At 66.2% G+C, this 54,953-nt stretch carries 61 protein-coding genes and 2 pseudogenes (2 of these 63 cut by a window edge); 25 read left to right on the top strand and 38 right to left on the bottom strand.

From position 1 onward, the window contains the following. Positions 1-1,793, bottom strand: the 5' portion of a protein-coding gene (locus tag EYZ64_RS07515) for an arylsulfatase (protein ID WP_135452894.1). The gene continues 559 nt to the left of window position 1, outside the view; only the first 1,793 of its 2,352 coding nucleotides appear in the window; its start codon is at positions 1,791-1,793; the stop codon falls past the left edge of the window. Between the two features lie 55 nt (positions 1,794-1,848). Beyond that, positions 1,849-3,075 (bottom strand): MFS transporter, encoded by a 1,227-nt coding sequence (locus tag EYZ64_RS07510; protein WP_135452893.1) that lies wholly within the window; start codon positions 3,073-3,075, stop codon positions 1,849-1,851. A gap of 93 nt (positions 3,076-3,168) precedes the next feature. Here EYZ64_RS07510 and EYZ64_RS07505 point away from each other — a divergent pair, with 93 nt between their 5' ends. Further along, complete coding sequence (locus EYZ64_RS07505) at positions 3,169-3,714, top strand: TetR/AcrR family transcriptional regulator (protein WP_135452892.1); 546 nt, start codon at positions 3,169-3,171, stop codon at positions 3,712-3,714. Here the strand turns inward: EYZ64_RS07505 and EYZ64_RS07500 are convergent. Beyond that, positions 3,697-4,368: a DUF2306 domain-containing protein gene (locus tag EYZ64_RS07500; RefSeq protein ID WP_135452891.1), complete on the bottom strand. Its 672-nt coding sequence runs from the start codon at positions 4,366-4,368 to the stop codon at positions 3,697-3,699. The genes EYZ64_RS07505 and EYZ64_RS07500 overlap by 18 nt on opposite strands. A 54-nt stretch (positions 4,369-4,422) precedes the next feature. Between EYZ64_RS07500 and EYZ64_RS07495 the strand changes: the two genes are divergently transcribed. After that, positions 4,423-5,124, top strand: coding sequence for a TetR/AcrR family transcriptional regulator (locus EYZ64_RS07495; protein ID WP_135452890.1), 702 nt, complete (start codon positions 4,423-4,425; stop codon positions 5,122-5,124). Positions 5,125-5,134: 10 nt separating this feature from the next. Here EYZ64_RS07495 and EYZ64_RS07490 read toward each other — a convergent pair whose 3' ends face one another. Further along, positions 5,135-5,779, bottom strand: a complete 645-nt coding sequence (locus EYZ64_RS07490) for a TetR/AcrR family transcriptional regulator (RefSeq protein ID WP_286174675.1) — start codon at positions 5,777-5,779, stop codon at positions 5,135-5,137. Positions 5,780-6,003: 224 nt separating this feature from the next. Between EYZ64_RS07490 and EYZ64_RS07485 the strand changes: the two genes are divergently transcribed. From EYZ64_RS07485 to EYZ64_RS07465, 5 genes are read left to right on the top strand one after another with little or no spacing between them, the layout of a single operon-like run. Then, positions 6,004-7,665 (top strand): amidohydrolase, encoded by a 1,662-nt coding sequence (locus EYZ64_RS07485; protein ID WP_135452888.1) that lies wholly within the window; start codon positions 6,004-6,006, stop codon positions 7,663-7,665. Positions 7,666-7,695: 30 nt separating this feature from the next. Further along, entirely contained in the window at positions 7,696-8,835 is a 1,140-nt protein-coding gene (locus tag EYZ64_RS07480) for an ABC transporter ATP-binding protein (protein ID WP_135452887.1), read from the top strand. A gap of 5 nt (positions 8,836-8,840) precedes the next feature. Next, positions 8,841-9,986, top strand: coding sequence for a polyamine ABC transporter substrate-binding protein (locus EYZ64_RS07475; protein ID WP_210115483.1), 1,146 nt, complete (start codon positions 8,841-8,843; stop codon positions 9,984-9,986). After that, positions 9,983-10,891 (top strand): ABC transporter permease, encoded by a 909-nt coding sequence (locus tag EYZ64_RS07470; RefSeq protein WP_135452886.1) that lies wholly within the window; start codon positions 9,983-9,985, stop codon positions 10,889-10,891. The genes EYZ64_RS07475 and EYZ64_RS07470 overlap by 4 nt, the downstream gene beginning before the upstream one ends. Beyond that, positions 10,888-11,790 carry an ABC transporter permease gene (locus EYZ64_RS07465; protein ID WP_135452885.1) on the top strand — a complete coding sequence of 301 codons (903 nt, stop codon included), beginning with the start codon at positions 10,888-10,890 and terminating at the stop codon, positions 11,788-11,790. The genes EYZ64_RS07470 and EYZ64_RS07465 overlap by 4 nt, the downstream gene beginning before the upstream one ends. Before the next feature lie 247 nt (positions 11,791-12,037). Here EYZ64_RS07465 and EYZ64_RS07460 read toward each other — a convergent pair whose 3' ends face one another. The 15 genes from EYZ64_RS07460 to rpsJ form a co-directional block, all read right to left on the bottom strand. Further along, positions 12,038-12,388 carry a cupin domain-containing protein gene (locus EYZ64_RS07460; protein ID WP_135452884.1) on the bottom strand — a complete coding sequence of 117 codons (351 nt, stop codon included), beginning with the start codon at positions 12,386-12,388 and terminating at the stop codon, positions 12,038-12,040. Beyond that, a complete protein-coding gene (locus EYZ64_RS07455; RefSeq protein WP_135452883.1) occupies positions 12,385-13,809 on the bottom strand; it encodes an NAD(P)/FAD-dependent oxidoreductase in 1,425 nt (474 codons plus the stop codon). The genes EYZ64_RS07460 and EYZ64_RS07455 overlap by 4 nt, the downstream gene beginning before the upstream one ends. A 55-nt stretch (positions 13,810-13,864) precedes the next feature. Further along, positions 13,865-14,389 (bottom strand): NUDIX hydrolase, encoded by a 525-nt coding sequence (locus EYZ64_RS07450; RefSeq protein WP_135452882.1) that lies wholly within the window; start codon positions 14,387-14,389, stop codon positions 13,865-13,867. Positions 14,390-14,398: 9 nt separating this feature from the next. Beyond that, positions 14,399-14,500, bottom strand: a complete 102-nt coding sequence (locus tag EYZ64_RS32620; protein ID WP_135452881.1) for a LuxR C-terminal-related transcriptional regulator — start codon at positions 14,498-14,500, stop codon at positions 14,399-14,401. A gap of 93 nt (positions 14,501-14,593) precedes the next feature. Further along, on the bottom strand, positions 14,594-14,890 hold the full coding sequence (gene rpsQ / locus EYZ64_RS07440; protein WP_044516145.1) for a 30S ribosomal protein S17: 297 nt from the start codon (positions 14,888-14,890) through the stop codon (positions 14,594-14,596). Continuing rightward, positions 14,890-15,123 (bottom strand): 50S ribosomal protein L29, encoded by a 234-nt coding sequence (rpmC, locus tag EYZ64_RS07435; RefSeq protein ID WP_090424620.1) that lies wholly within the window; start codon positions 15,121-15,123, stop codon positions 14,890-14,892. Before rpmC ends, rpsQ begins: the two co-directional genes overlap by 1 nt. Continuing rightward, complete coding sequence (rplP, locus tag EYZ64_RS07430) at positions 15,123-15,539, bottom strand: 50S ribosomal protein L16 (RefSeq protein ID WP_036441254.1); 417 nt, start codon at positions 15,537-15,539, stop codon at positions 15,123-15,125. Before rplP ends, rpmC begins: the two co-directional genes overlap by 1 nt. A gap of 2 nt (positions 15,540-15,541) precedes the next feature. Beyond that, on the bottom strand, positions 15,542-16,375 hold the full coding sequence (gene rpsC, locus EYZ64_RS07425; protein ID WP_135452880.1) for a 30S ribosomal protein S3: 834 nt from the start codon (positions 16,373-16,375) through the stop codon (positions 15,542-15,544). Beyond that, complete coding sequence (rplV, locus tag EYZ64_RS07420) at positions 16,375-16,839, bottom strand: 50S ribosomal protein L22 (RefSeq protein ID WP_135452879.1); 465 nt, start codon at positions 16,837-16,839, stop codon at positions 16,375-16,377. The genes rpsC and rplV overlap by 1 nt, the downstream gene beginning before the upstream one ends. Further along, a complete protein-coding gene (gene rpsS / locus EYZ64_RS07415; RefSeq protein WP_003883480.1) occupies positions 16,836-17,117 on the bottom strand; it encodes a 30S ribosomal protein S19 in 282 nt (93 codons plus the stop codon). The genes rplV and rpsS overlap by 4 nt, the downstream gene beginning before the upstream one ends. A 21-nt stretch (positions 17,118-17,138) precedes the next feature. After that, the gene (gene rplB / locus EYZ64_RS07410; protein WP_044516133.1) at positions 17,139-17,975 is read right to left on the bottom strand and encodes a 50S ribosomal protein L2; all 837 of its coding nucleotides are present in this window, start codon (positions 17,973-17,975) and stop codon (positions 17,139-17,141) included. A 28-nt stretch (positions 17,976-18,003) separates the two neighbouring features. Beyond that, positions 18,004-18,306, bottom strand: a complete 303-nt coding sequence (gene rplW, locus EYZ64_RS07405; protein WP_064885135.1) for a 50S ribosomal protein L23 — start codon at positions 18,304-18,306, stop codon at positions 18,004-18,006. Beyond that, positions 18,306-18,953, bottom strand: coding sequence for a 50S ribosomal protein L4 (gene rplD / locus EYZ64_RS07400; RefSeq protein ID WP_135452878.1), 648 nt, complete (start codon positions 18,951-18,953; stop codon positions 18,306-18,308). The genes rplW and rplD overlap by 1 nt, the downstream gene beginning before the upstream one ends. Then, positions 18,953-19,603: a 50S ribosomal protein L3 gene (gene rplC, locus EYZ64_RS07395; protein ID WP_044516127.1), complete on the bottom strand. Its 651-nt coding sequence runs from the start codon at positions 19,601-19,603 to the stop codon at positions 18,953-18,955. The genes rplD and rplC overlap by 1 nt, the downstream gene beginning before the upstream one ends. A 14-nt stretch (positions 19,604-19,617) precedes the next feature. Beyond that, a complete protein-coding gene (gene rpsJ, locus EYZ64_RS07390; RefSeq protein WP_003925843.1) occupies positions 19,618-19,923 on the bottom strand; it encodes a 30S ribosomal protein S10 in 306 nt (101 codons plus the stop codon). Positions 19,924-20,443: 520 nt separating this feature from the next. On the opposite strand from rpsJ, the gene EYZ64_RS07385 reads away from it, so the two are divergent. After that, positions 20,444-20,917, top strand: coding sequence for a hotdog fold domain-containing protein (locus EYZ64_RS07385; RefSeq protein ID WP_167857742.1), 474 nt, complete (start codon positions 20,444-20,446; stop codon positions 20,915-20,917). Here EYZ64_RS07385 and EYZ64_RS07380 read toward each other — a convergent pair. Together EYZ64_RS07380 and EYZ64_RS07375 are read right to left on the bottom strand one after the other, a co-directional pair. Continuing rightward, entirely contained in the window at positions 20,914-21,267 is a 354-nt protein-coding gene (locus tag EYZ64_RS07380) for a nuclear transport factor 2 family protein (protein ID WP_135452877.1), read from the bottom strand. The two genes, EYZ64_RS07385 and EYZ64_RS07380, sit on opposite strands and share 4 nt — an antisense overlap. 5 nt (positions 21,268-21,272) lie before the next feature. Further along, on the bottom strand, positions 21,273-22,874 hold the full coding sequence (locus EYZ64_RS07375; protein WP_135452876.1) for a carboxylesterase/lipase family protein: 1,602 nt from the start codon (positions 22,872-22,874) through the stop codon (positions 21,273-21,275). A 108-nt stretch (positions 22,875-22,982) separates the two neighbouring features. Between EYZ64_RS07375 and EYZ64_RS07370 the strand changes: the two genes are divergently transcribed. Next, positions 22,983-24,233, top strand: coding sequence for a cytochrome P450 (locus EYZ64_RS07370; RefSeq protein ID WP_135452875.1), 1,251 nt, complete (start codon positions 22,983-22,985; stop codon positions 24,231-24,233). Here the strand turns inward: EYZ64_RS07370 and EYZ64_RS07365 are convergent. The 8 genes from EYZ64_RS07365 to mftA form a co-directional block, all read right to left on the bottom strand. Then, a complete protein-coding gene (locus EYZ64_RS07365; RefSeq protein WP_135452874.1) occupies positions 24,218-24,850 on the bottom strand; it encodes a TetR/AcrR family transcriptional regulator in 633 nt (210 codons plus the stop codon). The two genes, EYZ64_RS07370 and EYZ64_RS07365, sit on opposite strands and share 16 nt — an antisense overlap. Before the next feature lie 60 nt (positions 24,851-24,910). Next, entirely contained in the window at positions 24,911-26,326 is a 1,416-nt protein-coding gene (gene mftG / locus EYZ64_RS07360) for a mycofactocin dehydrogenase MftG (protein ID WP_135452873.1), read from the bottom strand. 33 nt (positions 26,327-26,359) lie between these two features. Continuing rightward, positions 26,360-27,772, bottom strand: a complete 1,413-nt coding sequence (gene mftF / locus EYZ64_RS07355; protein ID WP_135452872.1) for a mycofactocin biosynthesis glycosyltransferase MftF — start codon at positions 27,770-27,772, stop codon at positions 26,360-26,362. Further along, positions 27,769-28,512, bottom strand: a complete 744-nt coding sequence (gene mftE / locus EYZ64_RS07350) for a mycofactocin biosynthesis peptidyl-dipeptidase MftE (protein ID WP_135452871.1) — start codon at positions 28,510-28,512, stop codon at positions 27,769-27,771. The genes mftF and mftE overlap by 4 nt, the downstream gene beginning before the upstream one ends. Positions 28,513-28,645: 133 nt before the next feature. Next, positions 28,646-29,836 carry a pre-mycofactocin synthase MftD gene (mftD, locus tag EYZ64_RS07345; protein ID WP_135452870.1) on the bottom strand — a complete coding sequence of 397 codons (1,191 nt, stop codon included), beginning with the start codon at positions 29,834-29,836 and terminating at the stop codon, positions 28,646-28,648. 3 nt (positions 29,837-29,839) lie between these two features. Beyond that, positions 29,840-31,030, bottom strand: coding sequence for a mycofactocin radical SAM maturase (mftC, locus tag EYZ64_RS07340; RefSeq protein ID WP_135452869.1), 1,191 nt, complete (start codon positions 31,028-31,030; stop codon positions 29,840-29,842). Then, positions 31,027-31,320: a mycofactocin biosynthesis chaperone MftB gene (gene mftB, locus EYZ64_RS07335; RefSeq protein WP_019344465.1), complete on the bottom strand. Its 294-nt coding sequence runs from the start codon at positions 31,318-31,320 to the stop codon at positions 31,027-31,029. The genes mftC and mftB overlap by 4 nt, the downstream gene beginning before the upstream one ends. Positions 31,321-31,343: 23 nt before the next feature. Then, entirely contained in the window at positions 31,344-31,439 is a 96-nt protein-coding gene (mftA, locus tag EYZ64_RS07330) for a mycofactocin precursor MftA (protein ID WP_019344466.1), read from the bottom strand. Positions 31,440-31,532: 93 nt separating this feature from the next. Between mftA and mftR the strand changes: the two genes are divergently transcribed. Then, positions 31,533-32,138: a mycofactocin system transcriptional regulator MftR gene (gene mftR, locus EYZ64_RS07325; RefSeq protein WP_135452868.1), complete on the top strand. Its 606-nt coding sequence runs from the start codon at positions 31,533-31,535 to the stop codon at positions 32,136-32,138. Here mftR and EYZ64_RS07320 read toward each other — a convergent pair. After that, a complete protein-coding gene (locus EYZ64_RS07320) occupies positions 32,124-32,867 on the bottom strand; it encodes a phytanoyl-CoA dioxygenase family protein (RefSeq protein WP_135452867.1) in 744 nt (247 codons plus the stop codon). The two genes, mftR and EYZ64_RS07320, sit on opposite strands and share 15 nt — an antisense overlap. Before the next feature lie 95 nt (positions 32,868-32,962). On the opposite strand from EYZ64_RS07320, the pseudogene EYZ64_RS07315 reads away from it, so the two are divergent. Both EYZ64_RS07315 and EYZ64_RS07310 read left to right on the top strand, forming a co-directional pair. Next, a pseudogene (locus EYZ64_RS07315) lies at positions 32,963-33,433 on the top strand (RNA polymerase sigma factor); the annotation flags it as partial. After that, positions 33,426-34,508: pseudogene (locus EYZ64_RS07310) on the top strand (VOC family protein); the annotation flags it as partial. The pseudogenes EYZ64_RS07315 and EYZ64_RS07310, both read left to right, overlap by 8 nt. 62 nt (positions 34,509-34,570) lie before the next feature. Here EYZ64_RS07310 and EYZ64_RS07305 read toward each other — a convergent pair. Both EYZ64_RS07305 and EYZ64_RS07300 read right to left on the bottom strand, forming a co-directional pair. After that, entirely contained in the window at positions 34,571-35,758 is a 1,188-nt protein-coding gene (locus tag EYZ64_RS07305; protein ID WP_135452865.1) for an FAD-dependent oxidoreductase, read from the bottom strand. A gap of 98 nt (positions 35,759-35,856) precedes the next feature. Beyond that, positions 35,857-36,303 carry an Rv2324 family transcriptional regulator gene (locus EYZ64_RS07300; protein ID WP_135459869.1) on the bottom strand — a complete coding sequence of 149 codons (447 nt, stop codon included), beginning with the start codon at positions 36,301-36,303 and terminating at the stop codon, positions 35,857-35,859. Positions 36,304-36,416: 113 nt separating this feature from the next. Between EYZ64_RS07300 and ddaH the strand changes: the two genes are divergently transcribed. The 3 genes from ddaH to EYZ64_RS07285 are packed head-to-tail and all read left to right on the top strand — an operon-like array spanning position 36,417 to position 38,740. Next, complete coding sequence (ddaH, locus tag EYZ64_RS07295; protein WP_135452864.1) at positions 36,417-37,280, top strand: dimethylargininase; 864 nt, start codon at positions 36,417-36,419, stop codon at positions 37,278-37,280. Beyond that, positions 37,277-38,527 carry an ornithine--oxo-acid transaminase gene (rocD, locus tag EYZ64_RS07290; RefSeq protein WP_135452863.1) on the top strand — a complete coding sequence of 417 codons (1,251 nt, stop codon included), beginning with the start codon at positions 37,277-37,279 and terminating at the stop codon, positions 38,525-38,527. Before ddaH ends, rocD begins: the two co-directional genes overlap by 4 nt. A gap of 57 nt (positions 38,528-38,584) precedes the next feature. Next, a complete protein-coding gene (locus EYZ64_RS07285; protein ID WP_167857741.1) occupies positions 38,585-38,740 on the top strand; it encodes a DUF1942 domain-containing protein in 156 nt (51 codons plus the stop codon). 31 nt (positions 38,741-38,771) lie between these two features. Here the strand turns inward: EYZ64_RS07285 and EYZ64_RS07280 are convergent, their stop codons facing one another. Continuing rightward, positions 38,772-39,539 carry an SDR family NAD(P)-dependent oxidoreductase gene (locus tag EYZ64_RS07280; RefSeq protein WP_135452861.1) on the bottom strand — a complete coding sequence of 256 codons (768 nt, stop codon included), beginning with the start codon at positions 39,537-39,539 and terminating at the stop codon, positions 38,772-38,774. Between the two features lie 147 nt (positions 39,540-39,686). Between EYZ64_RS07280 and EYZ64_RS07275 the strand changes: the two genes are divergently transcribed. From EYZ64_RS07275 to EYZ64_RS07250, 6 genes are all read left to right on the top strand, one after another. Next, a complete protein-coding gene (locus tag EYZ64_RS07275) occupies positions 39,687-41,117 on the top strand; it encodes an aldehyde dehydrogenase family protein (protein WP_135452860.1) in 1,431 nt (476 codons plus the stop codon). A gap of 72 nt (positions 41,118-41,189) precedes the next feature. Further along, entirely contained in the window at positions 41,190-41,399 is a 210-nt protein-coding gene (locus EYZ64_RS07270) for an amidohydrolase family protein (RefSeq protein ID WP_286174674.1), read from the top strand. Between the two features lie 153 nt (positions 41,400-41,552). Next, positions 41,553-42,185, top strand: coding sequence for a TetR/AcrR family transcriptional regulator (locus EYZ64_RS07265; protein ID WP_167857740.1), 633 nt, complete (start codon positions 41,553-41,555; stop codon positions 42,183-42,185). A gap of 165 nt (positions 42,186-42,350) precedes the next feature. After that, complete coding sequence (locus tag EYZ64_RS07260; RefSeq protein ID WP_135452857.1) at positions 42,351-43,346, top strand: phosphotransferase enzyme family protein; 996 nt, start codon at positions 42,351-42,353, stop codon at positions 43,344-43,346. 60 nt (positions 43,347-43,406) lie between these two features. After that, positions 43,407-44,711 carry an aspartate aminotransferase family protein gene (locus EYZ64_RS07255; protein WP_135452856.1) on the top strand — a complete coding sequence of 435 codons (1,305 nt, stop codon included), beginning with the start codon at positions 43,407-43,409 and terminating at the stop codon, positions 44,709-44,711. A gap of 448 nt (positions 44,712-45,159) precedes the next feature. Continuing rightward, complete coding sequence (locus EYZ64_RS07250; protein ID WP_135452855.1) at positions 45,160-46,668, top strand: APC family permease; 1,509 nt, start codon at positions 45,160-45,162, stop codon at positions 46,666-46,668. A 120-nt stretch (positions 46,669-46,788) separates the two neighbouring features. Here the strand turns inward: EYZ64_RS07250 and EYZ64_RS07245 are convergent, their stop codons facing one another. Next, entirely contained in the window at positions 46,789-47,424 is a 636-nt protein-coding gene (locus EYZ64_RS07245; protein ID WP_210115482.1) for a TetR/AcrR family transcriptional regulator, read from the bottom strand. Between the two features lie 34 nt (positions 47,425-47,458). Then, positions 47,459-48,397, bottom strand: coding sequence for an AraC-like ligand-binding domain-containing protein (locus EYZ64_RS07240; protein ID WP_167857739.1), 939 nt, complete (start codon positions 48,395-48,397; stop codon positions 47,459-47,461). Positions 48,398-48,557: 160 nt separating this feature from the next. Here EYZ64_RS07240 and paaK point away from each other — a divergent pair, with 160 nt between their 5' ends. Then, a complete protein-coding gene (paaK, locus tag EYZ64_RS07235; protein WP_353653670.1) occupies positions 48,558-49,856 on the top strand; it encodes a phenylacetate--CoA ligase PaaK in 1,299 nt (432 codons plus the stop codon). Between the two features lie 3 nt (positions 49,857-49,859). Here paaK and EYZ64_RS07230 read toward each other — a convergent pair whose 3' ends face one another. From EYZ64_RS07230 to paaZ, 3 genes are all read right to left on the bottom strand, one after another. Then, positions 49,860-50,477 carry a TetR/AcrR family transcriptional regulator gene (locus EYZ64_RS07230; protein ID WP_135452852.1) on the bottom strand — a complete coding sequence of 206 codons (618 nt, stop codon included), beginning with the start codon at positions 50,475-50,477 and terminating at the stop codon, positions 49,860-49,862. 67 nt (positions 50,478-50,544) lie between these two features. Next, a complete protein-coding gene (locus EYZ64_RS07225) occupies positions 50,545-50,844 on the bottom strand; it encodes an EthD family reductase (RefSeq protein ID WP_135452851.1) in 300 nt (99 codons plus the stop codon). Then, a complete protein-coding gene (gene paaZ, locus EYZ64_RS07220; RefSeq protein WP_135452850.1) occupies positions 50,844-52,892 on the bottom strand; it encodes a phenylacetic acid degradation bifunctional protein PaaZ in 2,049 nt (682 codons plus the stop codon). The genes EYZ64_RS07225 and paaZ overlap by 1 nt, the downstream gene beginning before the upstream one ends. A 125-nt stretch (positions 52,893-53,017) precedes the next feature. Between paaZ and paaA the strand changes: the two genes are divergently transcribed. The 3 genes in view from paaA to paaC are tightly spaced (at most 14 nt apart) and all read left to right on the top strand, a layout consistent with a single transcriptional unit that may run on beyond the window. Continuing rightward, positions 53,018-53,965 (top strand): 1,2-phenylacetyl-CoA epoxidase subunit PaaA, encoded by a 948-nt coding sequence (paaA, locus tag EYZ64_RS07215; RefSeq protein ID WP_135452849.1) that lies wholly within the window; start codon positions 53,018-53,020, stop codon positions 53,963-53,965. Continuing rightward, positions 53,962-54,258 carry a 1,2-phenylacetyl-CoA epoxidase subunit PaaB gene (gene paaB / locus EYZ64_RS07210; protein WP_135452848.1) on the top strand — a complete coding sequence of 99 codons (297 nt, stop codon included), beginning with the start codon at positions 53,962-53,964 and terminating at the stop codon, positions 54,256-54,258. Before paaA ends, paaB begins: the two co-directional genes overlap by 4 nt. Before the next feature lie 14 nt (positions 54,259-54,272). Next, positions 54,273-54,953, top strand: partial view of a 1,2-phenylacetyl-CoA epoxidase subunit PaaC gene (gene paaC, locus EYZ64_RS07205; protein ID WP_135452847.1) — the 5' portion only. 255 nt of this gene lie beyond the right edge of the window; the window shows 681 of its 936 coding nt (coding positions 1-681); its start codon is at positions 54,273-54,275; its stop codon lies beyond the right edge, outside the window.

Raw genomic sequence — 54,953 nt, 5'->3', positions numbered from 1 at the left:
TAGCGGGACCGCTCGCCGACCAGGTAGGGCCGCCACCGGGTCATCGTCTCGAGGATGTTGAGGTCGGCCAGCGGCAGCCCGTTGTACTTGTCAGCTTCGCTGAACCACAGCTCCTTGAGTTCGGCGAGTTTATCCGGATGTTCGGCGGCCAGATCGTGGCATTGACTCCGGTCGGCTTCGATGTGGAACAGCTCCCAGCGGTCGGCATCGAAGTGGGACCAGCCCGACGGGGTGGCCGCATGGACAGTGTTGGCGAACCAGCCTCTGTGCCAGATTCCGCGGGTGCCGAGCATGGTGTAGAACTGGGTCTCCTTGCCCGTCGGCGCGTCCGGATTGTCCAGGGCCACCTTGAAGCTCATACCGTCCAGCGGCTTCTGCGGAACCCCGCGCACGCTCGCGGGCGGGGTGATGTCGAGTAGGTCGTAGATCGTCGGGGTGATGTCGCAGACGTTGATGTAGTTGTCGCGCACCGCACCGTGGGCACCGATGCCGTTGGGCCAGGAGATGATTGCGGTGTCGGCGATTCCACCCTCATGCGAGGCGTAGCGCTTGAACAGCTTGTAGGGCGTGTTGAACGCCATCGCCCACCCGATCGGGTAGTGGTTGTAGGTCTCCGGCGAGCCCAACCGGTCGATGAACCTGAGCCCTTCCTCGGCGGTGTCGATATAGCCGTTGAAGAACTTCGTCTCGTTGACCGACCCGTTCGGCCCACCCTCGCCGCTGGCCCCGTTGTCGGAGATCACCACGATGATCGTGTTGTCGAGCTGTCCTGTCTCCTCCAGGAAGTCCAGCACCCGGCCGATCTGGGCATCGGTGTAGGACAGGAACCCGGCGAACACTTCGGCCATCCGGGCGAACAGCCGCTTCTCATCGGTCGACAACGATTCCCACGGCCGGACGGTGTCCTGCGGGGGCCACGATTCACCGTTGGGCCCCTTGACATCCGCGTAGGGGTTGACCGGCGACAGCTCCGTGTCGGGCGGCACGATACCCAGCCGTTTCTGATTCTCCAGCACGACGTTGCGGTAGGCCTCGTAGCCCATGTCGAACCGCCCGGCATACCGGTCGGCCCACTCTTTGAACACATGGTGCGGGGCATGGCCGGCTCCTGGGCACAGGTAGGTGAACCAGGGTTTGTCGGGGGCGATCACCTTGGCGTCGCGGATGAACTCGATGGTCTTGTCGGCCAGGTCCTGCGACAGGTGATAGCCCTCCTCGGGCGTCGCCGGCGGTTCGACCGGATGGTTGTCGTACACCAGGTCCGGATACCACTGATCGGTCTCGCCGCCCATGAAGCCGTAGAACCGTTCGAACCCGCGCGAGCACGGCCAATGCCGTTTGGTGGCAGCAAGATTGGATTCTTCCAACGGAGTCAGATGCCACTTGCCGACGCAGTATGTGTTGTAACCGTTCTCGGCGAGGACCTCCGGGAGCAGGGCGGTCTCGTACGGAATCCGGCCGTTGCAGTTGGGGAATCCGTCGGTGAACTCCTCGATGGTGGCCATCCCGACCGTGGTGGCGTTACGTCCGGTGAGCAGTGAGGCGCGGGTGGGCGAGCACAGCGCCGTGGTGTGGAACTGTGACAGCCGAACTCCGCGTTCGGCGATGCGGCTCATCGCGGGCATGTCCACCAAGCCACCGAAACAGTCCCAGGTGGCGATACCGGTGTCGTCCCACACCAGGTACAGGACGTTGGGGGCATTTTCGACGGCGGTGGGTGCCGCGTAGGGCCCCCAGTCCGGTTCGGAATCCCTGATGTCCAGTTCGATCTTGCCGTTGAACTCGGTTGCCATGGCGACCTCACTCCGGTAGGCGATTCAGCACCGGTAAGACTGATCGCGGAGGAGATTACACCTGCTCGCCGGCGTTTACCGGGGAAATTGACGTTGCCGGCGGGTAATGTCCCGCATCCGGTTGATCGCTGAGACCCCTTAGCGGACCGGCCATCCGAGCCACGACCGGGGAGCCCACGGCCAGGGTGGCCAGCACCGCCGACACCACGACGGCACCGGATGCACCGTGCGCGTCGGCGGCCACGCCGGCGAGGGCCGTACCCGCGGCCCCGCCCACGAGTGCCGCACTGTTGAGCCAACCGAACGCCTCTGCCGCCGAATGTTCTTCGATCTCGCGCGACACCATGAGATACAGCGCGGACATCGCCGGGGCGAAACCCAATCCGGATACGAACAATGCGCAGAACTGCAGGAGCAGATTGTCGACGAGGCCGAACACGGCCGTCCCGGCGGCCACGATTCCCAGCGCCGCCACGAGGCCGGCGAGCCCGAATCGCCGGTGTCCGAACGCCAAGCCGCCGACCAGGGACCCCACACTTGCCACCGCGATCGCCAGACCGGCGGTGACACCGGTGCGTCCGAGGGCGGCGACGACGCCGACTTCCAGTGCCATGAACGACGCGACGAGCGCGAGGCTCGCGACCATCGCGAGGATGACCGCACGGTTGGCGACCACCCGGCCGAATGCAGACGCGCCACTGCCCCTCTGGGGCCGAAGGTGCCTGGCGCTCAGCAGAAACCATCCGGTGCCGGCGACGGTGACGCTCGCGGACACCACCAACGGGATGGCGGTCGACAGCGTCGAGGCCAGGAAGGTCGTGGCCACCGGGCCGACAACCCAGATCAGTTCCTGCGCAGTGGTATCGAACGCGAACAACGCGCGGACCCCGTCGCTGGGCACCAGCTGTGGGTAGAGCGCCCGAACCACCGGCATCAGCGGCGGCACGGATGCGCCGACGAGCACCCCGAGCATCAGCAGCAGCGGCTCAGAGGCACCGGCGAACGCCAGCGCCAGCATGGCGGCGCCGTTCGTCAGGGCCGCAATGATCAGGATCATCGTCATGGCTCGGCCGGCGAGGCGCGCGGTCACGGGCATCGCCAGCGCTTCCCCGATGCAGACGCATGCCACAGCAGCACCGGCCAGTGCGTAAGACCCGGTCTTGGACTGGACGTGAAGGAGGATCGCCAGGTTGAGCATGCCCAACGGCAGGCGGGCGAACAACTGGGAAGCAGTCACGTTCAGCACGCCCGGGGTCCGGAGCACGTCGCGATACACCCGCATGACCCTCTTCTCCATGTGACTCGACCGACGTGACCCGGACTTACTATACCGTCCAGACGGTATAGTTCCACCGTGTTGTCGTAAGCTCTCGGAATGGCTTCGTCGCGGGACCGCATCCTCGACGCCTACGAGGACGTACTAGCCGTCGAAGGCGAGCGCTACGCCACCCTCGACGCGGTGGCCGCCAAAGCGGGCGTGTCGAAAGGCGGTCTGCTCTACCACTTTCCGTCCAAGGACCGTCTCGCCGCCGCATTGTGCGACCGACTTCTGGCGCTGGCGGCCGAGGATGTGCAAGCGATGCTGACAGCCGCGGAGGGGCCCGCCCGCTACTACATCCGGTCCTCGCACTACGCGGGCACGCCGCTCGATCGGACCCTGGTGGCGGTGTCCCGGTTGCAGCAGGCAGGTGACAGTCACGCACGGACGGTCATCGAGGCCGTCTCGGCCGACTGGCTGAACGTCCTGCACGACGCACTCGGCGATCTCGACGTGGCCCGCGCGGTAAAGCTGATGGGCGACGGGCTGTACTACAGCGCGCTGCACCGCGCACTCGGCGGCCACATCGTGGAGGCCGACCAGGACGACGGATTGCTGGCAGTGATCGATCGGATCACTGCCACCTCAGACCCCGCTCAGTGACGGCGGCTGGGCCCGGGTGCGCGCCGCCTGTCGACCCATGCACCACTGCAGCAGCAGGAGCGGAAGCGTCCAGCCCAGCCAGGCGCCCATACCCGCGACCACCCAGAGATACTTCTCCTCGCTCCCGCCGAAGACGCTGTCGCGCAACGGCTCGAAACCCGGGTACAGCACCGGCGTCCAGATCCTGTTGGTGATGATCGACATCGTCAGCGTCGCACTGCGCAGCATCTGGCGTCGATGTGCACCGAACCGGCGCTGCCGCCCCGCAACGAAGCCGTCGACGGTGAACCAGAGCCACAGCACCCCGAGAGCGACGTCACTGGCCCGCACCAGCGGGCCGAACGGCGTCGCCGCCCCGATCACCACGGCGCAGACGGCCGCCGGGATCGCCATCGCGACATAGACGCGTCCGGTACGCCGGTGCAGGACCGGGTGACGATGCCGCAGGCCCGGCCAGATCTGCGCCACCGCGCACACCATCGCCGTGCTCGCGAAGAGAACGTGCCCGACCAGCAGCGGATAGTGCAGCCCGAAGGTGGACTGCACCCGGGTGCCGCCGGTCAGATACGGCGGTATCGAATACGCCAGAAACACCACGACGATCACCGCGAGCGCCCTGGCCAGCCGGGTGGAGCGCATTGTTGCGTATGCCATACGCAAAAGGGTATGGCATACGCATTCGGCTGTCACTGATTACGCTGATCCTTGATGACCGGCCCCGATACCCCGCTCCCCCGCGCGTTACGCCTGCTCTGGCAACCGGACCCGACGCCGCGGCGGTCGCGGGGCCTGACCCGGGACGCGATCGTCAGGGCAGCCGTCGAACTGGCCGACTCCGACGGGCTCGCCGCCCTGTCGATGGCACGGCTGGCCGAGCGACTCGGGTGCGGCACCATGTCCTTGTACCGGCACGTGGCCAACAAAGACGAGCTGGTGACGTTCATGCTCGCCACCGGACCAGGCCCGCCGCCGACGACGCCCGAGGGCTCGGATTGGCGTGGCGCACTGACGAATTGGGCCCATGAGCTGTGGGGCGTCTACCACCGCCATCCATGGATCCTGCAGACGGCGTCAGCCGGCCTGCCCGCCGATCCCGGCCAGTTGGCCTGGCTGGACGCCGGCTTGGCCACCCTGTCGGGCACGGGATTGACCGAGCGCGAGAAGCTGACCGCGGTCATCGCAGTGCTGATTTTCACGCGAGGCTCGGCGGCGCTGGCCGTCGAGGCCCGCGACGTCGATGACCGCGAGTACCCCGGACTCCTGCGCCGCCTGGTGACCTCGACCCGGTTCCCCGCACTGGCAGCCGCGATCGACGGCGGGGTGTTCGACCAACCCGACGATGACCCGATGACCGAATTCCGTTCCGGCCTGGACCAACTGCTCGACGGCATCGCCGCCAAGACGGGGTGAGCGCAGGCGCCTACCGCCGGTAGGACTCCAGGCGCGCGGCAATGCCGTCAAGTAGTAGGTCCAAAGCCGGCTCGCACGCGCTCTCCGTCATCGACTCGTCGAGTAGACGGCTGCTGGCAGCGATGTTCGGGTGCGTCTCGGCGGGTAACCGCGCATAGGTGTCGCGCCACTTGTCTTCGTCGCGCTGCTGATGCTCGGTGGGCAGGGCTTCGAAGGCGGCATCGAGCGCCGCGAACCCCAGCATCTGATCGATGAAGGCGTGATACACCTCGACCGCCTCCCGCTCCGGGAAGCCGGCCGACCGTAGGATCCCCAAAACCGTCTCGATGACGTGGATCTCGTGTGCGCTCCCGGTCACCCGGCTCGCGGCCAGCACCCCGGCCTGGGGATGTTCAAGGTAGACGCGGTGCACGCGCAGCCCGAGTTCGCGCATGTCTTCTCGCCAGCGACCGGTCGGCTCCCAGCCCTCCACGACACGTCGCAGGAGTTCGTCGGTGATGGCCAGCACCACGTCCTCAATACCGGGGAAGTAGCGGTACAGCGCGGTCGGATCGGCTCCGAGCGCCGTGCCGAGGCGCCTGACGGTCAGGCCGACCGCACCGTGATGTTGCAGCACTCGCAACGCAGCGTCGACGATCAGCTGCTCGGACAGCACCACGCCCTGCTTCGTCTGTCTCCGTCGCTGCCGCGGAGATTGCGACTTCAAGGTTCGACCCATCCGCCTTGCCTTCCGGTGCTTACGTCAACACCCTTGACCCATTTTGCGGCGCTGCTGTGTCATGGCGCACAACGAATTGTGATCTGGGTCCAGGTCACAACCGGTGCGCCGACCGATCGGCCAACGCCCACCGAATCAGATCGACACGAGGAGACAGCCTGATGCCTGCTGCGCCGGCGACCATCGTATTCACCGGAGGCCCGGTCTTGACGATGGATGCCGCGCGATCTCGGGTGGGCGCCGTCGCGGTCACCGGAAATCGGATCACCGCAGTCGGAAACGCCGCCCGGGAGCTGATCGGGCCCGACACCGAGGTCGTCGATCTGGCCGGCAGGCTGCTCATCCCCGGCTTCCAGGATGCCCACGTCCACCCGGTGGCAGCAGGCGTCGAGCGCATGACATGCGACCTGCTCGACTTCGACGACGCCGCCTCAACCCTGGCAGCCATCGGCGCGTACGCTGCAGCGCAGCCGGACCGGGCCTGGATCACCGGCGGCGGTTGGTCCCTGGACGCCTTCGACGGCGGCATCCCCACCGCCCGGATGCTCGATTCCGTGGTTGCCGACCGCCCGGCGTACCTGCCCAACCGCGATCATCACGGAGCGTGGGTGAACTCCCTGGCCCTGCGGATCGCCGGGATCACCGACGACACCCCCGATCCACCCGGCGGACGTATCGAACGCGACGCCGACGGAGTCGCGACCGGCATGCTGCAGGAAGCCGCGATGGACCTGGTCGCGGCATACGTGCCGCGCCCGACGGAGGACGAGCTGTACCGGGCTCTGCTGAACGCACAGAGCCATCTGCACTCGCTGGGCATCACCGCGTGGCAGGACGCGATGCTGGGCAAGTACGCCGCCGTGCCGGACGCCGAGAAGGCGTACCGCCGAGCCGTCGACGAGCGGACCCTGACCGTCCGGGTCGCGGCGGCACAGTGGTGGGAACGCGACCGGGGTGCCGAACAGATCCCGGAGATGGTCGAACGCCGGGACGCATTGCAGCGCGGACGCCTGTCCGCCAACACGGTCAAGGTCATGATCGACGGGATCGCCGAGAACCAGACCGCCGCCTTGCTGGAGCCCTATCTGGACCGGTGCGGTTGCTGCACGAGCAATGCCGGCGTCAGCTTCGTCGACCCGAAAGCCTTGCAACAGTACGTCATAGAGCTCGACGCACTTGGATTTCAGGTGCATTTCCATGCGCTCGGCGATCGCGCGGTCCGCGAGGCTCTCGATGCGGTCGAGGCGGCCCGGCGTGCCAACGGTTTTCGCGACACCCGACCCCACCTGGCACACCTGCAGGTGGTCGATCCGGACGACATTCCGCGGTTCCGCACCCTGGGTGCGACGGCGAACATGCAACCGCTGTGGGCCTGCTACGAACCGCAGATGGACGAGCTCACCATTCCGTTCCTCGGCGAGCAGCGAGCCCGCCAGCAGTACCCGTTCGGGGACCTGCTGCGAGCCGGCGCGGTACTCGCCGCCGGCAGCGACTGGCCGGTCAGCAGCGCCGATCCGATGGAGGGTATCCACGTCGCGGTCAACCGCCTGGCGCCCGGCACGTCGGAGCGCCGGGTCTTCCTCCCCGAGCAGCGCATCGACCTCACTGCTGCGATCGCGGCATACACAGCAGGGTCTGCCTACGTGAACCACCTCGACGACACCGGGGTGATCCGACCTGGCTATCTCGCCGATCTCGTTGTGCTCGACCGGGATCCGTTCGCACTACCGGCCGAGGAGATCGCACAGACCCGCGTGGCGCGAACTTACGTCGACGGTGAACTCGTCTACAGCGACACCTTCCCGGCACCGACCACCCGCTGACCACCCGCCCCAACGATCGAAGGAACCGGCATGACCGAAGCCAGCCTCGCCGAGGCACCGGCGCGAGCACAAAAGCCCGAAACCGCAATACAATTGCGCAAGATCACCAAGCAGTTCGGGGGCGCAACGGCGGTCGGTGGCGTCGACCTCGACATCCGGGCAGGAGAGTTCCTGTCGCTCCTGGGACCGTCCGGCTGCGGCAAGACGACGCTGCTGCGGATGATCGCGGGGTTCGAGGAGCCGGACGACGGGGACATCCTGCTCGACGGCTCGTCGATCGTCGGACTGCCGGCGAACAAGCGACCGGTCAACACCGTGTTCCAGTCCTACGCATTGTTCCCGCACATGACCGTCGCGGAGAACGTCGCCTACGGGCTGCGTCAGCAACGTACCCCGAAAGCCGAGATCGGCCGCAGGGTCGGCGACGCGCTGCGGCTGGCCAGGATGGAGAGCTTCGCCGATCGCAATCCGAAGAACCTCTCCGGCGGACAGCAGCAGCGGGTGGCGCTGGCGCGGGCGCTGGTGAACCGGCCCAAGGTGCTGCTGCTCGACGAACCGATGTCGGCCCTCGATCGCAAGCTGCGCGAAGAAATGCAGGTGGAACTCAAGCTGATTCAACTACAGCTGGGCATCACCTTCGTGTTCGTCACGCATGACCAGGAGGAAGCGCTGTCGATGAGTGACCGGGTGGTGGTCATGCGCGACGGCGCCATCCAGCAGATCGGCACCCCGGCCGAGATCTACAAATCACCCGCGAACTCGTTCGTCGCCGGGTTCATCGGGAAGCAGAACTTCCTCAATTGCATGGTCTCCGGCCCGGATACGCTCACCGGACCCGACTTCACGATCCGGCCCGACCGCGCCACGATGGACGGTCATGCCACCGGCAAGCCGGTGATCGCGGTGGTGCGGGCCGAGTCCATCTCGGTGAGCCCCGCCGTGGGCGAAACCCCGATCAACGCGGTCGACGGCATTCTGGCCAACGTCTCCTTCCTCGGAGAGACGGTCCAATACGTGGTGAAGACCGACTCCGGGTTGGAGCTGCTGTCCCGGATGCCGGCGGGCAATGCCCAACACCTGGAGCTGCATTCAGCCGTCCGGTGCAGCTGGGACGGCGACCCGGTGCACGTCTTCGCGGCGGATCCGTCGAATATCGCGACGGCTGGGTGAATCAGGTGGACAGACTACGAATCCTGGCCTCCCCCAGCGATGCCCGGCGAATCACCAGGCGCAGCCTGCTCGCCGGATTCGCCGTGGCAGGAGCCGGTCTGGCGATGTCCGGCTGTTCAAAGGGCGGCGTGCCGTCCCCGGCGGCGGACGGACAGATGGAGGACAAACTCAACATCTACTCGTGGGGCGACTACGACGACCCGGGCAACCTGGCGGAATTCGGCCGGCGCGGTATCACCGTCCAGGTCGACAACTTCGGCTCCAATGAGGAACTCGTCGCCAAGCTCGGCGCGGCCCGGGGCACCAGCGGTTATGACATCGTCGTTCCGACCGGCAGTTACGTCCCCATGATGGCGCACGCCGGCCTACTGGAGAAGCTGGACCATTCGTACCTGCCCAACCTCGCCAACGTCGAACCCGTCTATCGGCACCAGCCCTGGGACAGGAACAACGAGTACGCGGTGTGCAAGAACTGGGGCACAACGGGATTCGTCTACGACACGCGAGTGATCGACCGCGAGCTGACGTCGTGGCGCGACTTTCTCGACGCTGCACAGAACGAAGCGCGGGGCAAGACTACGGTGCTGGAGGATCCGTGGGAGGTGTGCGCGATCTATTTCGCGGCCAACGGCATCAACCCGAACACCACCGACGGACGCGATCTGGACGCATGTGAGCAATACATGGTCGACAAGATCGCGCCGACAATCTCGGCATTCGTGTCCCAGGTGTCAGCGCAACTGGCGCAGCGGCAATTCGCCCTGATGCACGCGTTCAACGGTGACGTGCGCCTGGCCCTGCTCGAAGACAACGATCCGGACCGCTGGCGTTTCGTGTTCCCGACCCCCACCGCCAACCTGTGGATGGACACGTGGGCCATAGCCAAGGGCGCCAAGCACCCCGACGCCGCCCACGCATTCATCAACTACATGCTCGAACCCGAGATCGGCATGAAGGAGATGGAGTACATCGGCTACCCGACCGGATTGACCGGCCAGCGGGACCTGGCTGAGCAGAACGAGGTTGAGATGACGGATCTGATCTATCCCCCGAAGGCGACACTCGACCGGTTGACCCCCGGCGAAGTCACCGAGGCCACGCCCCGGCTCGTGAAGATCCTGAACCGCATGCAGGCCGGAGCCGCGGCATGAGAAAGCTCTCCGCTGGAACGAGATCGACTGCCACGCTGTCCTTCCCACTGTGGGCGTATCTGGTCTTCTTCTTCCTGATTCCGACCACACTGATCGGCTGGTACAGCTTCGGGTACAAGCCCGACATCTACACCGCACGGTCCAACGACCGGCTGTCGTTCGACCGCTACGTCGAAGCCACCGACGCGACATTCCTGAGCACGTTCTTGAACACCCTGCGCATCGCCGGCCTCGGAACCCTGATCTGCCTGGCGGTCGGCCTGCCGTTCGCGTACTGGCTGGCAGTCAAGGTCGCTCCGCGCTGGCGCGCCATGCTGCTGGCCTTGGTGCTGATCCCATTCTGGACGAACTTCCTGGTTCGCACCCTGGGCTGGCAGATCATGCTCTCCCCAGAGGGTTTCGTCTCCGGTGCACTGAACAAGCTGGGCTTGATGGACGGCCCGCTGTCGGTGCTCTACACCCAGACCGCGGTGCAGATAGGGGTGGTCTACAACTATCTCCCCCTGATGATCATGCCGCTGTACGTCGCGCTGGAGCGGTCGGAGGCAAGCATGCGCGAGGCCAGTCACGACCTCGGCGCGGGCCGTCTGCGAACGTTCCTCGACGTGACGGTCCCGACCGCGCTGCCCGGCATCGCGGCCGGCTGCCTGCTGGTGTTCATCCCGCTGATGGGCGACTACATCACGGCGTCGGTACTCGGCGGCGCGCAGGGAAACATGGTCGGCCAGTTGGTCGCAGCGCAGTTCAACGTCGCCCAGAACTGGGCGCTGGGATCGGCCATGTCGATCGTCCTGATGACCTTCATCCTCGTCACCGTGGCTGCCGTCGGCCTCGTCGCCCTCACCGTCAAGACCCTCATCAAGCGGTCGCGCCGCGTCACCATTCCTGAAGGGGCACAAGCATGACCGAAACACTCGAGCGTCCCGCACCCGAGGTCGCGGCGGCGCCGCGCAGGCGCCGATCCCGGGATCTGATCGCTCTCGGCCTGCGGGTCTGGGGCATCGTGGTATACGCGTTCCTGTTTCTGCCGATCATCGTGATCGTCGCGTATTCGTTCAATACCGGCCGAATTCTCGCTGCGTGGCAGGGATTCGGGTTCAGCGCCTACACGAGCGCATTCGACAACATCATGATCAAGAACTCGGTGCTCACCTCGCTGCAGGCCGCGGTCGGGGCCGCGGTGCTGTCCACGATCCTCGGCACGCTGGGCGGATTGGCGCTGGCCCGGTCCCGCAACGGCAGTCGCTGGGCGACGGCACTGACCGCCATCCTCGCGGTCACCCTGGTCACACCCGAAGTGGTGACCGGCATTTCGTTGCTGCCCTGGTTCGTGACCCTGGGCACCGACGCCGGCTTCCTGCCGATGAACAACGGCTTGATCCGCCTGGTCATCTCCCACACAGTCATGTCGGTAGCCGTGGTGACATTCATCATCCGGGCGCGGATGCAAGGCACCGATCTACGACTTGAGGAGGCCGCGGCAGACCTGTACGCCGGCAAGTGGAACGCATTCCGTCAGATCACGCTGCCACTGGCCTTCCCCGCGATCCTGGCCGGTGCACTGATGTCGTTCACACTGAGCCTGGACAACACCATCGTGTCGAGCTTCGTCCAGCTTCCCGGCTCAACACCGTGGCCGGTGTACATCTTCTCGTCACTGAAGGTGGGCCTTCGGCCCGAGGTGGCTGCGGTGTCGACCTTGATGCTGGTGCTCACGCTGATCGCGCTCGGCGCCGTGGCGTTTGTGCTCCGCCGCACCGGCGCCGGCTCGCAAGAGATCGCCCAGACCCTGGCCGGGGGCTGACGCGGTCGATGACGTCATGAGCCGGCACTGTGGCGAATGCGCATCCCCGGACGGCGCTTTCAGCCGGTCACACCGGCCCCTTGCAAAGATGGAGATGTCTGGGCTTCGAGGTACTTGTGCCGAGGATTGCGGTCAGCATGTGGCCGCAATCCTCGGCGCAGAGCTCAACACAGCACGCTGACAGAGCCATTCGTCTGAGCGTGAAAGGCCCGCGACCGACTTCGCTAGGCCGACGTCGTTTCCGGACCTAGGCGATGTACACCTTCCGCAGCGTCTCGCGCACCGTCCACGTGGTGTGTTGCCCCTCGTACAGGCGAACGAGGCTGCCTGGACGCAGATCGATCGCCGGGGAACCGTCGTCGAACGCGACGGTCCCGTCACCGCTGAGAACGACGAACACCTCGTCGGCCTCCACATCGCGGGACACCCCGGGTGTGTGTTCCCAGATCCCGATGGTCACGTCCGACAACTCGGTCAGATCGCGATGCGCCGTCGTCGGGGCCCCGTCCACCACCAGCTCGTCGGCGAGCGGTGTGTGGTCGAGCGCCAACGCGGCGGCGTCGACGGCATTGCCCGGCAGCGCTGCGTTCTCGCTCATGAATCGAACCCCAGCCCGACGGCATCGAGCGCCTTGAGCAGGACGTTGCGGCGCCCCTCACGGTGGTCGGCCCGGTCCAGCGCCCAGCGGGTGGCCTGAATCCCGGCCGATGCCAACGGTTCCGGCGGGAATGGCAGCGGCATCGACTTGACCATGTCGACTTCGGTGCGCGCCGTCGGTTTACCGGCGAAACGGTCGAGCATGACCTCGGCGGCGAACCGCGTGGCCGCGACGCCGAGCCCGGTGAACCCAGCGGCGTATCCGACCCGGTCTCCGTACGCGGAGCCGAAGAACGCGCAGAATCGCGTCGAGGTGTCGATCACGCCGGCCCAGCGATGGGTGAAGTTGACATCCTCGAGTTGTGGGAACGCCGTGAAGAAGTGGCCGGCGATCCGGCGGTAGGTGGCATCGCGGTCCTCGTACTCAGGCCGGATCTGCCCGCCGAAGTGGTAGACAGCGTCGTACCCGCCCCACAGGATGCGGTTGTCTTTCGACAACCGGTAGTAGTGGAACTGGTTCGACATGTCGCTGATGCCCTGCCGGTTGGTCCAGCCGATTTCGGCCAGCTGGGCATCGGTCAGCGGTTCGGTCATCAAGGCGTAGTCGTAGACCGGCACCGTGTGGTAGCGGTACCGCTTCAACAGCGACGGAAAGCCGTTGGTCGCCAAGATCACTCGGTCGGCCTGCACCGACACCCGCTCGGTGCGGACCGAGAGCGGCCCGCCGAGCCGGCCGCGCCCGAGACCGAGCACCTTGCTGTTCTCGTAGATTTCCACACCGAGTTCAGTTGCGGCACGGGCGAGTTCGCTCGCCAGCTTGGCGGGGTGAACCATCGCGGTGGTGTCCTTCGACCACACTCCGGCCAGGTACGTCGGGGAGTTGACCTCGGCGCGGATCGCCTGCTGGTCGAGGTAGACCTGGCCCGGCTGCACGGCGGCGGAGGCCAGTTCGGCGGCCTGGTAGGGCTCGAGCGCGACCGCGAGCGAGCCGGTCCGTTCGAAGTCACAATCAAGGCCCAGTGAGTCGACGGTGTTCTCGATGCCGTCGAGGTTCTCCAACCCGAGCCGGTCGAGGACATCCATCTCATCGGGCCAGCGGTTGCGGCCGTTCTGCTCACCGTGGGTGAGCGACGCCTCGACGAAGCCGCCGTTGCGGCCTGAGGCCGCCCAGCCGATTGTCTGCCCCTCGATCAGGGCAACCCGGATACCGGGATCCCGCTGCTTTGCCAACAGCGCCGACCATAGCCCGGTGTAGCCGCCACCGACCACCACCAGGTCGTACTGGGATGACGCTTTGGTCAGCCCCGGATAGCTTGGCTGAGCAGGCACGTCATCGAGCCAGAAGGGCTGAAGGGTGGTGTTGGCCAGCGAACGGTCGACGAGGCTGGCAGCGGGAGCGTTTCGTTCGAAAACGGTTTGCACGGGTATCTTCCTAGACGGTGTTGTACCACCAGTAAGAAGGATTTCCCGCACTACCTCAAGGGTGTTGACGTAAGCGCAGCAGCTGCGGGATCAGCACCCGGGTATCGGGTACGAACGGCCAATCCGGGTCGGCCAGGTGTGCGGCCAGCTCCGCGTCGGTCCACCACCAGCCGTCGACGATCTCCTCGGGCTGGTGCCGGATCGGGCCGTCCCAGCCCACCTCGTAGGCAAACAGATGGCAGCGCATGGGTTTTCCGGCCCACTGCCCGTCCCAAGCCACGGACGCCAGTGCTGTCAGAGGTGGGCCGCTGACGCCGAGTTCCTCGGCCAGTTCCCGGGTTGCGGCCTGCGCCGGCGTCTCCCCCGGGTCGACGACGCCGCCGGCCAGACAGTCGTGCATGCCGGCGAACACCGCCTTGGTCATGGTGCGTCGGTGAACGTAGATGCGTGTCCCGTCCAGAGAACGCACCAGAACTCCGGCGCTGGCGTGCCACAGGCCCTCGGCGTAGACACGTGAACGTGGCGCCGCGCCAATCACATTGCCGTCGGCGTCGTACTCCGCGACGAGTTCGTCGATCATGTCGTCACGTTACCGGCCGGCCTTCCTGATGGCCTCACGGCGGTTGACCGCGCCGAGCTTACGGTCGATCGACCGCTGGTGAGTCTTGAGTGTGTTCACCGAGATAGACATCTTGTCGGCGCCGTCAACCGGCCAGCCCGATACACAAAAGTGCCCCAAACCCGAAGGTTTGGGGCACTTTTCAGTCTGCTCGCGCGAAAAAGACTACTTCGCCTTTTCGAGAACCTCGACCAGGCGCCACCGCTTGGAGGCCGACAGGGGCCGGGTCTCCATCAGCGAGACGCGGTCGCCGATGCCGGCGTCGCCGTTCTCGTCGTGCGCCTTGACCTTCTTGGTGGTCCGGATGATCTTGCCGTAGAGCGGGTGGCTCTTACGATCTTCCAGCTCGACCACGATGGTCTTCTGCATCTTGTCGCTGACCACGTAGCCGATGGCGGTCTTGCGACGGCCGCGCGGCGTCTCGGTGGCCGGGGTGTGCTTGGGGCCCTTGGTATCTGCCATTACGAATCCTCACCAACGGGTCCGGAAGCCAGACCCAACTCACGTTCACGCAGCACGGTGTAGACCCGTGCGATCTCCTGGCGCACAATGCGCAGCCGACGGTTGTTCGCCAGCTGACCGGTCGCCATCTGGAAGCGCAGGTTGAACAGCTCTTCCTTCGACTCGCGCAGCTTGTCCTTCAACTCGGTGTCGGACAGTTCGCGCAGTTCACCAGGCGTAGTTCCCACTGCCATCAGAACTGCTCCTCTCGACTCACGATGCGTGCCTTGATCGGCAACTTGTGGATTGCGCGAGTCAGAGCTTCCTTGGCGATCTTCTCATCCGGGTAGCTGATCTCGAACAAAATGCGTCCGGGCTTGACGTTGGCGATCCACCACTCCGGCGAACCCTTACCGGAACCCATGCGGGTCTCGGCGGGCTTCTTGGTCAGCGGGCGGTCCGGGAAGATGTTGATCCACACCTTGCCGCCACGCTTGATGTGCCGGTTGATGGCGATACGAGCGGACTCGATCTGCCGGTTGGTGATGTAGGCGTGACCGAGGGCCTGGATGCCGTAGTCACCGAAGCTCACCGACGTGCCGCCGCTGGCGATGCCACGCTGCCGTGGGTGGTGCTGCTTACGGTGCTTTACCTTGCGGGGAATCAGCATGATTAGTTCTCCGTGCTCTCAGCTGCGGGCGCCGAAGCTGCCGCGGCCTCGGTTGCGGCCGGTGCATCGTCTCCGGTCGCGGCGCGGCCGGCCTCGGTGCTCGTCGCCGTGGTGCCCGACGCACCGCTACGACGCGGCCGGGTGCCCGACGGACGCTCACGACGCGGCCGGTCACTGGCCGGCGCGGCGGCGGTGAGCTCACGCTTACCACCGACGATGTCGCCCTTGTAAATCCAGACCTTCACACCGATGCGGCCGAAGGTGGTCTTGGCCTCGTAGAGGCCGTAGTCGATGTCCGCACGCAGCGTGTGCAGCGGGACCCGACCCTCGCGGTAGAACTCCGAGCGGCTCATCTCAGCACCGCCGAGGCGGCCCGAGCACTGCACCCGGATGCCCTTGACGTTGGGCTGACGCATGGCCGACTGGATCGCCTTGCGCATCGCGCGGCGGAACGCCACGCGGTTGCTCAGCTGCTCGGCGACACCCTGGGCGACGAGCTGCGCCGTCGACTCAGGGTTCTTCACCTCGAGGATGTTCAGCTGAACCTGCTTGCCGGTCAGCTTCTCCAGGTCGGCGCGGATGCGGTCGGCCTCGGTGCCGCGGCGACCGATGACGATGCCGGGACGCGCGGTGTGGATGTCGACGCGGACCCGGTCCCGGGTGCGTTCGATCTCCACGTCGGCGATGCCGGCCCGCTCCAGGCCGGTGGCCAGCAGCTTGCGGATGGCAACGTCTTCCTTGACGTAGTCCTTGTACTGCTTGTCGGCGTACCAACGGGACTTCCACTCGGTGGTGATACCGAGCCGGAAGCCGTGGGGGTTGATCTTCTGGCCCACTACTCCGAGCCTCCCTTCGTCTCGGCCGTGCCCTTCGCAGCAGCAGCCTTGCTGCCCTGCGCACGACGGCTGCGCGCGGATGCGGCGGCCGCACCCTTTTGCTTGGGCGGACGGCTCTCAACGATCACCGTGATGTGGCTGGTGCGCTTGCGGATCCGGAACGCACGCCCCTGGGCACGCGGACGGATGCGCTTGGCGGTCGGACCCTCATCGGCGTGGATGGTCGCAACCACCAGCGTCGTCGGGTCCAGGCCCTCGTTGTTCTGCGCGTTGGCGGCAGCGCTCGCGATCACCTTGGCGACCGTCTCGCTGGCACCCTGCGGCGCCCACCGCAGGATGTCGAGGGCTTCCTCGACACTCTTGCCGCGGACCAGATCGATGACCCGGCGGGCCTTGCTGGCGGAGACGCGCACGAAGCGCGCCTTCGCCTGCGCTGACGGGTATTCAATGACTGTGGTACTCATCGCCGCTTGCTCTTCCGGTCGTCCTTGATGTGACCCTTGAAGGTTCGCGTCGGGGCGAATTCGCCGAGCTTGTGCCCGACCATCGCCTCGGTGACGAACACCGGGACATGCTTGCGGCCGTCATGCACCGCAAACGTGTGCCCGATGAAGTCGGGGAGGATGGTCGACCGACGCGACCAGGTCTTGATGACCTGTTTGGTGTTCTTCTCGTTCTGAACGTCGACCTTCTTGAGAAGATGGTCGTCGACGAACGGACCCTTTTTAAGACTACGAGGCATCGCTGCTACTCCTTCCGCGGCCTAGCGCTTCTTGCCGGTGCGCCGGCGACGGACGATGAGCTTGTCGCTCGGCTTGTTGGGCTTGCGGGTGCGGCCCTCAGGCTTACCCCACGGGCTGACCGGGTGGCGGCCACCGGAGGTCTTGCCTTCACCACCACCATGCGGGTGGTCAACCGGGTTCATCACGACACCACGGACGGTCGGGCGCTTGCCCTTCCACCGCATACGGCCGGCCTTACCCCAGTTGATGTTGGCCTGCTCGGCATTGCCCACCTCGCCGACGGTGGCGCGGCAGCGCACGTCGACGCGACGGATCTCACCGGACGGCATACGCAGCGAGGCGTAGGTGCCTTCCTTACCCAGCAGCTGGATGCTCACGCCGGCCGAACGGGCCAGCTTGGCACCGCCACCGGGCCGCAGCTCCACAGCGTGGATCACGGTGCCGGCGGGGATGTTGCGCAGCGGCAGGTTGTTGCCGGGTTTGATGTCGGCGTTAGGCCCCTGCTCGATGACGTCGCCCTGCTTCAGACCCTGCGGCGCGATGATGTAGCGCTTCTCGCCGTCCAGGTAGTGCAGCAGCGCGATGTTCGCGGTGCGGTTCGGGTCGTACTCGATGTGAGCGACCTTGGCGTTGACGCCGTCCTTGTCGTGGCGACGGAAGTCGATGAGGCGGTATGCGCGCTTGTGGCCGCCACCCTTGTGACGGGTGGTGATGCGGCCGTGCGCGTTACGCCCACCGGTGCCATGCAGCGGACGGATGAGCGACTTCTCCGGAGTCGAGCGAGTGATCTCGGCGAAATCGGAGACGCTCGAACCGCGACGACCCGGGGTCGTCGGCTTGTACTTGCGAATTCCCATATCAGTTAAATCCTCTTAGTTCCCGGCGTTACGCCGGGGCTCCGAACAGTTCGATCGGCTTGCTGCCGGCGGCCAGGGTGACGATGGCACGCTTGGTGTCCTTGCGCTTACCGAAGCCCGAACGGGTGCGCTTGCGCTTGCCCTGCCGGTTGGCGGTGTTTACCGAACTCACCTTGACGTCGAAGATCTTCTCGATAGCGATCTTGATCTGCGTCTTGTTCGAATCCGGGTGCACGACGAACGTGTACACGTTGTCCTCGATCAGCCCGTACGACTTCTCCGAGATGACCGGGGCCAGGATGATGTCGCGGGGGTCGGTCACGGTAGCCATCAGGCCGACACCTCCTCTTTGGTATTCGCCGAGATGTACGCGTTCAGCGCCTCGACGCTGAACACCAGGTCGTCGGCATTGAGCACGTCGTAGGTGTTGAGCTGATCCGGCGAGATCACATGCACACCAGGCAGGTTGCGGACGCTCTTGAGCCCGACCTCATCGGTGCGGCCGATGATGATGAGAACCTTCTTGTTCTCGGTCAGCGAGCCCAGGAACGCCTTGGCGCTCTTGGTAGAGGGGGTCTGACCCTCGACCAGCTCGGTGATCGCGTGGATCCGCTCGTTGCGGGCCCGGTCCGAGAGCGCACCGCGCAGGGCGGCGGCGATCATCTTCTTCGGGGTCCGCTGGCTGTAGTCGCGCGGCTGCGGGCCGTGGACGACGCCACCACCGGTGAACTGCGGTGCACGGGTCGAGCCCTGACGCGCCCGACCGGTGCCCTTCTGCCGGTACGGCTTCTTGCCGCCACCGGAGACCATGGCGCGGGTCTTCGTCGCATGCGTGCCCTGACGCTTGGCCGCCAACTGAGCGTTGACCACCTGGTGCATCAGAGCGATGTTGGGCTCGACGTCGAACAGCGCGGCGGGCAGCTCGATGGAGCCGTCCTTCTTGCCTGCCGGCGTCTTCACATCAATTTTGAGAGTCATTACTTCTCGCCTCGCTTGATTGCGCTGCGGACAACCACCAGACCACCGTTGCGTCCGGGGATGGCGCCCTTGATCAACAGCACGCCGTTCTCGGCATCGACCTTGTGAACCTTGAGGTTCTGCGTGGTCACCCGATCGTGGCCCATGCGGCCCGACATCCGGGTGCCCTTGAACACGCGGCCCGGGGTGGCGCAGCCACCGATGGAGCCGGGGCGGCGGTGCACTGCCTGGGCGCCGTGCGAGGCGCCCTGGCCGGCGAAGCCGTGACGCTTCATGGTGCCGGCGAAGCCCTTGCCCTTGCTGGTGCCGGTCACGTCGACGTAAGCACCGTCGGCGAAGATCTCGGCGGTCAGCTCCTGGCCCACCTCGTACTCGGCAGCGGCAGCCTCGTCGACCCGAAGCTCAGCCAGGTGGCGGCGCGGGTTGACACCCGCGGCGGCGTACTGGCCGGTGACGGGCTTGTTGACCTTGCGCGGGCTGATCTCGCCATAGGCGAGCTGCACGGCGCTGTAGCCGTCGCGCTCGGGGGTACGGATAAGGGTCACCACGTTGGGGCCGGCCTTGACGACCGTCACCGGGACGACTTTGTTGTTCTCGTCGAACACCTGCGTCATGCCCAGCTTGGTGCCCAAAATGCCTTTTCTAGCCATTTTTCTCGGGTCTCCTACTGGATGTTGACGTCGACACTGGCCGGCAGGTCGATGCGCATGAGCGCGTCAACCGTCTTCGGCGTCGGGTCGAGGATGTCGATCAGTCGCTTGTGGGTGCGCATTTCGAAATGCTCCCGCGAGTCCTTGTACTTATGCGGCGACCGGATGACGCAGTAAATGTTCTTCTCGGTCGGCAACGGCACGGGGCCCACCACGCTGGCACCGGTACGGGTGACCGTCTCGACGATCTTGCGCGCCGAGGCATCAATGGCCTCATGGTCGTAGGCCTTGAGCCTGATGCGGATCTTCTGTCCCGCCACGCTTCTCCTACCTCTACTTCGTACATCGGCCGGCCGTATCGAAGCCTCGATGGGAAACCCACCGAAACCCGTCGGGCCTGGTCCCCGGCGCGGGTGCGCCGAGTATTGCCGCCGCTGTTTACCTGTCTGTGGTCCACCGGCCCCCGCGGTCGGGCGTGTCGCCTTCTCGCACACTTTCTCGCCCTGGAAATCAGTCGCGATCTAGTGTTGGGACCGGATGCGCCCGTGGGGGCGCGGGTCGGATGCCTGGCCAGGAATACCCGGCGCAAGGCAACCCGAACAGTATGCCTTAGATCCGGGCGTGCTCCAAATCCGCGATCGAGCAGGTCGGGGCCGGTCGACGCAACGGGGAAAAACGGCGTCCGGCTTCCGGATTTCCAGGCAGTATTCCTGCGCTCCGGCGACCGTGATCGCGTACGTAACGCCATGGCGGAAAAAGTCGCCCGCGGCGGCCACCACGTTACGGGCGGCGCGAGCCCAACCCTCCGCACCGAACTTACTCTTGAGTAAGGTTTGGCACATGACGCAGCCCAGCCCGACCTACAGAGCATGGAAGAAGTTGTCAGCGCTACCCGGCGGCAGCTGGGCGTTCTCCGCCGCGGCCATGGCCCGGGTGCCCTACTTCGCGTCGATCCTGCCGCACGTGGTGCGCATGGAACCGGGGCTGGCCGAGGTGACGGTGCCCAAATGGTTCTACGTCTACAACCACCTGCACACCGTGCACGCCATCGCGTCATGCAATGCCGCCGAGATGGCGATGGGCATGTTGATGGAGGCCACCGTGCCGACGACGCACCGCTGGATCCCCAAGGCGATGAACGTGCAGTACCTCGCGAAGGCGACCACCTCGTTGCGTGCCACCGCAGAGCTCGCACCGCCGGATTTCGGCGCGATCACCGAGGGCACCGACGTCGTGGTGCCCGTCAGCATCACCGACCGCAACGGCGTGGAAGTGGTGCACGCCGACATCACCACCTGGGTCACTCCGGCCTAGTCCAGGTAGGTGCCGTGCCCTTCGCGCACCAGGGCGCCGTCGAACAGCAGCACCTCATTGACCAGCCCGCCCCGCTGATTGCGGTAGTGGATCACCAGCGCCGACTCGCCGCGATAGGTGCCGAGCACCTCGAACTGCAGATCCGGCATGCCGGCCAGCGCCGTCGTCCAGTAATGACGTAATGCGTCCTTGCCCCGCACCACGCCACCGGTCTCGGGCAGCACGCGCGCGGCGACCGGTGAACTGAACACCACGTCGTCGTGGAAATGGGCCAGCACCGCCTCGACGTCGTGCGCGTTCCACGCACTCACCCACTCTTCGGCGAAGGCCTGCGGATCCGGTGTCGCCATCGAGTTCACTTCTCCCTCAGCCCCGCCCAGAACGGGCATTGATGAACGTGCGCATAGCCATTGTCGACGCGACTGCCGTCGGCCTGCAACGACATTCGTGAGCCGTCGAACTCCGGCCAGCCCGGCTGGCCGTCGACCGCGGGATCACCGGTGCGCACGAAGGCGCTCCAGTAGTCGATCATCTGGTCCGAGAGCTGTTGCTGCGCCGGGTTCAACGGGGGCGCCCCGCCGACGTCGAACAGATAGCGAAGCTCCAGTGAGTGACTGGCCCCGACCGGGAAGGGCAGCGTCCGCATGACCTCCGGCGCCGGCGCGGAGCGGTCGTTGAACTCGTAGGCGTAGACGGGACCGGTACGGGACAGCTCACCGGCCATCCGGTCCGACACACAGGCAAACGCACCGTCGGTAACGGCCGCCGAATATGCCTGCGCCACACCGCCATAGCGATCAATCGGGTAATGCACCCCGACGGCCGCGGCATCGGCGCCGAAGGTCTCGGACAGTAGCCGCGGGTAATCCTCGGTGGTGTAGCGCTGCCCCTCCCGCAGATAGCGCAACGCCACGAAGAGGGTGAACTCATCACGGGTGGTGCCGATCAACACCGGCACCGCTTCGGCCCCACCTGATCCGAACGCCGCCAACGGGGCTTGGGGGATCAATGCCGATCCGGTGACCGGACCGGTCAGCTCGTCACTGCCGATATTGAAGTACCACACCGGTTTTCGCAGACCATCCACGGGAAGTGCCCGCAGGCAGGTACCAGCGGTCGCGGGGTCAGGGCATCCGGCGGCGGCCGCGTAATCGAGCGACCGGCGGGTCGCTGCGGGGAGATCGGCCTGTGCCTGACACGGGGCGCTCATCAGTATCGCGGCGCGGAACAACCCCGCCGAGCCCGGCGACACCAGATGATCACACACTGACATGCCGCCCGCGGATTCGCCGGCGACAGTGACCTTTTCCGGATCGCCGCCGAAGTCGGCGATGTTGTCCCGCACCCACCGCAGCGCCGCCTGCTGGTCGGCCAGACCGTAGTTTCCGACGTCCCCACCGGCCCCCAGGGCCGGGTGCGCGAGGAAGCCCAGGGTGCCGAGCCGGTAGTTGACCGTGACCACGACGATGTCGCCGCGCGCGGCCAGCCGTCCCGCGTCGTAGATGCCACTGCTGCCGCCGGCGAACGCGCCGCCGTGGATCCACACCATGACGGGGCGCAACTCATCCGAGACGGGCGGTGTCCAGACGTTCAGGCTCAGGCAGTCCTCGGCCGTGTTGGCGCCGCGTTCGGGATCTGAATCGGGGTCCTGGATGCACCGCGGGCCGGGGCGGGTGGCGTCGCGCTCCCCCGGCCATCCCGGCGCGGGAGCCGGCGCGGCGAACCGCATCGCACCCACCGGCGCGGCGGCGTACGGAATCCCGGCGAACAACCGATGGTCGGATACCACTGCGCCGCGCAAGGTTCCGGCCGCGGTCTGGACCAGCGCCTGGTCCGACCCCTGAGCGTGGCCCTGTGGATGGCCGGGCGTCACCGCCTGCCCGCCACCGCGAACACAGCCTGCAACCAGCATCGCCAGCATTGCCAGCATTGCGACGGCGCACCGCCCTGACCGCATGGCAGTGAGCGTACGGGGCCGATCGGAAAAATCCTCTCCCTTACGTGGCGGCGATCACATATGGTGGCAATTGACACCCGTCAAGTACCGGTCACGTGAGGAGTCTGTATGAGCGCGCCGACGATGGACGACGCCGCGAAGGTGCTCGCCGACCCGACGGCTTATGCCGACGACGCGCGCCTGCACACCGCGCTGACCCATCTGCGCGCGAACAATCCGGTGGCGTGGGTGGACAACGCGCCCTACCGTCCCTTCTGGGCGATCACCAAACACGCCGACATCATGGCCGTCGAGCGGGACAACGACCTGTTCATCAGCGAGCCACGGCCATTGCTGGCCACCGCGGCAGCCGACGACCTCGCCAAGCAACAGCTCGAGGCCGGCATGGGCCTGCGCACGCTGATCCACATGGACGATCCGCACCACCGCAAGGTTCGGGCGATCGGTGCAGATTGGTTCCGCCCCAAGGCAATGCGTGACCTCAAGGTCCGCGTCGACGAGCTCGCCAAACGCTATGTCGACAAGATGCGCGACATCGGACCAGAATGCGATTTCGTCACCGCGATCGCCGTCGACTTCCCGCTCTACGTGATCATGTCGCTGCTCGGGCTGCCCGAGGATGACTTCGCTCGCATGCACATGCTGACCCAGGAGATGTTCGGCGGCGACGACGAGGAGTACCAGCGCGGCAAGTCCCTGGAGGACGGCCTGGCGGTTCTGTTGGATTTCTTCGCCTACTTCTCGTCGCTGACCGCGTCGCGCCGCGCCAACCCGACCGAGGATCTGGCCTCGGCCATCGCCAACGGCACGATCGACGGGGAGCCGCTGTCCGATGTCGATACCGCGTCCTACTACGTCATCGTCGCCAGCGCGGGCCACGACACCACCAAGGACGCCATCTCCGGCGGATTGCATGCGCTCATCGAGAATCCGGACCAGCTGGCCAGACTGAAGGCACAGCCCGAGCTGATGGGCACGGCGGTCGAGGAGATGATCCGGTGGTCCACCCCGGTCAAGGAGTTCATGCGTACCGCCACGGCCGACACCACCGTGCGCGGCGTGCCGATCGCCAAGGGCGACTCCGTGTACCTGGCCTATGTTTCCGGCAACCGTGACGAGGAAGTGTTCGACGCCCCGCACCGCTTCGACGTCGGGCGGGATCCGAACAAGCACTTGGCATTCGGATACGGCGTGCACTTCTGTCTCGGCGCGGCTCTGGCCCGGATGGAGATGAACAGCTTGTTCACCGAGCTGTTGAGACGGCTCGACTCCATCGAATTGGCCGGAACGCCACAGCTTTCCGCGACCACGTTCGTCGGCGGACTCAAGCACCTGCCGGTTCGCTACTCGTTGCGTTGAGGGGACGCCGTGGACCGGCGGTGGGTGGCCAGAAAGCCGTCCACCGCGGCCCGCACGCACGTGGTGTGGTCGAAGTCCGAAAACGTGGTGAGCTTGCCCAACACGATCGGGCCGAGCAGCAGTGCGGCAGCCTGCGTGCGATCCACCTCGCCGAGTTCCGCCATGGCTTCGGGGCTGTCGAAGATCGCCTCGAACGGCGCCGCGTAGTGCTCGGCCACCCGATCGCGCAGGGTCCGCACCTCGGCGCTGTCGCCCGTCCGCGGGGGCGGTTGCTCGATGTCGCCGCCCAGCGCCAGCCATGACATGGCGGTGATGCTGATCGGCGCCTCGGCGATCGAGTCGGCCTGCGCCTGGACCAGCCCGATCAGACGGTCACGCAGCGAGCCATCCTCCGGCGGCATCGGCGCGGCCGGGATGAGTGCGCGAAATGCCGCTGCCAGCAGGTCATTTCCGCTCGGAAAGTGCCGATACAACGTCGCCCTGGCCACGTTCGCCGCCCTGGTGACCGCGTCGACGGTGACCGCGCTGGGCCCGCCCGATCGCAACAGCGCGGTCGCCGCCTCCAGCAGCCGGGCCCGGGACCGGGCCGGGCGCGGGTCACCGTTTTCGGCAGTCATTCGCCGTCCCACCTCCACCAAACACGCCTACCGTTCCGCCACGAGGCTAACGGTCCCAACTCAGATCGCGAGGAACTCCGCGGCCCGATGACCAATCATGGCAATGGTCGCGTGCGGGCCGCGACTGGTGATGGCCGGCATGATCGACCCGTCCACGACCCACAGGCCCTCGACTCCCAGCACCCGGCAGGTCGGATCGAGTACCGCGTCGGGCCCGGTTCCCATGGGCGCGGTCCCGGCCAGATGCTGCGATGTCGACCACGACGCATCACCGACTTTCGCTGTGTGACTTATCAATTCACGGGCCAGCTCGGCACCCCGGCGGAGTGTGTCGACGTCCGCTGCCACCGTGTCGTAGCGGTGCTCGATGACCGGCGCCACCGTCGGATCGGCCGACGCCAACCGGACCCGACCGCGCGAGTGTGGTCGCATCAGGGCCACACCCAGGTGCGGGAGTTCGGCGGGATCATGTCCAGGCCCGTGCACCATGGCGGCGAAACCGGCCGTGTACGGGCGAACCTCGATACCGTCGGCCGTGGTGAGCACGGCCTCCAACGGGGGCAGGTCATGCGTGGGCACCCAGGAGACCGGGAGTACCCATTCCGGATGGTCGACGGTGCGCATGCCCACCGGCAGGCCGGCCACCACCTCGACACCGAGCGCCTCGAGATCGGACGGTGGCCCGACACCGGACAGCAGCAGCAGGTGCGCGGACCCAATTGCACCAGAACACAGCACGATTCGATCAGCGCGGAGAACCGCACCGTCATCGCACCGGACCCCGACGGCCCGGTTCGCGCGGAACAACACCTGATGAACCCGGGTGTCGGTGTGCACCTCGAGGTTGGGTCGCTCCAGCGCCGGTTTCAGGTACGCACCGCCCGGCCCAACCCTGGTCCCGCCGTTGATGTTCAACGGAACCGCCCCGACCCCGGCGGGCAGCGCCGCGCCGGCATCCGAGCCGTTCAGATCCTCGATCCAACCGAACCCGGATCTGGTGGCGGCGTCGACGAATGACGCTGTACAACCGTCGAATTCGCGCACCCGCCGAACCGTGATCGGGCCGCTGCCGCCATGGAGTGCGGTGTCGAAATCCAGATCCGACTCGATGGCACGGAAATGCGGCAGCACATCCCGCCAACCCCAGCCCGGTACCGCCCAGGTGTCGAAGTCTGTGGGCAACCCCCGGCAGAAGTAGCCGCCGTTGACCGCACCGGAACCACCCACGACCGACCCGCGGATGATCTCGGTGTGCCTCGGCGGGTTCTCCGTCAGCACCGACGCGTAGTGGCGCACCACCGAGCTGGCCGTCCCGATCGGCAGCCGCAGACCGTCGGTGATCTGCGCCTCCACCCGCGGGTCACTGGGCCCCGGACCAGCCTCGACGACGGTGACGTTGCAGCCGGGATCGCCGGAAAGCCGTTCAGCCAGAATTGATCCGGCGCTTCCGGCACCGACGATCAGGACGTCCCGCACGCGAGGAGGACAAGATGGCAGTTGCAACTGGCTTTAGCTCCGCAGCTGCGGCTTGAGCGCACCCAGCTGGCGTTCCCGCACCACCCCGGTCCACAAGCCGATCCCATAGGCCAGGTCGTCCAGACGCTTCAGCAGAATATGGGCCAGCAGGCCCACCGGTTTGGTGTCGTCGTCGGCGTTGCCGCGCCGGCTCGCCCAGTCGACCACGCCGTCGAGCACCGCGGCCACCAGCACCGCGTGCCTGGCTCGCCGGAAAAACAGGGCGGCGATCAGGGCCACCGGCCAGTAGTGCCGGCAGATCGCCGAACACAGCTGCAGAGCCGCCGACCACAACCCGCGCGCGGTCACCGCGGCGACCTCGGTGGGCTCGGTGTCGACGGTACTGAGGGAGCGCGCGATGCGCCGGCCGGTGAAGATCGCGATCACCACGGAGCCCACATATCCGACGTACGACCCCATGGCCAGGAACAGCCACACCATCAACGTCCACCCGGAGATCACCACCGGGGCGGTCTTACCCGGGTGCCGGACGCTCAACGGTGCCGCGGACGTGCCGTAGAAAGCCTTGCGGTTGAACCACTCTCGCAGATCGGTCCGGTGGTCGTGGGCCACCAGCGCGATCGGCTCGTACCGTAGCCGGGCCCCGGACTCGACCAGCCGCCAGCAGAGATCGACATCCTCACCGGACTGCATGGTCTCGTCGAACCCGCCCACCGCGGCCAGCGCCGACCGCCGGCAGATGATGGCCGCACTCGGCACGTACGACACCGGACCGTAAGGCACCACCGGCGCCTCACGCACTCCGAGATCCAACGACGAACGAACGGCCTCGTACCGGGCCACTACATTGTCGGCCGTGTGCAGCCCGACGATGCGCGGCGCCACCAGCGCCACCGCCGGGTCGCAGAAGTGTCCGAGCAATGCCTCCAGCCACCCGCGCCGAGGCACCACATCGGAATCCAGGAACGCCACGAAATCGGTCCCGGACGCGGCCAGGCCGGTGTTGCGGGCGGCCGCCGGACCGTTGCTGCGGAGGTGCCGGAGCACCTGCACATCGCAGTGCATCCCGGCGAACTCCGATTGCGCGACGGGAACCGCCGAACCGTCGTCGACCACGATCACCCGCAGGCCCCGCAGAGCTGCGATCAATCGGTGCAGACCGGATACATTGTCGCGCACCGGGATAACGACCGTCACGTCGCGATGCGACGGCCCACTCGGCGGACGGGGATGGGCGACCGTGGCGTCGAGCAAAGTCCGTGCCAATTGCGCGCTCTGCGCATCATGCACTTCCAGGCGGCCACCGTTGAGCATGGTCTGCGCCGTCGGCGCCAACCGCAGCAACCGGGTCGGTGACCCGCCGAGCAGCGCGGCGCCGGCCCCGAGCACCTTGACACGGCGATCCACCTGGACGGCAAAACCGTCGGGCAGCCTCGGTCCGGTCATGTCAACAATCCGTTCCGGTCCGGCTGCCATCGCTTCATCCGGCGGGCGCAGCCGTTGACCATTTCAGCAAAGATACGCTCCCCCTCGGCAGCCGTGGCGGTTGTCGGGTCACCGAGCACCCCGACTTCGCTGACCGCTGCGATCCCGCCACTGCGCATCGCAGGCATCAGCTCGGCCAATGGGGCGGTGTTCCCCGCAGTCAGGTCGTCGGTCCAGACATCGCCGGGCGAAATATGTAGCAATACAGATGTTTCGGTATGCCCCGCGTGTGCGTCGGCACCCGCGGCGATGCACGGAACCCAGCCAACGTCGCGGCCCTCCTGGCGCAACAGGGCGACCGCTCCGGCCAGCGCCTCGACATTCCCCCCGTGACCATTGACGAAGACGAGTTTCGACGCCCAGCTCGACGCGGAGCGTCCGTACTCCACCAGCAACGACCGCAAAGCGGCGGTGCCGATCGACACCGTGCCGGGGAACCCCTCGTGCTCGCCACTGGCGCCGTAGTGGACGGGCGGCGCGACCATCCAGTCACCGTCCGGGCCGCCGTCGAGTTGCTCGAGAACCCCGTGGGCGACGGCCGCAGCGATACGCGTGTCGGTGTCCAGGGGCAGGTGTGGACCATGTTGCTCGGTAGAGCCCACCGGGATGATCAACATTGGCGACATGCTGCGTAGCTGTCTCGACGTTGAGTTCCCGAGCCCGCTGGGGAAAGCCACGTGCCGATCGTAGGCCGAATTCACCTACTGTGCGCCAATTGTTGGAGCACGGGCAGCAATTGATTTGCCTTAGCTTTCCCGACACGGGCCGTGAGCATCACGTACGTCTCTCCTGCCACCCCTGTCACGCCACACCGCGGGGCGCCGGGAGCAACCGTCAGGCGTCGGCGCGCGGAACGCCGAGCGCCCGGGTGAAGCCCTCCGGAACCAGGATGTCATCCGGCGTCAGGTCGTGGATCGAAGACTTGCCCAGCCCGCGCAGCGCGGAGTCGATGCCACCGCTGAGGATGTCCAACACGTTCTCGACACCCGCCTGGCCGTTGGCGGCCAGGCCCCACAGGTAGGCACGTCCGATCATGACGGCCCGGGCGCCCAGCGCCACGGCCTTGACGACGTCGCTGCCGCGGCGGATCCCGCCGTCCAGCAAAACCTCGACCTGATCCCCGACCGCGTCGGCGATGGCAGGCAGGCAGCGGATCGCCGCGGGGGTCCCGTCCAGGTTGTTGCCGCCGTGGTTGGAGACCGTGATCGCCGAAACACCCGCATCCACGGCACGTTTGGCGTCATCGACGCGCACCATGCCCTTGAGTAGGAAAGGACCGCCCCACTGCTCACGCAGCCAGGCGATGTCCTCCCAAGTCGGGGGCGGGGTGCCCATCCACTGCCCGTAAGCCTCGAAGAACGTCGGCCCCGGCTCGCCACGCCGGCCCTGGTTGGGCACACGCAGGTCAGGCGGACGCAGATGCTTGCCGAAGCTCCACAGCCAGCGCGGCTTGGTGAGCACCTCCGGGGACATCCGCAGCATCGTGCGCAGGTCCATTCGCTCCGGGATCTTCGGGCTACCCCAGTCCCGGCCGTGGCTGAAGCTCCAGTCGGTCGTGGCGATGAGCCCGACGGCACCCGCGTCCTTGGCGCGCTGCACGCGCTCGGCAATCTCGTCACGGGACCCGAGCCAGTAGATCTGGAAGAAGATCTTGTCGTTGACGGCGGTGACTTCCTCCATCGGCTTGCTGGCGAACGACGACAGCCCCATGGCGGTTCCGCGTGCCGCAGCCGCGCGGGCCACCGCCACCTCACCGTCGGGATCAACCGCCTGCACACCGGTCGGCGAGATGATGACCGGCATCGAAATGTCTTGACCCATCACGGTTGTCGCCATCTCGCGCTTCTCGGTGGCACCCACCACGTGCGGCGCGAAGCCGAGTTCGGCGAACGACTCGACGTTGTCGGTGACCGTCACGCCCTTCTCGCTGGCAGAGATCAGCGACGAGTAGGCAGACTTGGGCAGCCGCTTCTTGGCCCGCTGCTGGGCGATGGCGACGGTTTCGAACCAGGTATCACGGGCCATGGATTACACCGGACTTTCGTTACAGATTCGGGCGGGGGGCTTGGTCAGCAACTTGAGTGCCACCGGCCCCTGCTTGGTACCGCGGGAGTGGTCACCGCTGGGTTTGGGTTTGATGCGCTCCTGCGCCAGGGCGGGCTCGCCCCAGCCTTCGACGCACTCGGGATCCGGTCCGTCCATCGGCAGACCGGTGAAGAACTTGGCTGCCATGCAGCCGCCGCGGCAGGCGTCGTAGTGCCCGCAACCGCTGCAGGCGCCGGCCGACTGGGGCTCGCGCAGCTCGCGGAACAACGGGGAGTTCTGCCAGACGTTCTGGAAGCCAGCCCCAAAACCGGTGTCTTCCAGGATGTTTCCGGCCAGGAACTTGTCGTGGATGGCGAACGGGCAGGCGTAGACATCGCCCACCGGGTCGATCAGGCACACCACCCGGCCGGCACCGCACAGGTTCAGACCGGCCAGCGCGCCGGGCTCGCCCAGGCCCGACAGATGGAAGAACGAGTCACCGGTCAGCACCCGCTCACCGTGGGCGACGAGCCAGTTGTACAGCTGACGCTGCTGGTCCGGGGTCGGGTGCAACTCGTCCCAGACATCGGCACCGCGGCCCGACGGGCGCAGCCGGGTGATCCGCAGCGTGGCGCCGTACCGGTCGGCCAGCGCCTTGAATTCATCAAGCTGGTCGACGTTGTGACGGGTCACCACAACTGAGATCTTGGCATCGGAAAAGCCTGCGGCAGCAAGGTTTTCCAGCGCGCGCACGGCCATGTCGAACGAGCCCTTGCCGCGCACGGCGTCGTTGACCTCGGCGTTGGCGCCGTCCAGGGAGATCTGCACGTCGACGTAGTCGCTGGCAGCGAGCTTCGCGGCGACCTCGGGCGTGATGCGCACACCGTTGGTGGAGAACTTGACCCCGACATGGTGCTCGGTCGCGTAGTCGACCAGTTCCCAGAAGTCCGGGCGCACAGTGGGTTCGCCACCGCCGATGTTCACGTAGAACACCTGCATGCGTTCCAGCTCGTCGATGATGTCCTTGCACTGCTCAGTGGACAGCTCGCGCGGATCCCGCTTGCCCGAGGAGGACAGGCAGTGCACGCACGCCAGGTTGCAGGCGTAGGTGAGCTCCCAGGTCAGGCAGATCGGGGCGTCGAGTCCGTGCTCGAACTGCTCGACGAGCCTTGGCACAGGTGCAACAGAAGTCATTGTGAATTCCCGGGGATGAGCATCTTCGAGGACACCAGCACACTCAACGCGTGCAGGTAGGGGCCTTGGTCGGAGTCTGCGATACCGGCCGCGCGGCACGCGGACCGGGCGTCGGGGTGATCAGCCAGAGAGTTGACCACCTCGACGACCGTCCGGTTCTTCAGAAACGACAGCTTGCGGGTTCCGAAGTGATACAGCAGGGCACCGAACGGCTCCGGCCGCACCGCCACCTGGTGGTGCAACCGCCAGCTGACATCAGGGTCGAATACGACGCCGGTGCGCCCAGCCATATCGGCAACCTCTGCGGACACCGTCAGTAGACCCCGCACATACCGTCGATCGAGACCTCTTCGACGAGCGTCTCGGTGACGAGCTGGGTTTCGGTTTCAACCTGCGGGTTCTGATCCATGAATCGCACCTTTCCTGCAACTGTGGGTCTCGACAATTGTGACCTGAGTCGCAAGAATATGGCATCGAGTGCACAAATGGAAGGGCGGGTTTCATGCGGCAGGCATCCGGGCCCCGCGTCGGTCGGCGCCCGTCCACCACGCAGGATCACATCACCGACGTCGCGCTGGCCCTGTTCGCCAGCCGAGGCTTCGACGAGGTGAGTGTCGACGACGTGGCCAAGGCCGCCGGGATCGCGCGGCGCACACTGTTCCGCTACTACGCCTCCAAGAACGCCATCCCCTGGGGAGACTTCGACGCCCACCTGCAACATCTGCGTGAGCTGCTCGACTCCCTGAGCACCGAGATCTCGCTGGCCGAGGCGCTGAGGGAAGCTCTGCTGTCGTTCAACACCTACGACGACCAGGAGATGGCCCAACACCGACGACGCATGCGAGTGATCCTGGAAACCGCTGGACTGCAGGCATATTCGATGACCATGTACGCCGGCTGGCGTGAGGTCATCGCGGCCTACGTGGCACGGCGGATCGGCGCCGCACCCGGCGATCTGATGCCGCAGACCGTGGGCTGGCTCATGTTGGGCGTCGCACTGTCGGCGTACGAGCACTGGCTCGCCGATGAGTCGGTCGCCCTGGCAGATGCCATCGCCGACGCCTTCGAGGTGACGCGGCCAGGACTGGAGGCCCTAGCCCCGCGGTAGCTCGTCCCACACGCAGGCCAGTGCCGCCGGACCGGCCGGACCGAGTTTCCCGGTGAGCATGACGGGCGCCTGCGACATGAAACGTGGTGTGCTGCCGCGATGTATGTCGGCGGCATGTGCCGTGAACGGATGGACGACATACATGTCACCGGGCCGGCCCGTGGCATGGGCAACCGGACGGGTCCGGCTCACCTCGTCCACCAGCGCGCCGGCTTCGATGAAGTCGATCGGCTCCGGCCCCAGCGCCCGGGCGACGTCGCGATGTGAACCGACCCGGATGCGCGTCGGCGCATCGTCGGGCCCCACCTCGGACAGCAGCGTCAGCACCAACAGCGTGCTCGGGCGACCACTGACCGCCCATTCGCCTCCCGGCAGTGGGGTGTTGGCGTCGACGTGCCACCCCCGGTCCTCCGCGGGCGGATCGACCGGAAACCGGACCGGGATGTTGCCCAGGGCACCGCGCGGTAGCCAACCCCCGGTTCCGCAGATCCGGTCCAGGGCATCGGCGAGCGGGGCGCTACTCACCACCTGCCGGAACGGGCCCGCGCCGGTGAGATCGGCCGCCCACACCACGGGGTTCTTCCACGACGCCGGTTCATCTGGGGACAGCCCGATCTGCCGCCAGAGCAGATCCCTGGCCGCATCGGCGATTTCGGCCGGGACGGCCTGCGCGATCTTGACGAACCCGTCCCGCTGGAATACGTCGATGTTCACCACGCCGACCACCATGACGCACCCCGCCCGGCCGCGGCCAATGATTTTCCGGCGAAAATTTCTTCGCACAACCCCGTCGGAGTTCGGTCCCCGGCGACGACGATAAGGGTGTGAGCGCCGAAACTGACGCTCCGCGGGTACTGCTGAGGTGCTACGACGAGGCCCTGCCAGCGGTGTACGGCTACTTCGTACGACGCTGCGGTGACCGCGGAACCGCCGAAGACCTGACGTCGGAGACGTTCCTGGCCGCCATGGACGCGGCCCGCAGACCGTCGCCGCCGCCCATCTCGGTGCCCTGGTTGATCGGGGTGGCCAGGCACAAACTCGCCGACCACTACCGTCGGCGGCACGATCGGCTCACCGTGCCGGTAGCCGAGCTGCCCGAACCGGTGGACCCGGTGGACGACTGGGATGCCGAGTTGGATCGCATTGTCGCCGAATCGGTTTTGGCCCGGTTACCCGAACATCACCGCACCGTCCTCGTCCTGCGCTACCTCGACGACTGCACGGTGGGTGAATGCGCCGAGCTGATCGGCCGCACGGTACACGCCACCGAGGCCCTGCTGGTGCGGGCCCGCCGCGGCGGCGATCCCCTATCTGGCCGTACCCGACGCCCGCGCTGCCATCGCCTGGTACATCGAAGCCCTCGGGGCCGTACAGATCGGCGAACCGGTGGTCATGGACGACGGACGCATCGGCCACGCCGAACTCGAGCTGGGCGGCGGGGTGTTGTACCTGGCCGACGAGTACCCAGAGTTGGGCCTGAAGGCACCTGCACCACAGGCCAATTCGGTCAGCCTGATGCTCCAGGTGCGCGACACCGATGCCACCCTGGAGCGGGCCAGGAACCTGGGGGCACTCGTACAGCGTGAGCCCTACGAGAGCTACGGCACCCGCAATGCGGCGATCATCGACCCGTCCGGCCACCGCTGGATGCTGACCGGGGCGGCGACCGGAGCCGTCACCCCCATCCAGCACGGCGACGTCGGCTACGTCTCGGTCTGGGCACCCGACATCGCGCGTGCCGCCCGGTTCTACGGCCACGTGCTGGGCTGGACCTTTGACCCGGCCACCCGGCAGGTCACCAACACCGAACAGCACATCGGCATCTTCAACGCCGACGGCCCGTCCACCCTGTTCTGCGCATACGCCGTGACCGATCTGGACGGGGCCCGCCAGGCCATCCTGGCAGGCGGCGGCCAACCCGGGGAGACCCACGAGTTCGACTTCGGCACCGTGCTGGACGCCACCGACCCGGCCGGAACCGCCTTCGCGGTGTTCCAGCCGACCTCCGTCATCCCCCGCCCCAAGCTCAATGGTGCTGGGCCGGGCGAGCTTTCGTACATCACCTACGAAGTAGCCGACTCGACGGCGTTCAAGGCGTTCTACAGCCGGCTGTTCTTCTGGACCTTCGAATCCGGCCGGGTCGACGACGGCTGGGGGGTGCAGGGCAGCCAGCCGATGTCCGGCATGGCCGGCGGCGCGGCACGGGCCGTGACCGTGCCGATGTGGACCGTCGCCGATATCGATGCCGCGGTCAGCCGCGTCGTCGAGGCCGGCGGCACGGTGTTGCAACAGCCGTCACGACAGCCCTACGGACTGATGGCCGAGTGCACCGACGACCAGGGCGGCCGCTTCTACCTCGGCCAGTTCTAGAGCGGTTTGTGGAGTTCTGGCCGCACCCAGCGCGGCTGAAACTCCACAAATCGCAGGGAAAGTCAGCCCAGGACGTCGGAGATGGGGGCGCCTGCGGCGATCTTGCCGCGGGCCTTCATCACCTTGCCGGGCATGCCGCCGCCGACCACACCGACCACGACGCCGTTGCGCTCGTAGAAGGCCAGGAACTTGCGGCCGTCGTCCTCGACCACGTGCACGACATCGTCAGCCTCGGGCTCGCCCAGGCACTGGATCTTGACGTCGTACTGATCGCTCCAGAAGTACGGCACCGACACGACGGGCGAGGCCTCCTGGCCCAGCATGGCCGGCACCATCGCCCGCGCCTGATCGGCAACGTTGCTCCAATGCTCAACGCGCGCTTGGCCACCCACGTGATCACGCCACGAGGCGACATCGCCGATGGCCCACACGCCCGCGGCACTGGACCGGCCGACCTCGTCGCACACCACACCGTTGTCCAGTTCGATCCCGCTGCCCTCCAGCCACTCGACCGCCGGGTGGGATCCGATGCCGACTACCACGAGATCGGCGTCCAGCTCGGTGCCGTCGCCGAGCACCACCTGCTCGACCTTGTCGGCGCCCCGCACCTCGGACACCCCGACGCCGCAGCGCACGTCGACGCCTTCGGCCTGGTGCAGCCGGGTCACCAACGCACCGATCTGCTCGCCCAGCACCGAAGCCAGCGGTGTCGGCTGCGGCTCCACCAGCGCCACCTCGACACCCAGCTTGCGCAGGCTCGCGGCCACCTCGCAGCCGATGAAGCCAGCTCCGACCACCACGGCACGTTGGGCCTTCCCGGCGTGCTCGCGCAGGGCCATGCTCTCGTCGTAGGACCGCAGCACGTGGATGCCGGCCAGATCGCCGAAGGACCGGATGCGCCTGGGCACCAGTCCGGTGGCGATCACGAGCTCGTCGTAGGCCACGTCGCTGCCGTCGGCGAGCTTCAACGTCTTGGCGGCGGTGTCCACCGACTGCGCGGCCGAGCCGAGCCGCAGCGTGATGTCGTTCTCGGCGTAGAACTCGGCCGGCTTGAGCGTGACGTCGTCGGTTTCGGCACGCAGGACTTCCTTGGAAAGCGGCGGCCGATCGTAGGGCAGATGGTCCTCGTCGCTGACGATCGTGATGGGCCCGGCGCACTCCGACCGGCGCAGCTGTTCGGCCGTCCGGGCCGCAGCCAAGCCGCCGCCGACGATGACGATGCCCGCCGCTGAACCCGTAGAAGTAGTCACGTGGGGTTTTTACACGATCGGGGTTAAGCGTTGTAGGGCACCCTACGTTTGCGCAGGCCGATGACCTACCGCCGATTTTGCTCCTCGCGTGCGCGGCGTCACGACCGGCCCCGGTCGATGACATTGGTGAGCACCACGATGCTCTCGCTGCGCTCGATACGGGCCGTTGATCGGATGCGCTCCAGCGCCTCCTCAAGGTGGCGCATGTCGCGTGCCAACACGTGCAGGATGGCGTCCGCGGTACCGGTCACCGTTGCCGCACTGACCACCTCCGGGATGTCGATCCAGGCTGCGCGCAACTGATCCGGCGAGATGGTGCCTTGGCAGAACACCTGTACATAGGCCTCGGTGCTCCAGCCGAGCACATTGCGGTCGACCACGGTGGTGAAGCCGCGGATCACCCCGTCGGCGACCATGCGGTCCACTCTCCGCTTGACCGCGGGCGCCGACAGATTCACCCGCTGCCCGATCTCGGCGAACGTCGCCCTGGCGTGCTCGGTGAGTGCGGCCAGAATCCGCTCGTCGGTGTCGTCCAGACGCTCCACATCGACCTCCACGCAACAAACCATCGCCGTGACGCGACTTGTGCAATATATCCCCATACATGACGCAACAGGCAGCGATTGATTGCGTCACCTGCGCTTCTTATCGTCGATTCATGACGATTTCCGAGGAAGTCATGCCCGACGCTGCGCCCGGGAGCGGCGCGGCGACACCGACACGGTCCGCGACAACCCGCCACTACGCCATGACCGCCCCCGAGTACTTCACCGTCGAATACGCCATCAACCCGTGGATGGACACCGCCACGCCCGTCGACACCGCGCTCGCACTGGCCCAGTGGGACACGCTGCGCCGGGTGTACGCCGACCTCGGCCACACCGTCGACCTGGTGACACCGCGCGACGGCCTGCCCGACATGGTCTACGCCGCCAACGGCGGCTTCCTGGTCGGGGACACCGCGGTGGTGGCCCGTTTCGCCTACCCGCAGCGGGCCGGCGAGGCGGATGCCTACGCCGAGTGGATGGCCGAGGCCGGCTACCGCCCCGTCCGCACCGACCACGTCAACGAAGGCCAGGGCGACCTGCTGCTCGTCGGGTCAAACCTGTTGGCCGGATACGGTTTTCGCACCGACCGGCGCGCCCATGACGAGATCGCGGCCATCACCGGCCTGGACGTGACCAGCCTGGAACTCGTCGACCCGCGCTTCTATCACCTCGACACCGCGTTGGCCGTGCTCGACGACTCGACGATCGCCTACTATCCCCCGGCCTTCAGCGACGACGCCCGAAGGCATCTTGCCGAACTGTTCAGCGACGCCATCGAAGTCGGCTCGGCCGATGCGTATGTCCTCGGCCTCAACGTGGTGTCCGACGGCCACCACGTCGTGATGCCCGCGGCCGCCTCCGGATTCGCGGGCCAATTGCGCCGGGCCGGATTCGAGCCGGTCGGCGTCGACCTGTCCGAACTCCTCAAAGGCGGCGGATCCGTCAAATGCTGCACCCTGGAGCTACATCCATGACCATGCTGGACAGTGTGGACAACCAGGCCACCCCGGATTCTGTGACCGCCTCGGCGATCGCGCTCGACGATCGCTATGTCGCCCACAACTACTCGCCACTGCCGGTGGTCGCGGAAAGCGCCGAGGGAGCCTGGATCACCGATGTGACCGGCCGGCGCTACCTCGATTGCCTGGCCGCCTATTCGGCGGTCAACTTCGGACACCGCAATCCCGAGATCATCGCCGCCGCACACGCCCAACTGGACCGGCTGACCCTGGTGAGCCGCGCCTTCCACTCCGACCGGCTCGGTCCGTTCGCGCAGGCACTGGCCGGATTGTGCGACAAGGACATGGTGCTGCCGATGAACAGCGGCGCCGAGGCTGTCGAGAGCGGCATCAAGGTGGCCCGCAAGTGGGCCACCGACGTCAAGGGGGTGACTGCAGAAACATCCAACATCGTGGTGGCGCACAACAACTTCCACGGCCGCACCACCACGATCATCAGCTTCTCCGATGACGAGTCCGCGCGCCGCGGCTTCGGCCCCTACACACCCGGGTTCCGCTCGGTGCCGTTCGGGGACCATCGGGCGCTCGCCGACGCGATCGACGCGAACACCGCCGCGGTGCTGATCGAGCCGATCCAGGGTGAGGCGGGCATCATCGTCCCGCCCGCCGACTTCCTGCCCCGGGTCCGCGAGATCTGCACCCGCAACAACGTGCTGATGATCGCCGACGAGATCCAGTCCGGCCTGGCCCGCACCGGACGCACCTTCGCCTGCGAACACTGGGATGTGGTTCCCGACGTGTATCTGCTCGGCAAGGCTCTCGGCGGTGGCGTGGTACCGCTGTCCGCGGTGGTGGCCGACCGCGACGTACTCGGCGTGCTGCACCCCGGCGAGCACGGCTCCACATTCGGCGGCAACCCACTGGCCACAGCCATCGGCACCACCGTCGTCGGCATGCTGCGCCGTGGCGAATTCCAGCTCCGTTCAACCGAACTCGGTTCCCACCTGCACGAGAGACTGCGGTCGTTGATCGGGCACGGCGTGACGGCCGTGCGGGGCATGGGATTGTGGGCGGGGGTGGACGTCGACCCCGCTCTGGGCAACGGTAAACAGCTCGGAACGGCGCTGGCCGAACGCGGCGTATTGGTCAAGGACACCCACGGCTCGACCTTGCGGTTCGCCCCACCCCTGGTGGTGACCGCCGACGAGCTCGATTGGGCCGTTGACCAATTCGCCGACACCCTGGCCCGACCGAGCGCTTAGCCCGCATCAGGGACCCGCCGGCACGCCGGGGGCGGCACAGGGAACTCCATTCTGCCGGTGATTCAGAAGTCCGGCAGCACTGAGCGTCTCGTCGACGGCGCCGGCATCATCGTCACCGCCTGGCGGGTCGACTACCTGCAACCCAGCAGCGACGTCGTCCCGTGGCCGGTCCACGCAAAGAATTGCGAGCCCGTTGGCCGCCGCGATGCCTAAGTCCGGGTCTGCGCTTCGACGGCCGGCGTGCTCAGGCCGGGAATGACGAGCGTCCGGAGTACCCGAAGTCGGACAGCAGATTCACCCCGTTGATGGCGCGGGAGCGGGCAGAGGCGAGATAGCTCACGCTCCAAGCGATGTCGTCGGCAGAGTTGACAGGGAACTCGGAGATGTCATCGAAGGAATCGATTCCCATTCCGCGACGGGCCATGGGGGTGTCGACGATCGACGGGCACACACTGTTGACCCGGATGCCGAAATCGTCGAATAGCTCGACGGCGAGTGCACGCGTGAGCTGGACCAGGGCGCCCTTGGAGGCGTTGTACGCCAGCATTCCCCTGGCGGCCACGAATCCCGAATCCGACCCGATCAGGGTGATCGACGGGTCGGTGGCCCCGATGAGGTGCGGCACTGCGTGTTTCACGAGGTGGAAGACGCCGAGTACGTTCACGTCGAGCACCCGCCGGAAACTCTCCGAGGTGACCTCCCCGAGTGCGGCACCCATTTCGCCTTCGATTCCCGCGCTGGCGACCACGGCATCGAGTCCACCCAGACGCGTTGCAAGCGCACCAACAGCGACGCCGACGGCACGCTCGTCGGCCACATCGGCGACGTGGAACTCGATTGCGTGCCCTTGATCGCGTAACTCACCACTGAGCGCGCGGCGTATCGATTCTTCACTGCGAACGATGATTCCGACGCGAGCCCCGTTCTCGGCCCACAGCCGCGCCACCGCCGCCCCGATGCCCGAGGCGCCTCCGGTGATGATGATCCGACACGGCACTTCGACACTGTCCATCACTATCTCCTCTGGGTGGTCTCTTCGACGAACGCCTTCACGGCACAGCACCACCTAAACGATGCGTCATATTTCTGCACGCATCGACTAGAAACCGACGCAATCGTATGATTGCATGATCTGCATCACTCTAGGAAGGGAAATGCCGTGACGGTTACTGCGACTGCTCCAGTACTGAACTACGAGCAGCTGCTCGCCGCGATCGTGTCGACGACCGGAGGCAGAGAAATCCGTGATCCTGCGACCGGCGCCGTGGTCGGTCATGCCCCGCGTCACTCGGTCGCCGACCTGCAGGCCGCGGTGGCCGCCGCCCGTTCAGCGCAGCCCGCCTGGGGTGAGCTCTCGCACGGCGAGCGCAGCGAATTACTGGTTAGCGCTGCCGATGCGGTCGATGCGAATGCTGTAGCGCTGGCCGAGCTGCTATCGCGTGAGCAGGGCAAACCGCTCAACGGTCCGAACGCACGCTTCGAGGTTGGTGCCTGCGCGATGTGGTTGCGCACGACCGCAGCCTTCCCGATCGAGCCGGAGGTGCTGGTCGACGACGACGGCGGCCGGGCCGAGCTGCACTACAGACCGCTCGGTGTGGTGGGTGCGATCGGGCCGTGGAACTGGCCCATGATGATCAGCGTCTGGCAGCTGGCGCCCGCACTGCGGATGGGCAACACAGTGGTGCTCAAACCGTCGGAGTACACGCCCCTGTCGGTTCTCGCACTGACGCACGTGATCAACAGCGCGATGCCGGCGGATGTGCTGCACGTCGTTTCCGGCGGACGCGATGTCGGCGAGGCCTTGTCGGCCCACCCTGATATCGACAAGGTCATGTTCACCGGCTCAACGGCGACCGGTAAAGCCATCATTCGTTCCTCTGCGGACACAGTGAAGCGTCTGACACTCGAACTCGGCGGCAACGACGCTGGGATCGTGCTGCCCGATGTCGACCCCCAGGCGATCGCCGAGGACTTGTTCTGGGGCGCCTTCATCAATACCGGCCAAACCTGCGCTGCCCTCAAGCGGCTGTACGTCCACGACGACGTGTACGGCGACGTCTGCGCCGCCCTGGTCGAGGTCGCCAAGAACATGCCGATGGGAGTGGGCCTTGACGAGCAGAACGTACTGGGCCCGCTGCAGAACAAGGCCCAGTACGACATCGTGTCGAACCTGGTGCGCGCCGCCAAAGACAGTGGCGCGACTGTGCTGGTCGGCGGCGAACCCGACGCGCACCAACAGGGGTTCTTCTACCCCACCACGTTGATCGCCGATATCGACAACTCCAATCCTCTTGTCGCCGAAGAACAGTTCGGTCCGGCGTTGCCGATCGTGCGGTACACAGAAATCGAGGAGGCCATCGAGATGGCCAATGCCCTCGACGTCGGCCTGGGGGCCTCGGTCTGGTCGTCCGATCCCGAGGCTGCCCGGCAGGTCGCAGCCCGCCTGGAAGCCGGCACCGTGTGGATCAACAAACACGGCGCCGTCGATCCTCGGGTGCCGTTCGGCGGCGCCAAGCAATCCGGATACGGCCTGGAGTTCGGGGTCGAAGGCCTCAAACAACTGGGTGCGCCCCAGATCATCAGCTTCTGATACAGGCCCGCTGCTGGGCACCTGACCCAGGGTCCAGCAGCGCCCTCGTCTCGGGTCAGCGCCGGCCACCCGGTGCTGCCGCACGCGTGCACCTCCCAGTCGGCTGCAGCGATGGGGGTGGCGTCCCAGACCGGAACGGTGACCCCGGGCAAGGCCGCCGGCTTCGTCATCATCGACCAGGATCTGTACAGCGTCGACCCTCACGACATTCACCACACCGCAGTTGAGTACGCACACTTCGCCGGGCGCAGGGTGTACGAGCGCGCCGAAGCGATACGGTAGCCGGCCCCGCCCGCGGGCGGATGTATAGCATCGAAGGAGCGACAGCTGCGACCGGGCGCCGACGCCGCCTGCTACCCGTGTCAGGTGGTAGATCGACTGGCCGGCGAGGTGCCGGGTGAGGCAGGCGTCATCACCGCACGAGGAGGATGACTGGTGACAGTGCAAACGCAACACGACGAACCCAAACTGTCGTTGCGCGAACGCAATCGCCTACGGACCCGGCGCGAGTTGCTCGACGCCGCCCTGGAGGTCTTCGCCGAGGTCGGTTTCGGCTCGGCGACCGTGGAGAAGATCGCCGAGCGCGCCGGCGCCGCCAAAGGCACCCTCTACACCTATTTCCCCCAGGGACGCGAACAGCTGTTCTGCGAACTCTACGAAGAGATCAACAACGAGCTCATCGACAAGGCGACCGAAATCTACTCCGGTGCCGACGGTGGAGACTTCTCCAGCCGACTGGTGGCCATGAGCGAGGCTGTCGTCGATGTCGCCGAACGCCCGATGCTGGGCCGGTTTTACGCCATCGACGACCCGTCACTTGACCAGGCTCTGCCCCCGGTGCGCGGGCACGCCTCCAGCGTCATCGCCCAACACATCGCCGAGGATTACGCCGCCACCGTATCCCGACGGCCGCGATCCCGATCGGCCGTGGCGCCGGAAAGCATCGCCATGCTGCTCACCGGCGCCCTGACTGCGGCCCTGAACACGGTCGCCCGGGGCACTCAATCCCGCGACGACGTGTGCCGCGCCATCGCCGCCGTGGCCGCGGGACTGACGTCGTCAAGGTAACGACCTGTTGTCGGCACATTAAATCTGACGGTTTCGTTCAATAAATGTTCATTCCGTCTTGACTATGCACGGTCCGATCAGTGATGCTGATCATACGGCGCCGAACGTGAGCGCCATCACCCGCTCCCCGACACCGGGTCGACTTCTCGTGGAAAGACAGTCACCATGTCCGCTGACGCAGCCAGTTCCGCAACCACCGCCGTGCGCGAGGCACTACCCGCCTTCGGACTCCAAGAGGGCGACCTCACGCTGGTGAAATACCGGGAGAACCACGTTTTCCGACTTGTGCACCGGCGAGGCGAATTCGCCGTTCGCCTCCATCGTGCGCAGTACAACAGCACAGCGGCGATCAACGCCGAACTCGAACTGCTCAACCAACTCGCCGTCCACGGCTTCACGGTGCCCGGCGTAATCAAGGCCGCCGACGGCGACCTCCACACCTCGACGACCCACAACGGCACCACCAGGACAGTCAGCGTCTTGACTTGGATCCCCGACGCCGCACCCCTCGGTGACATCGAAAGCGCCTTCGACGGCACATCAAAAGTCACGCCGGACCACTTCCGCCGCGTCGGCGAACTGGCGGGCCGGCTCCACAACCATCTGAGCGCACACGGCACCGACCTGAGCCGACTCCGGCCCCGTTGGGACTTCGACGGCTTGGTGGGTCCGCACGCGGTCTGGGGCGACCCATTCGCGCTGCCCGAAATCGCCTCGGCGCGGCCGCTTTTGAACGATGCCGTCGCCAAGATGCAGCATCACCTCGCCCGCGTCGGCACCAGCCCAGAGAACTTCTCGCTCATCCACGCTGACTTCACCCCGGAGAACGTCCTGCTCGCCGGCGAGGACTTGGTGCTGATCGACTTCGACGACTGCGGCGCCGGCTGGCACCCGTTTGAACTGGCGACCATGCTGTTCTGGTTCCAGCCCCACCCTGGCTACGGCCAGCTCAAGGATGCACTCCTCGATGGGTACGCCCATGCTCGCGGGCAAATCGAGGACGAGCTGCTCACCGCGATGCTGCTGGCGCGAGGGTTGACCTACCTCGGATGGGCTGCGGCCCGGCGCGGTGACCCCACCGCCGAGTTCATCGCCGAGCACCTCGTCCCCCAGGTCACGGAGAACGCTGCCCACTACCTCGCGGTCGCCACCGCCCGCTAAGGGCACCACCGCCGCCACCGCCCAACCTACGGGCGCCACGACTACCACCAAAGGTTCGCCATGACAGCACTGCACCCCACTCTCGAGACACGACCGCCATCGGAAGCCTCGGATCTTCTGCTGCGCCGCCAAACGGTTCTGGGACGCCACACCCCCCTGTTTTACCGCGAACCCCTCCAGATCGTGGCAGCGCGCGGCGTCGAGGTCACCGGGTCCGACGGCCGGACCTACCTCGACGCGTACAACAACGTTCCGCACGTCGGCCACTGCCACCCCGCGATCATCGAGGCGATCAGCCAACAGATGTCCACAGTCAACGTGCACAGTCGCTACCTGACCGACACCCCCATCGAATACGCAGAGCGGTTGCTGTCGCTTTTCCCCGCCCCGCTGGACATGATGTTCTTCACCAACAGCGGCTCCGAGGCCAACGACCTCGCGCTGCGGCTGGCACGGTTCCACACCCGCAGCACCGGCGTCTTGGTCAGCGACCACAGCTACCACGGCAACACCCAAGCGCTGGTCTCCCTCACCACCGGCCTGCCCACCTCCGAGCCGCTCGGCGCCCACATACGCACCTTCACTGCCCCCGACAACCTGGACCCGTCCTTCTCTGTCGAGGACGCACTGCTCCAGATCGACCACGCCATCGCCGAGCTGCAGCGGACCGGCCACGGCGTGGCCGCGGTGCTGTTCGATCCGCTGTTCTCCACCGAGGGATTGCCACAACTGCCCCCCGGATACCTCGACGGCCTGTGCGCGCGTGTCCGCCAAGCCGGCGGCCTGGTGATCGCCGACGAAGTGCAAAGCGGACTCGGCCGCACAGCCGACTACATGTGGGGTTTCGAAGCCACCGGCTTTGTTCCCGATCTCGCCGTGCTCGGCAAACCAATGGGCAACGGATTCCCCCTCGGCGCCGTCATTGCTCCCGCCGATCTCATCGAGTCCTTCTCCGAGGCCAACCTCTACTTCAACACCTTCGCCACCTCCCCCGCCGCGGGCGCCGCCGGACTGGCAGTGCTCCATGTCATGGAAACCGAAAAGCTGATGCTGCGCGCGCAACAGGCATCAGCAATGTTCGCCGCCGGTATGCAGGATCTGGTCGACGGCGACGACAGACTCGTCGGTGTCCGCGGGGCCGGCATGTTCCTCGGCATGCAGTTCGTCGATCCCCACTCCGGTGAATCCGACGGCCCCACCGCGCGCGCCGTCGTCGAGGCCATGCGCGCCAACGGTGTCCTGATCGGGCGGGTCGGGCGCCGAGACGAAGTCCTCAAGATCCGACCGCCGCTGGCCTTCGACACCGACCACGCCGACTTCGCTGTCAATGCGTTCGCCAAGTCCCTCGCCCAAGTCCGCCGGTGACCACCTCATGATCACCGCAGCCAGCTCGCCAGTCCAATGCTGTTGCCGGACAAGGCGATCAGCCGAATCACGGCGATCACCCACGATACGTCCGTGGCGGAGCACACTGCTGGACCGAAGCCCACCCTAAACCGCGCAACGCCGCCGAAATCCTGCCCACCATTTCCTCCCGTGCAGCTCGAACGGCGCACACTCCACCGTGCGCCCTCCCAACTTCGTGCACACGAGACGGCTCGGCGCGCACCGGCGTCACGAGCCCGCGCTGCCCACGGCCCGCAACAAGCCGGCCGACAACCCCGCACAATCAGCCTTCGCCGCTTCCGCTGTCCGGCGGGACCGAGCCTCGCTCACCGAATCACCTGCGTGTCTGGACGGTCCGTATTTTCCGCACCGGGAAATTCTTCTCTGCACTGCCCTTTTCGTGCACCTTCACCCAGAAAGAGCTGTGATGAAACGACCCTTCAACGCCGCGCCGGCGGCGACGTCCGATCTAGCGACCAATACCCTCGGAGTGGGTGGTGTGGTCTTCCTGGTCCTTGCCGCCGTCGCGCCCCTGACCGGCATTGTCGTCATCGCCACACTGGGCATCGCCCTCGGCAACGGTGGCGGAATGCCCGCAGCATTCATCGTCACCACCGTCATCCTGTTGCTGTTCGCTGTCGGCTACGCCCAAATGTCGAAGAAACTGGTCAGCGCCGGCGGGTTCTACGCCGTCGTCGTGAAAGGACTGGGACGCCCCATGGGAGTGGCGGCCGGCTTCACCGCGATGCTCGGCTACAACTGCTTCGTCGCAGGAGCGTTGGGCGTCGGCGGGTTCTTCGCATCGACCATCATCGAGACGCTCACCGGCCTGTCTCTGCCCTGGTTCGTCTGGAGCATGATCGTGGTCGTTCTCATCTTCGTCTTCACGCGGCGAGGGATCGGGTTCAGTGCACGCCTCCTCGGTGTGTGTCTGGTTCTTGAGGTATCGATCTTGATCCTGCTCGATCTCCGAATCCTCGCCGCCACCGGATACTCCATGGAAGCGTTCGCTCCCCAGACCGTCACCACGGGCTCGGTCGGAATCGCTTTGCTGTTCGCCGCCAACGCCTTCGTCGGCTTCGAGGCGACCGGTCTGTTCGCCGAGGAAGCCAAGGACCCGCGTCGGACCATTCCGCGCGCCACCTACATCGCCATCACCTTCATCGGCGTCTTCGCCGCAGTCACCACCTGGGCAATCGTGAGCGCATTGGGTGTCGCGCAGGCGCAAAGCGCGGCGATCGAGCACCTGCCCACCGGAGATCTCGTCTTCATGCTCTCTGAGCAGTACCTCGGCACCTTCCTGACCAACACCATGATGGTGCTGTTGTTGGTCTCGCTTTTCGCAGCGATTCTGGCCCTGCACAATTCGGCCACCCGCTACATCTACGCCCACGCCCGCGTCGGCATCCTGCCGAGTGTGCTGGCCCGCACCCGAAACTCCAACGGGTGCCCGCAGAACGCGAGCCTTGCCCAGCTCAGCTTCGGCCTGGCGGTCGCGGCGATCTATTTTGCGCTGGGCCTGGATCCGATGACGTCACTGACGCCCTCGATGACCGGTTTCGGCACCCTGGCGATTCTCACGCTGCAGGCTCTTGCTGCGGCGGCGATCACGGTGTACTTCACCCGCACCCGGGACCCGCGGGTGGTGCGCGCGATCCTCGCCCCCGCCGCCGGCTCGCTCGGGCTGGCGACCGTTGTCACTTTGGCGATCGTGAACTTCTCGGTGTTGGCGGGTTCAGAAGACCCCGTGATCGGGCGGCTGCCATGGCTTTTGGCGCTCTGCCTGGTCAGCGGCGTGGCGACGGCGTTCTGGTTGAAGGCCCGCCGACCCACTGTGTACGCCAACCTGCGTGACGACATGGAGCGTTACGACCTCAGGCACGGCGACACGGCCGCAGTCCCGACCACAGTCCCCACCACGACTCCGCTGCAGTAAGGTTCTTCGCCCGGTCGCGGCCCGCTGCGACCGGGCGAGGTCGACCGACGGGCCCGGACAAACTCAACTATTCCGATGAAAGCGATTACCGCCAAACGGATGTCGTGCTCACCGCCGTCATCAGCCGTGATCGCTGCCCAATCCGTCGAACAACACACTGGTGACCGACGCTGCCAGCGCGCTCTCGTCGACAGCGCCACCGGGCTGGTACCACTCGGTGAGGGAGTTGACCATGCCGAAAATCAGTCTGCTGATGACGTCGGGAGCGATATCCCCCCGAAGCCGTCCCTCCTGCACCGCGTTCTGCACGAGCACCGCGATCCGGTCGTCGAGGTCACGGCGCCGCTGCAGTGCCTGCTGCTCCAGCGGGCTGTTCCCTCGCACCCGCAGCAGCAGCGTCACCGCCGGGAGGTGCTGCACCAAGATGGTCACCGACGCCTGCACAGTGGAACGCAACCGGTCGTATGCGTCGCTGCCGCCGACAGCCTGCTCACCGTCTGCCACCGCATCGGACAGCGCATCGAGGGCTTCGTCGAGGGCAGCCGCCAACATCGACTCTTTGCTGTCGAAATGATAGAAGACGGCCGATTTGGTGACTCCTAGCTCCCGCGCCAAGTCGCTGATCGAAGCGGCGTCATACCCCCGGCGGTTGAACAACCCGATGGCCTGCCGCAGCACGTCGTCACGGGTGTGGCCCGGTCGGCCGCGCGGGCGCCGCGGACGTGGCGCGGCGGCGCGGTCCGATTCAGCAGTCATACCGTTCATCGTTGCAGTCACGCGAGCCGAACGGTCACCCCGCCGCATGAACCTTGCGAAACTCGCGCGGACTCAGGCCGTAGGCGTTACGGAACACCCGCGAGAAATAGGCCGGGTCTGGGAAACCCCACCGGTGGCCGACATAGGCGATCGACAGGTGCCGGCACCCCGGGTCCACCAGATCGCGCCGGCACCGTTCCAGCCGTCGGGACCGGATCAGGCCCGACACCGAGGTTCCATCGGCCTCAAAAGCCTTCTGCACCAGCCGCACCGAGACGAAGTGGGCCTCGGCGATGGTCTTGCTGCCCAGGTCGGGATCATGCAGGTGATCGTCGATGTAGGTGGTGGCTTGCGCCAGGAGTTTGCGCTGCGCGGTGGAGGTCGCCGGATCCAGCGGGGCTTGCAACTGCTGGGCGAAGGCTGCCGTCACCAGATCCACCACAGCGTCGCCGAGGTGGTGAGCGATGACCGGCCGGCCGTCGCTGACGCCTGCGCTCAGGCCCCGCATCAAGGGCGCGATCAGCGAACCCAGCCCGGTGTCACCGGCGAGGCGCAACGCGGTCAGATCAGCCATTTGAGCTGCAGGCAGGCGTACCAGGGATCGTGGGAACATCGCGATCGTCATGCGAAAGTTGTCGCCGAAGGCGATTCGGTAGGGGCGCGAGGTGTCATATATCGCGAAGTCTCCGGCCCGCAAATGCGCTTGGCGCCCGCGCTGTTCGATGACGCACTCCCCGCTGACCAGCAGCCCGAACTTGTACAGCTCCGGATCGTCCTGCCGGATCAGCCGCGCCGTACGTTCGACCACTGCACACGAGGCGGCCACCTCCGCGAGAATCACCGCACCCAGATTTGTCGACTCCACGTCGCCGGAGAAGCCATGCCCGTTGTCGGCGCAGTGGGCGCGCAGGGGCACGAAGGTGCGGCAGATGCGTTCGCGCCAGTCGTCGAAATTCCGAGGTGCGACAGCCATATTCGCTTCCATTCGACCGCCCATCCATGTGACTACCGTCACCGTACTCACCGAATGTTCGGTCGGTCAAGTTTGGTGCGGCACAGTCCAAGTTCCGCCGCCGCCGATTGGCGACTGTATAGACCTGCACCACTAGCGAAGTGAGAATTCCATGCTGGACATGAGCCCACGCCCGGGCGATCTGGACCAAGTTGAAACGGTATCTGCCGACGAGTTGCGGGAGCTGCAGTTGGATCGACTGCAGTGCTCGACCCGGCACGCCTACGACAACGTTGCGCATTACCGCGCCTCGTTCGATGCCGCGGGGGTCCACCCCGACGACGTCAAGTCGCTCGAGGACCTCGCCAAGCTGCCTTTCACCACGAAAAGCGATCTACGAGAGAACTATCCGTTCGGCATGTTCGCCGTTCCCCGCGAGGACGTGGTGCGCGTGCATGCATCGTCAGGGACCACCGGGCGTCCGACTGTGGTCGGTTATACCGCTCAGGATCTGCACACCTGGTCAACGGTCGTGGCCCGCAGTATCCGAGCCGCGGGCGGCCGACGCGGGCACATCCTGCACAACGCTTACGGTTACGGCCTGTTCACCGGCGGACTAGGCGCGCACGCCGGCGCCGAAAAGCTCGGTTGCACAGTGGTTCCGGTATCCGGAGGCATGACTGAGCGACAGGTTCAGCTGATCCGCGATTTCCAGCCCGACATCATCATGGTCACGCCGTCCTACATGCTCTCGCTCATCGACGAGATGGAACGGCAAGGCATCGACCCCCGCTCAACATCGTTGAAAGTCGGCATCTTCGGGGCCGAACCGTGGACCAACGACATGCGCGCAGAGATGGAACAGCGCCTCGACATGCACGCCGTCGACATCTACGGCCTGTCGGAGGTCATCGGCCCCGGCGTGGCCAGCGAGTGCGTCGAGACCAAAGACGGTCTCACCGTGTGGGAGGACCACTTCTACCCCGAGATCGTCGATCCCGAAACGCTTCAGCCGGTGCCCGACGGCCAGGAAGGCGAGCTGGTCTTCACCTCGCTGACCAAGCAGGCGATGCCGATCATCCGGTACCGCACCCGGGATCTGACCCGGTTGCTTCCCCCGACCGCCCGGTCGATGCGCCGAATCGAGAAGATCACCGGCCGCACCGACGACATGATCATTCTCCGCGGTGTCAACCTGTTCCCCACCCAGATCGAGGAACTCATCCTGCAGGTGCCTGCTCTGTCCCCGCACTTTCAGTGCGTGCTGTCCCGCCGCGACAAACTCGATGAGCTCACCGTGCGGGTGGAACAACGATCACTGTGCACCTCGGCGGACGCCAGCGACGCCTCCGCTGCGTTGAAGCGGTTAGTCAAGAACAAGATCGGTGTCTCCGTCCACGTCGAGGTCGTGGCGCCGGACTCCGTAGAGCGGTCCGCGGGCAAGATGCGCCGCATTGTGGATCAGCGTCCGGTCCGCTGATACTCAGCGCGCGCGGATGCCGTCCATCAGCATCGAGCTGACTTGTACGGCAAGTTGGTCGGGAGTGGTATTGCGGTCTGGCCGGTACCACTCCCGCACCGAGTTGGTCATGCCGAAGATCAACCGTGCCGTGGTGCGCGCGTCGAGGTCAGAACGGACGTCGCCCTCGTCGATCGCTTCCTGCACCACCGCGGCGACGAAATTGTCATAGGCACGACGCTGTTCCAGCGCCCACCTCTCGGTCTCGGTATTGCCGTGGACGTTGAGCAGCAAAGTGACGTAGGGCAACCGATCCGCCATGATCTGAAGGTTGCTGCGGATCAGATACGTCAACCGGTCCACCGCCGAGCCGGTGGTCGCCGCCGGCTCGCTCATGCTCGCCATGAGGGGTTCCAGCGCCTTCTGCAGGCCCAGGCGCAGCAGTTGTTCCTTGCCTTCGATGTGATGGTAAATCGAGGACTTCGACAGTCCCGAGGCCAGAGACAGATGCTGAAAACTGGTGCCGTCGTATCCGCGTTCGGTAAACACCCGCACCGCGACGTCCAGCAGCAGATCCAGATTGTAGATCGGACGCAGCTCGCCCGACGGCAGGCGCGTGCCCTGGTTGGAGCGGTCGGTCATAGCCACCATGCTCCCACGCTGCGCGCCGCGGGCCCTCCGCGACGAGGGGCCGCAGCGCGCCGGCGAGTCACCCGCCGATGATTTCGGCGGTGAACATCACCCGCTCGGCGGGAAGCGTCTCGGCGTCCTTGGCCACGACGGCCATCTCCGGTGACCGCAGCGCCGATTTGAGGGCGGCGGCATCGTCAAAATCGAACTCGGCCACCAGGTAGGGCGCCGTACCGTCACCGAGCTTCCGCGGTTTCGAGAACGACGCGGCCCGCAACCCGGGCAGCGGCCGGCACAGCGGCACATGCTGCTCGAAATAGCGTGTGTCGAACGTCTCCGGATCAGCAGGCGTCTGATACTGAATCGTCAAGCGGTACATCAGTTCTGTCCTTCCTGTGGCCAGATCTTTGCAACCAGTGTCAGGACGTCATAGGTGGCCACCGCAGCGCCCTCCTGGTTGACCACCACCGCGTCCCAGCGCACCTCGCCGTAGTCGGCACTCGAACGAGGCGTGATCTGCTTGACAGTCAACGTCACCCGAATGGTGTCCTCGGCCTTCACCGGCGTCAGGAAACGTAGATTATCGACTCCGAAGTTCGCCAACACCGGACCCGGGTTGGGCTCAACGAAAAGTCCGGCAGCCAACGACACCACGAGGTAACCGTGAGCGACGATGCCGCCGAACAACGCATTGGCCGCTGCTGCCTCCGGATCGGTGTGCGCGTAGAACGTGTCACCGGTGAACTCGGCGAAGTGATCGATATCGGCCAGCGTCACCTGCCGGGAATCCGATTCGATGCTGTCGCCGATCTGCAACTCGGCAAGACTCTTGCGGAACGGATGCACCTCGCCACCGCGGCGCTGCGATCCCGTGAACCACTGGCCGGTGATGGCCGTCAGCATGTCCGGTGATCCTTGAATCGCGGTGCGCTGCATATGGTGCAGGACCGCGCGGATGCCGCCGAGTTCCTCGCCGCCGCCTGCGCGTCCGGGCCCACCATGCACCAGCACCGGCAGCGGGCTGCCGTGGCCGGTGGATTCGCCTGCGTCGTCGCGATCGAGAACCAGCAGCCGGCCGTGCCACGGCGCCACCCCGAGCGCCACGTTCCGGACCACCTGGGGGTCGTGGCTCACCAAGGAGGCGACCAGGCTGCCCCGGCCCCGCGCGGCAAGCTCGACCGCCTCGGCGATGCTGCCGTAGCTCAGTACGGTGGCCACCGGACCGAACGGCTCGATATCGTGCGGTTCCACTGCACCCGGACGGGCACGCAGCAACACCGGGGACAGAAACGCGCCCTTCTCGGCGTCGGCGCCGACGACATCGACCCGATTTGGGTCGCCGAACACGATGTCGGCCGAATTCCCCAGTGCCTCCACGGCTTTACGTACCTCGTCACGCTGGGCGAGGCTGGCCAGCGCTCCCATCCGTACGGTGTCGTCGGCGGGGTTGCCGACAGTAACCTTGGCAAGTTTCGCGCTGATCGCATCCACGACCTCATCGGCGATGGCCTCCGGGACGAGTACCCGGCGGATTGCCGTGCATTTCTGGCCGGCCTTCACCGTCATCTCGGTCACCACGCCCTTGACGAACAGGTCAAATTCAGGATCGGTGGTCGTGACGTCGGGGCCCAGGATCGAGCTGTTGAGAGAGTCTGCCTCCACCCCCAACTGGACACCGCCGTGCAGCACCGACGGGTGGTTGCGCAGGATCGCCGCGGTGTGGGCGGAACCGGTGAACGCAACGCAGTCCTGTTCGGTCAGCTCGTCGAGCAGCGTGCCGGCACTGCCGCACACCAGCTGGATGCTGCCCTCGGGGAGGATGCCGGACTCGACGATCCTGCGCACGACGGCCTCGGTCAGGTACGCGGTCTGGCTGGCCGGCTTGACGATGCTGGGCAGTCCGGCAAGGAAGGCAGGCGCGAGTTTCTCCAGCATGCCCCAGACCGGAAAGTTGAAGGCGTTGATCTGCACCGCGACCCCGGGCCGGGAGGTGTAGATGTGCTGGCCCAGAAAGGTGCCCTGTTTGCCCAGCGGCTCGAACCGGCCGTCGAGCACGATGGTGTCATTGGGCAGCTCGCGCGTGCCTTTGCTCGCGTAGGAGAACGCCGTGCCGATACCGCCGTCGATGTCGACCATCGAATCGCGCCGGGTGGCACCGGTGCGCGCGGACAGGGCGTAGAACTCGTCTTTGAAACCGCCGAGATGCTTGGCCAGGGCCTTGAGCAGGCCCGCCCGCTCGTGGAAGGTCAGGGCCTGGATCGCCGGTGCACCGACCGAGCGGGCATGGTTCACCAATGCGGTGTAGTCCAGGCCGCGGCTCGAGACCCGGGCGACTTCCTCTCCGGTCACCGCGTCTGCGACCGGCTCTCCCTCGTCCTGGGCGCGAAACCACTGTCCCGCGACATAGCTCTCCAGCAGTGCGCTCACGATGAGCTTCCTTCCGATTGATGCGCGCGGGCCATTGCGCGGCTCGCTCTGCGTGTGCCAACATAGTACAGACCGTTCGGTCAGTAAATAGCCCGCGAGAAGTCGTCCAAGCACCGGAGGTGCCTATGTCCTCGGCCGTCGCAGATCCCACACTCGCCGCACAGTTCGAGTCGACCGTCGCCGCCAAGGAACGCATCGAACCCCGCGACTGGATGCCCGATGCCTACCGCCAAACGCTCATCAGACAGGTTGCGCAGCACGCGCATTCAGAGATCATCGGCATGCAACCCGAGGGCAACTGGATCGGTCGCGCACCGTCACTGCGACGCAAAGCGATCCTGTTGGCCAAGGTGCAGGACGAAGCCGGTCACGGGCTGTACCTGTACTCAGCGGCGGAGACGTTGGGTGCGTCCCGGCAGGAACTGACCGACCTGCTGATCAGCGGCGCACAGAAATATTCGTCGATCTTCAACTACCCCACCCTGTCCTACGCCGACGTCGGCACCATCGGCTGGTTGGTGGACGGCGCTGCGATCTGCAACCAGGTTCCGTTGTGCCGTACGTCTTTTGGCCCCTATGGCCGCGCGATGATCCGAATCTGCAAGGAGGAGTCGTTTCACCAGCGGCAGGGGTACGAGCTGCTGATGACGATGATGCGCGGCACCGACGCCCAGCGCGCCATGGTGCAGGAGTCGGTCAACCGGTTCTGGTGGCCGGCGCTGATGATGTTCGGCCCGCCCGATGACGCCTCTCCCAACACCGAGCAATCCATGGCATGGGGTATCAAGACCCACACCAACGACGAATTGCGCCAACGGTTTGTCGACATGTCGATCCCCCAGGCCAAAGCACTCGGTGTCACGTTGCCCGACCCGGACCTGAAGTGGAACGAGCAGCGGCAGTCACACGACTTCGGCGAGATCGATTGGGATGAGTTCTGGGCCGTGGTCAAAGGTGACGGTCCCTGCAACGCTCAGCGCATCGCCCACCGCAGAAAGGCCCGTGACGAGGGGGCGTGGGTGCGTGAGGCAGCCACCGCGTTCGCGTCCAAGCAGAAGGAGCTCACCCGATGACCTTCCAGATCAGCGGTGAATGGCCGCTATATGAGATCTTCGTCCGTGGTAAGCGAGGTCTCAACCACGTGCATGTCGGTTCCCTGCATGCCCCCGACGACGAGATGGCGCTGCGCCATGCCCGTGATGTCTACACCCGACGCAACGAAGGTGTCAGCATCTGGGCGGTTCGCTCCGACCTGATCGTGGCCTCCAGCCCGGATGAGAAGGATCCGTTGTTTGCCCCCAGCGGCGACAAGGTGTACCGGCATCCCACTTTCTACGACATCCCCGACCACGTACCCCACATGTGAGCGCGGAGACACATATGCCCGACGTACATACCCCCGAAACCGACGAGCACGAGAATGCCTACGCTGGCCTGCTCGTCAACGACGCCCACTGGGCTTTCGGCACCGACTTCGAAGACCCGCTCGCTGGAGTGGACACCACCATCCCCGCCGGCGTGAACCCGACCGTCCTGGCGCAATACTGTCTGATGCTCGGCGATGACGCACTGGTTCTGTCACAACGGCTTTCGCAGTGGTGCAGCAACGCTCCGGACCTCGAAGAGGACATCGCGCTGGCTAACATCGCGCTCGACCTGTTGGGGCAGGCGCGGCTGCTGCTCGCCCGGGCCGCCGCTGCCGACCCGTCGGTCGTTCCCACCCTGCCCTCAGGATCACCGGTACCCGATGAGGACCGGCTGGCGTTCTTCCGCGACCAGGACCAGTTCCGCAGTGTCCACATAGCCGAAGTTCCCAACGGTGACTTCGCCGAGGCGATCACCCGGATCCTGATGTTCGCCACTTGGCGGCTCGCGCTGTTCGAACGCCTCGCGCACAGCACCGACGCGGTGCTGGCCGCCGTCGCGGCCAAGGGCGTCAAAGAGCTTGCCTATCATCGAGATTTCGCGGGCCGCTGGTTCGTGACGCTGGCGCAGGGCACCGACGAGTCTCGCCGACGGCTCGTTGCCGCTGTGACCGGCCTCTGGCCGCTGTGGGGAGAG

This window comes from Mycobacterium sp. DL99, assembly GCF_004762045.1.
Classification (GTDB): Bacteria; Actinomycetota; Actinomycetes; order Mycobacteriales; family Mycobacteriaceae; genus Mycobacterium.
The sequence above is the reverse complement of the archived record's forward strand: the minus strand, read 5'-3'. Positions and strand labels throughout refer to the sequence as shown.

What these genes read in the sequence shown, in the direction of transcription:
- rplP (WP_036441254.1), bottom strand. Translation starts at nt 15,539, where the DNA reads ATGCTGATTCCCCGCAAGGTAAAGCACCGTAAGCAGCACCACCCACGG.
- EYZ64_RS07255 (WP_135452856.1), top strand. Translation starts at nt 43,407, where the DNA reads ATGACAGCACTGCACCCCACTCTCGAGACACGACCGCCATCGGAAGCC.
- ddaH (WP_135452864.1), top strand. Translation starts at nt 36,417, where the DNA reads ATGACGATTTCCGAGGAAGTCATGCCCGACGCTGCGCCCGGGAGCGGC.
- EYZ64_RS07450 (WP_135452882.1), bottom strand. Translation starts at nt 14,389, where the DNA reads ATGATCGACGAACTCGTCGCGGAGTACGACGCCGACGGCAATGTGATT.
- rplD (WP_135452878.1), bottom strand. Translation starts at nt 18,953, where the DNA reads ATGACTCTCAAAATTGATGTGAAGACGCCGGCAGGCAAGAAGGACGGC.
- rplC (WP_044516127.1), bottom strand. Translation starts at nt 19,603, where the DNA reads ATGGCTAGAAAAGGCATTTTGGGCACCAAGCTGGGCATGACGCAGGTG.
- EYZ64_RS07460 (WP_135452884.1), bottom strand. Translation starts at nt 12,388, where the DNA reads ATGAGCGAGAACGCAGCGCTGCCGGGCAATGCCGTCGACGCCGCCGCG.
- rpmC (WP_090424620.1), bottom strand. Translation starts at nt 15,123, where the DNA reads ATGGCAGTGGGAACTACGCCTGGTGAACTGCGCGAACTGTCCGACACC.
- EYZ64_RS07375 (WP_135452876.1), bottom strand. Translation starts at nt 22,874, where the DNA reads ATGCGGTCAGGGCGGTGCGCCGTCGCAATGCTGGCAATGCTGGCGATG.
- paaB (WP_135452848.1), top strand. Translation starts at nt 53,962, where the DNA reads ATGACCTTCCAGATCAGCGGTGAATGGCCGCTATATGAGATCTTCGTC.
- EYZ64_RS32620 (WP_135452881.1), bottom strand. Translation starts at nt 14,500, where the DNA reads ATGTCTATCTCGGTGAACACACTCAAGACTCACCAGCGGTCGATCGAC.
- rpsS (WP_003883480.1), bottom strand. Translation starts at nt 17,117, where the DNA reads ATGCCTCGTAGTCTTAAAAAGGGTCCGTTCGTCGACGACCATCTTCTC.
- mftD (WP_135452870.1), bottom strand. Translation starts at nt 29,836, where the DNA reads ATGGCCCGTGATACCTGGTTCGAAACCGTCGCCATCGCCCAGCAGCGG.
- mftC (WP_135452869.1), bottom strand. Translation starts at nt 31,030, where the DNA reads ATGACTTCTGTTGCACCTGTGCCAAGGCTCGTCGAGCAGTTCGAGCAC.
- EYZ64_RS07280 (WP_135452861.1), bottom strand. Translation starts at nt 39,539, where the DNA reads ATGGACAGTGTCGAAGTGCCGTGTCGGATCATCATCACCGGAGGCGCC.
- rplW (WP_064885135.1), bottom strand. Translation starts at nt 18,306, where the DNA reads ATGGCTACCGTGACCGACCCCCGCGACATCATCCTGGCCCCGGTCATC.
- paaK (WP_353653670.1), top strand. Translation starts at nt 48,558, where the DNA reads ATGAGCCCACGCCCGGGCGATCTGGACCAAGTTGAAACGGTATCTGCC.
- EYZ64_RS07485 (WP_135452888.1), top strand. Translation starts at nt 6,004, where the DNA reads ATGCCTGCTGCGCCGGCGACCATCGTATTCACCGGAGGCCCGGTCTTG.
- EYZ64_RS07510 (WP_135452893.1), bottom strand. Translation starts at nt 3,075, where the DNA reads ATGCGGGTGTATCGCGACGTGCTCCGGACCCCGGGCGTGCTGAACGTG.
- EYZ64_RS07320 (WP_135452867.1), bottom strand. Translation starts at nt 32,867, where the DNA reads ATGGTGGTCGGCGTGGTGAACATCGACGTATTCCAGCGGGACGGGTTC.
- rplB (WP_044516133.1), bottom strand. Translation starts at nt 17,975, where the DNA reads ATGGGAATTCGCAAGTACAAGCCGACGACCCCGGGTCGTCGCGGTTCG.
- EYZ64_RS07225 (WP_135452851.1), bottom strand. Translation starts at nt 50,844, where the DNA reads ATGTACCGCTTGACGATTCAGTATCAGACGCCTGCTGATCCGGAGACG.
- rplV (WP_135452879.1), bottom strand. Translation starts at nt 16,839, where the DNA reads ATGAGTACCACAGTCATTGAATACCCGTCAGCGCAGGCGAAGGCGCGC.
- mftB (WP_019344465.1), bottom strand. Translation starts at nt 31,320, where the DNA reads ATGGCTGGGCGCACCGGCGTCGTATTCGACCCTGATGTCAGCTGGCGG.
- EYZ64_RS07480 (WP_135452887.1), top strand. Translation starts at nt 7,696, where the DNA reads ATGACCGAAGCCAGCCTCGCCGAGGCACCGGCGCGAGCACAAAAGCCC.
- EYZ64_RS07365 (WP_135452874.1), bottom strand. Translation starts at nt 24,850, where the DNA reads ATGACTGCCGAAAACGGTGACCCGCGCCCGGCCCGGTCCCGGGCCCGG.
- EYZ64_RS07250 (WP_135452855.1), top strand. Translation starts at nt 45,160, where the DNA reads ATGAAACGACCCTTCAACGCCGCGCCGGCGGCGACGTCCGATCTAGCG.
- EYZ64_RS07505 (WP_135452892.1), top strand. Translation starts at nt 3,169, where the DNA reads ATGGCTTCGTCGCGGGACCGCATCCTCGACGCCTACGAGGACGTACTA.
- EYZ64_RS07370 (WP_135452875.1), top strand. Translation starts at nt 22,983, where the DNA reads ATGAGCGCGCCGACGATGGACGACGCCGCGAAGGTGCTCGCCGACCCG.
- mftR (WP_135452868.1), top strand. Translation starts at nt 31,533, where the DNA reads ATGCGGCAGGCATCCGGGCCCCGCGTCGGTCGGCGCCCGTCCACCACG.
- EYZ64_RS07260 (WP_135452857.1), top strand. Translation starts at nt 42,351, where the DNA reads ATGTCCGCTGACGCAGCCAGTTCCGCAACCACCGCCGTGCGCGAGGCA.
- EYZ64_RS07465 (WP_135452885.1), top strand. Translation starts at nt 10,888, where the DNA reads ATGACCGAAACACTCGAGCGTCCCGCACCCGAGGTCGCGGCGGCGCCG.
- EYZ64_RS07380 (WP_135452877.1), bottom strand. Translation starts at nt 21,267, where the DNA reads ATGGCGACACCGGATCCGCAGGCCTTCGCCGAAGAGTGGGTGAGTGCG.
- rocD (WP_135452863.1), top strand. Translation starts at nt 37,277, where the DNA reads ATGACCATGCTGGACAGTGTGGACAACCAGGCCACCCCGGATTCTGTG.
- EYZ64_RS07240 (WP_167857739.1), bottom strand. Translation starts at nt 48,397, where the DNA reads ATGGCTGTCGCACCTCGGAATTTCGACGACTGGCGCGAACGCATCTGC.
- EYZ64_RS07500 (WP_135452891.1), bottom strand. Translation starts at nt 4,368, where the DNA reads ATGGCATACGCAACAATGCGCTCCACCCGGCTGGCCAGGGCGCTCGCG.
- mftA (WP_019344466.1), bottom strand. Translation starts at nt 31,439, where the DNA reads ATGGATCAGAACCCGCAGGTTGAAACCGAAACCCAGCTCGTCACCGAG.
- rpsQ (WP_044516145.1), bottom strand. Translation starts at nt 14,890, where the DNA reads ATGGCAGATACCAAGGGCCCCAAGCACACCCCGGCCACCGAGACGCCG.
- EYZ64_RS07230 (WP_135452852.1), bottom strand. Translation starts at nt 50,477, where the DNA reads ATGACCGACCGCTCCAACCAGGGCACGCGCCTGCCGTCGGGCGAGCTG.
- EYZ64_RS07245 (WP_210115482.1), bottom strand. Translation starts at nt 47,424, where the DNA reads ATGACTGCTGAATCGGACCGCGCCGCCGCGCCACGTCCGCGGCGCCCG.
- EYZ64_RS07495 (WP_135452890.1), top strand. Translation starts at nt 4,423, where the DNA reads ATGACCGGCCCCGATACCCCGCTCCCCCGCGCGTTACGCCTGCTCTGG.
- EYZ64_RS07385 (WP_167857742.1), top strand. Translation starts at nt 20,444, where the DNA reads ATGACGCAGCCCAGCCCGACCTACAGAGCATGGAAGAAGTTGTCAGCG.
- EYZ64_RS07470 (WP_135452886.1), top strand. Translation starts at nt 9,983, where the DNA reads ATGAGAAAGCTCTCCGCTGGAACGAGATCGACTGCCACGCTGTCCTTC.
- mftF (WP_135452872.1), bottom strand. Translation starts at nt 27,772, where the DNA reads ATGACCGGACCGAGGCTGCCCGACGGTTTTGCCGTCCAGGTGGATCGC.
- paaA (WP_135452849.1), top strand. Translation starts at nt 53,018, where the DNA reads ATGTCCTCGGCCGTCGCAGATCCCACACTCGCCGCACAGTTCGAGTCG.